This is a genomic window from Lactococcus sp. bn62 (assembly GCF_029492705.2).
Taxonomy (GTDB): domain Bacteria; phylum Bacillota; class Bacilli; order Lactobacillales; family Streptococcaceae; genus Lactococcus; species Lactococcus petauri.
In genome coordinates this window covers 1897280-1954950 of sequence record NZ_CP120417.1, presented here as the reverse complement: position 1 = coordinate 1954950, position 57671 = coordinate 1897280, and the positions used below count along the sequence as shown (strand labels likewise).

54 protein-coding genes, 3 tRNA genes, 3 pseudogenes and 1 riboswitch (1 of these 61 cut by a window edge) are annotated in these 57671 nt (G+C 38.6%); of the genes and pseudogenes, 42 read left to right on the top strand and 18 right to left on the bottom strand.

Features of this window, described 5'->3' with window-relative positions:
• The first annotated feature begins 116 nt into the window (after positions 1–116).
• Positions 117–320, top strand: a complete 204-nt coding sequence (locus P3G65_RS10165; RefSeq protein ID WP_019291506.1) for a hypothetical protein — start codon at positions 117–119, stop codon at positions 318–320.
• A 270-nt stretch (positions 321–590) separates the two neighbouring features.
• On the opposite strand, the gene P3G65_RS10160 is transcribed toward P3G65_RS10165, so the two are convergent.
• From P3G65_RS10160 to P3G65_RS10130, 7 genes are all read right to left on the bottom strand, one after another.
• Positions 591–676 (bottom strand) — tRNA-Leu (locus P3G65_RS10160).
• A gap of 83 nt (positions 677–759) precedes the next feature.
• Positions 760–2028, bottom strand: a complete 1269-nt coding sequence (locus P3G65_RS10155) for an NAD(P)/FAD-dependent oxidoreductase (RefSeq protein WP_019291507.1) — start codon at positions 2026–2028, stop codon at positions 760–762.
• Between the two features lie 96 nt (positions 2029–2124).
• Positions 2125–3627, bottom strand: a complete 1503-nt coding sequence (locus P3G65_RS10150) for an ABC transporter permease/substrate-binding protein (protein WP_019291508.1) — start codon at positions 3625–3627, stop codon at positions 2125–2127.
• Positions 3620–4462 carry an ABC transporter ATP-binding protein gene (locus P3G65_RS10145; protein WP_019291509.1) on the bottom strand — a complete coding sequence of 281 codons (843 nt, stop codon included), beginning with the start codon at positions 4460–4462 and terminating at the stop codon, positions 3620–3622. The genes P3G65_RS10150 and P3G65_RS10145 overlap by 8 nt, the downstream gene beginning before the upstream one ends.
• A gap of 97 nt (positions 4463–4559) precedes the next feature.
• Positions 4560–5573: a Gfo/Idh/MocA family oxidoreductase gene (locus P3G65_RS10140; protein WP_019291510.1), complete on the bottom strand. Its 1014-nt coding sequence runs from the start codon at positions 5571–5573 to the stop codon at positions 4560–4562.
• Positions 5570–5719 carry a hypothetical protein gene (locus P3G65_RS10135; protein ID WP_014025452.1) on the bottom strand — a complete coding sequence of 50 codons (150 nt, stop codon included), beginning with the start codon at positions 5717–5719 and terminating at the stop codon, positions 5570–5572. The genes P3G65_RS10140 and P3G65_RS10135 overlap by 4 nt, the downstream gene beginning before the upstream one ends.
• A 14-nt stretch (positions 5720–5733) precedes the next feature.
• The gene (locus tag P3G65_RS10130) at positions 5734–6213 is read right to left on the bottom strand and encodes an S-ribosylhomocysteine lyase (protein ID WP_003133193.1); all 480 of its coding nucleotides are present in this window, start codon (positions 6211–6213) and stop codon (positions 5734–5736) included.
• Between the two features lie 119 nt (positions 6214–6332).
• Between P3G65_RS10130 and P3G65_RS10125 the strand changes: the two genes are divergently transcribed.
• The 17 genes from P3G65_RS10125 to P3G65_RS10045 all read left to right on the top strand — a co-directional run bounded on the left by P3G65_RS10125 (position 6333) and on the right by P3G65_RS10045 (position 23738).
• Entirely contained in the window at positions 6333–7178 is an 846-nt protein-coding gene (locus P3G65_RS10125) for an aldo/keto reductase (RefSeq protein WP_019291511.1), read from the top strand.
• Positions 7179–7356: 178 nt separating this feature from the next.
• A complete protein-coding gene (locus P3G65_RS10120; protein ID WP_019291512.1) occupies positions 7357–8451 on the top strand; it encodes an alanine dehydrogenase in 1095 nt (364 codons plus the stop codon).
• Between the two features lie 24 nt (positions 8452–8475).
• Positions 8476–9483, top strand: a complete 1008-nt coding sequence (gene tdcB, locus P3G65_RS10115) for a bifunctional threonine ammonia-lyase/L-serine ammonia-lyase TdcB (protein WP_003133199.1) — start codon at positions 8476–8478, stop codon at positions 9481–9483.
• A gap of 227 nt (positions 9484–9710) precedes the next feature.
• Positions 9711–10901, top strand: a complete 1191-nt coding sequence (locus tag P3G65_RS10110; RefSeq protein ID WP_019291513.1) for a glycine C-acetyltransferase — start codon at positions 9711–9713, stop codon at positions 10899–10901.
• 66 nt (positions 10902–10967) lie between these two features.
• Positions 10968–11921: an L-threonine 3-dehydrogenase gene (locus P3G65_RS10105; protein ID WP_019291514.1), complete on the top strand. Its 954-nt coding sequence runs from the start codon at positions 10968–10970 to the stop codon at positions 11919–11921.
• 147 nt (positions 11922–12068) lie between these two features.
• Positions 12069–13430: an APC family permease gene (locus tag P3G65_RS10100; RefSeq protein WP_019291515.1), complete on the top strand. Its 1362-nt coding sequence runs from the start codon at positions 12069–12071 to the stop codon at positions 13428–13430.
• Positions 13431–13534: 104 nt separating this feature from the next.
• Positions 13535–14047, top strand: a complete 513-nt coding sequence (locus tag P3G65_RS10095; protein WP_019292590.1) for a cysteine hydrolase family protein — start codon at positions 13535–13537, stop codon at positions 14045–14047.
• 160 nt (positions 14048–14207) lie between these two features.
• Positions 14208–16448 (top strand): anaerobic ribonucleoside-triphosphate reductase, encoded by a 2241-nt coding sequence (gene nrdD / locus P3G65_RS10090; RefSeq protein WP_019292589.1) that lies wholly within the window; start codon positions 14208–14210, stop codon positions 16446–16448.
• A 213-nt stretch (positions 16449–16661) separates the two neighbouring features.
• Positions 16662–18107 (top strand): APC family permease, encoded by a 1446-nt coding sequence (locus P3G65_RS10085; protein ID WP_019292588.1) that lies wholly within the window; start codon positions 16662–16664, stop codon positions 18105–18107.
• Positions 18108–18297: 190 nt separating this feature from the next.
• Positions 18298–18897 carry an anaerobic ribonucleoside-triphosphate reductase activating protein gene (nrdG, locus tag P3G65_RS10080; protein ID WP_019292586.1) on the top strand — a complete coding sequence of 200 codons (600 nt, stop codon included), beginning with the start codon at positions 18298–18300 and terminating at the stop codon, positions 18895–18897.
• Complete coding sequence (locus P3G65_RS10075) at positions 18894–19388, top strand: DUF2325 domain-containing protein (RefSeq protein ID WP_019292585.1); 495 nt, start codon at positions 18894–18896, stop codon at positions 19386–19388. Before nrdG ends, P3G65_RS10075 begins: the two co-directional genes overlap by 4 nt.
• A gap of 65 nt (positions 19389–19453) precedes the next feature.
• Complete coding sequence (locus P3G65_RS10070; RefSeq protein ID WP_195917775.1) at positions 19454–20287, top strand: energy-coupling factor ABC transporter ATP-binding protein; 834 nt, start codon at positions 19454–19456, stop codon at positions 20285–20287.
• Positions 20284–21129 (top strand): energy-coupling factor ABC transporter ATP-binding protein, encoded by an 846-nt coding sequence (locus P3G65_RS10065; protein ID WP_019292583.1) that lies wholly within the window; start codon positions 20284–20286, stop codon positions 21127–21129. Before P3G65_RS10070 ends, P3G65_RS10065 begins: the two co-directional genes overlap by 4 nt.
• A gap of 1 nt (position 21130) precedes the next feature.
• A complete protein-coding gene (locus tag P3G65_RS10060) occupies positions 21131–21934 on the top strand; it encodes an energy-coupling factor transporter transmembrane protein EcfT (protein ID WP_019292582.1) in 804 nt (267 codons plus the stop codon).
• Positions 21935–22053: 119 nt separating this feature from the next.
• A tRNA-Arg gene (locus tag P3G65_RS10055) sits at positions 22054–22127 on the top strand.
• Positions 22128–22181: 54 nt separating this feature from the next.
• Positions 22182–22255, top strand: a tRNA-Pro gene (locus tag P3G65_RS10050).
• A 403-nt stretch (positions 22256–22658) separates the two neighbouring features.
• On the top strand, positions 22659–23738 hold the full coding sequence (locus P3G65_RS10045; RefSeq protein WP_230318249.1) for a hypothetical protein: 1080 nt from the start codon (positions 22659–22661) through the stop codon (positions 23736–23738).
• A 10-nt stretch (positions 23739–23748) separates the two neighbouring features.
• On the opposite strand, the pseudogene P3G65_RS10040 reads toward P3G65_RS10045, so the two are convergent.
• A pseudogene (locus P3G65_RS10040) lies at positions 23749–24906 on the bottom strand (IS3 family transposase).
• A gap of 487 nt (positions 24907–25393) precedes the next feature.
• Between P3G65_RS10040 and P3G65_RS10030 the strand changes: the two are divergent.
• Positions 25394–26713 carry an ISLre2 family transposase gene (locus tag P3G65_RS10030; protein ID WP_019292475.1) on the top strand — a complete coding sequence of 440 codons (1320 nt, stop codon included), beginning with the start codon at positions 25394–25396 and terminating at the stop codon, positions 26711–26713.
• Positions 26714–27203: 490 nt separating this feature from the next.
• Positions 27204–27815 carry a 30S ribosomal protein S4 gene (gene rpsD / locus P3G65_RS10025; protein WP_003133217.1) on the top strand — a complete coding sequence of 204 codons (612 nt, stop codon included), beginning with the start codon at positions 27204–27206 and terminating at the stop codon, positions 27813–27815.
• Positions 27816–28025: 210 nt separating this feature from the next.
• Here rpsD and P3G65_RS10020 read toward each other — a convergent pair whose 3' ends face one another.
• A complete protein-coding gene (locus P3G65_RS10020) occupies positions 28026–28799 on the bottom strand; it encodes a sulfite exporter TauE/SafE family protein (RefSeq protein WP_195917757.1) in 774 nt (257 codons plus the stop codon).
• Positions 28800–28947: 148 nt separating this feature from the next.
• Here P3G65_RS10020 and P3G65_RS10015 point away from each other — a divergent pair.
• The 6 genes and pseudogenes from P3G65_RS10015 (at position 28948) to P3G65_RS09990 (ending at position 33862) form a co-directional block, all read left to right on the top strand.
• A pseudogene (locus tag P3G65_RS10015) lies at positions 28948–29790 on the top strand (PTS mannose/fructose/sorbose/N-acetylgalactosamine transporter subunit IIC).
• A complete protein-coding gene (locus P3G65_RS10010) occupies positions 29783–30619 on the top strand; it encodes a PTS system mannose/fructose/sorbose family transporter subunit IID (protein ID WP_284071174.1) in 837 nt (278 codons plus the stop codon). The pseudogene P3G65_RS10015 and the gene P3G65_RS10010 overlap by 8 nt, the downstream one beginning before the upstream one ends.
• A gap of 38 nt (positions 30620–30657) precedes the next feature.
• On the top strand, positions 30658–31137 hold the full coding sequence (locus P3G65_RS10005; RefSeq protein WP_019291821.1) for a PTS sugar transporter subunit IIB: 480 nt from the start codon (positions 30658–30660) through the stop codon (positions 31135–31137).
• Between the two features lie 15 nt (positions 31138–31152).
• Positions 31153–32001, top strand: coding sequence for a MurR/RpiR family transcriptional regulator (locus P3G65_RS10000; protein ID WP_019291820.1), 849 nt, complete (start codon positions 31153–31155; stop codon positions 31999–32001).
• A gap of 60 nt (positions 32002–32061) precedes the next feature.
• On the top strand, positions 32062–32916 hold the full coding sequence (gene murQ / locus P3G65_RS09995) for an N-acetylmuramic acid 6-phosphate etherase (RefSeq protein ID WP_050810933.1): 855 nt from the start codon (positions 32062–32064) through the stop codon (positions 32914–32916).
• Positions 32849–33862: pseudogene (locus P3G65_RS09990) on the top strand (serine hydrolase domain-containing protein). Before murQ ends, P3G65_RS09990 begins: the two are co-directional and overlap by 68 nt.
• Positions 33863–33929: 67 nt before the next feature.
• Here the strand turns inward: P3G65_RS09990 and P3G65_RS09985 are convergent.
• The gene (locus P3G65_RS09985) at positions 33930–34541 is read right to left on the bottom strand and encodes a nitroreductase family protein (RefSeq protein WP_019291817.1); all 612 of its coding nucleotides are present in this window, start codon (positions 34539–34541) and stop codon (positions 33930–33932) included.
• 96 nt (positions 34542–34637) lie between these two features.
• Here P3G65_RS09985 and P3G65_RS09980 point away from each other — a divergent pair, with 96 nt between their 5' ends.
• The 9 genes from P3G65_RS09980 (at position 34638) to add (ending at position 43727) form a co-directional block, all read left to right on the top strand.
• Complete coding sequence (locus P3G65_RS09980; RefSeq protein WP_019291816.1) at positions 34638–36770, top strand: Tex family protein; 2133 nt, start codon at positions 34638–34640, stop codon at positions 36768–36770.
• Positions 36751–37185, top strand: coding sequence for a SprT family protein (locus P3G65_RS09975; protein WP_019291815.1), 435 nt, complete (start codon positions 36751–36753; stop codon positions 37183–37185). Before P3G65_RS09980 ends, P3G65_RS09975 begins: the two co-directional genes overlap by 20 nt.
• A gap of 98 nt (positions 37186–37283) precedes the next feature.
• Positions 37284–38087 carry a DUF6273 domain-containing protein gene (locus tag P3G65_RS09970; protein WP_019291814.1) on the top strand — a complete coding sequence of 268 codons (804 nt, stop codon included), beginning with the start codon at positions 37284–37286 and terminating at the stop codon, positions 38085–38087.
• A gap of 14 nt (positions 38088–38101) precedes the next feature.
• Entirely contained in the window at positions 38102–38899 is a 798-nt protein-coding gene (locus P3G65_RS09965; protein ID WP_019293654.1) for a DUF6273 domain-containing protein, read from the top strand.
• A gap of 8 nt (positions 38900–38907) precedes the next feature.
• Positions 38908–39822 carry a VWA domain-containing protein gene (locus P3G65_RS09960; protein ID WP_284071173.1) on the top strand — a complete coding sequence of 305 codons (915 nt, stop codon included), beginning with the start codon at positions 38908–38910 and terminating at the stop codon, positions 39820–39822.
• Between the two features lie 5 nt (positions 39823–39827).
• Positions 39828–41360, top strand: a complete 1533-nt coding sequence (locus P3G65_RS09955) for a hypothetical protein (protein ID WP_284071172.1) — start codon at positions 39828–39830, stop codon at positions 41358–41360.
• 171 nt (positions 41361–41531) lie between these two features.
• Positions 41532–41708, top strand: coding sequence for a hypothetical protein (locus P3G65_RS09950; RefSeq protein ID WP_019291811.1), 177 nt, complete (start codon positions 41532–41534; stop codon positions 41706–41708).
• The gene (locus P3G65_RS09945) at positions 41698–42495 is read left to right on the top strand and encodes a DUF6273 domain-containing protein (RefSeq protein ID WP_019291810.1); all 798 of its coding nucleotides are present in this window, start codon (positions 41698–41700) and stop codon (positions 42493–42495) included. The genes P3G65_RS09950 and P3G65_RS09945 overlap by 11 nt, the downstream gene beginning before the upstream one ends.
• A gap of 182 nt (positions 42496–42677) precedes the next feature.
• Complete coding sequence (gene add / locus P3G65_RS09940; protein ID WP_284071171.1) at positions 42678–43727, top strand: adenosine deaminase; 1050 nt, start codon at positions 42678–42680, stop codon at positions 43725–43727.
• Here the strand turns inward: add and P3G65_RS09935 are convergent.
• From P3G65_RS09935 to P3G65_RS09925, 3 genes are all read right to left on the bottom strand, one after another.
• Positions 43724–44185, bottom strand: coding sequence for a VanZ family protein (locus tag P3G65_RS09935; RefSeq protein ID WP_019291808.1), 462 nt, complete (start codon positions 44183–44185; stop codon positions 43724–43726). The two genes, add and P3G65_RS09935, sit on opposite strands and share 4 nt — an antisense overlap.
• Before the next feature lie 116 nt (positions 44186–44301).
• Positions 44302–45990: a ribonuclease J1 gene (gene rnjA / locus P3G65_RS09930; protein WP_019291807.1), complete on the bottom strand. Its 1689-nt coding sequence runs from the start codon at positions 45988–45990 to the stop codon at positions 44302–44304.
• Between the two features lie 120 nt (positions 45991–46110).
• Positions 46111–46341, bottom strand: a complete 231-nt coding sequence (locus P3G65_RS09925) for a DNA-directed RNA polymerase subunit epsilon (protein WP_017369648.1) — start codon at positions 46339–46341, stop codon at positions 46111–46113.
• Between the two features lie 403 nt (positions 46342–46744).
• On the opposite strand from P3G65_RS09925, the gene tsaB reads away from it, so the two are divergent.
• Genes tsaB through tsaD form a run of 4 tightly spaced genes read left to right on the top strand, consistent with a single transcriptional unit; the run spans position 46745 to position 49420 of the window.
• The gene (gene tsaB / locus P3G65_RS09920; protein WP_019291806.1) at positions 46745–47455 is read left to right on the top strand and encodes a tRNA (adenosine(37)-N6)-threonylcarbamoyltransferase complex dimerization subunit type 1 TsaB; all 711 of its coding nucleotides are present in this window, start codon (positions 46745–46747) and stop codon (positions 47453–47455) included.
• Positions 47439–47975 carry a ribosomal protein S18-alanine N-acetyltransferase gene (gene rimI, locus P3G65_RS09915; RefSeq protein ID WP_019291805.1) on the top strand — a complete coding sequence of 179 codons (537 nt, stop codon included), beginning with the start codon at positions 47439–47441 and terminating at the stop codon, positions 47973–47975. The genes tsaB and rimI (P3G65_RS09915) overlap by 17 nt, the downstream gene beginning before the upstream one ends.
• Positions 47965–48399 (top strand): ribosomal protein S18-alanine N-acetyltransferase, encoded by a 435-nt coding sequence (gene rimI, locus P3G65_RS09910; RefSeq protein WP_019291804.1) that lies wholly within the window; start codon positions 47965–47967, stop codon positions 48397–48399. The genes rimI (P3G65_RS09915) and rimI (P3G65_RS09910) overlap by 11 nt, the downstream gene beginning before the upstream one ends.
• Before the next feature lies 1 nt (position 48400).
• Entirely contained in the window at positions 48401–49420 is a 1020-nt protein-coding gene (tsaD, locus tag P3G65_RS09905) for a tRNA (adenosine(37)-N6)-threonylcarbamoyltransferase complex transferase subunit TsaD (protein ID WP_019291803.1), read from the top strand.
• A gap of 33 nt (positions 49421–49453) precedes the next feature.
• On the opposite strand, the gene P3G65_RS09900 is transcribed toward tsaD, so the two are convergent.
• A complete protein-coding gene (locus tag P3G65_RS09900; RefSeq protein WP_019291802.1) occupies positions 49454–49930 on the bottom strand; it encodes an effector binding domain-containing protein in 477 nt (158 codons plus the stop codon).
• Positions 49931–49939: 9 nt separating this feature from the next.
• On the bottom strand, positions 49940–50740 hold the full coding sequence (locus tag P3G65_RS09895) for a hypothetical protein (protein WP_019291801.1): 801 nt from the start codon (positions 50738–50740) through the stop codon (positions 49940–49942).
• A 235-nt stretch (positions 50741–50975) separates the two neighbouring features.
• Here P3G65_RS09895 and P3G65_RS09890 point away from each other — a divergent pair, with 235 nt between their 5' ends.
• Both P3G65_RS09890 and P3G65_RS09885 read left to right on the top strand, forming a co-directional pair.
• The gene (locus P3G65_RS09890) at positions 50976–53516 is read left to right on the top strand and encodes a M1 family metallopeptidase (RefSeq protein WP_019291800.1); all 2541 of its coding nucleotides are present in this window, start codon (positions 50976–50978) and stop codon (positions 53514–53516) included.
• Between the two features lie 156 nt (positions 53517–53672).
• Positions 53673–53771, top strand: a riboswitch (THF riboswitch).
• A gap of 43 nt (positions 53772–53814) precedes the next feature.
• Positions 53815–54354, top strand: coding sequence for a folate family ECF transporter S component (locus P3G65_RS09885; protein ID WP_019293643.1), 540 nt, complete (start codon positions 53815–53817; stop codon positions 54352–54354).
• 10 nt (positions 54355–54364) lie between these two features.
• Here the strand turns inward: P3G65_RS09885 and P3G65_RS09880 are convergent, their stop codons facing one another.
• The 3 genes from P3G65_RS09880 to P3G65_RS09870 form a co-directional block, all read right to left on the bottom strand.
• Positions 54365–55558 carry a tetracycline resistance MFS efflux pump gene (locus tag P3G65_RS09880; protein WP_040086176.1) on the bottom strand — a complete coding sequence of 398 codons (1194 nt, stop codon included), beginning with the start codon at positions 55556–55558 and terminating at the stop codon, positions 54365–54367.
• A gap of 96 nt (positions 55559–55654) precedes the next feature.
• Complete coding sequence (locus P3G65_RS09875; protein ID WP_019292263.1) at positions 55655–56113, bottom strand: MarR family transcriptional regulator; 459 nt, start codon at positions 56111–56113, stop codon at positions 55655–55657.
• Position 56114: 1 nt separating this feature from the next.
• Positions 56115–57329: a cation diffusion facilitator family transporter gene (locus P3G65_RS09870; RefSeq protein WP_284071170.1), complete on the bottom strand. Its 1215-nt coding sequence runs from the start codon at positions 57327–57329 to the stop codon at positions 56115–56117.
• A gap of 317 nt (positions 57330–57646) precedes the next feature.
• Here P3G65_RS09870 and P3G65_RS09865 point away from each other — a divergent pair, with 317 nt between their 5' ends.
• A protein-coding gene (locus P3G65_RS09865) for an ABC transporter ATP-binding protein (RefSeq protein WP_019292261.1) crosses the window boundary here: on the top strand, positions 57647–57671 show its 5' end (the start). Its footprint extends 1709 nt past the window's final position; the window shows 25 of its 1734 coding nt (coding positions 1–25); its start codon is at positions 57647–57649; the stop codon falls past the right edge of the window.

Sequence of the window (57671 nt, the reverse complement as noted above, 5' to 3'; positions counted from 1 at the left end):
TCCAAGTAATGCAAAAGAAATGTTTAAAAATATTTGCATATCTTTTGTAATCTATATTGCTTTTATATATAATAAATTACGCAGATAAACAAAAACAATAAAAGTGAGGAAATAATATGCAAAACTTCTTGATTATCGTTTCTTATTTCATTAATATTGGTATCGTCTTCCATATTCTGAAATTTGTATCAGGCGTTGGTTTACATTTCCTCATTAATGATGAAAAAGGCACAAGAAAGCTCTACCTTACGCTTAGAGGTAAACCAGTGTTAGCATTGGTAGAATTGGCAGCAACGATTACAGAAAAACCTTCATATTAATTAGATTGCATTATCTTGCAATACTCAGAGGTAATCAAATTTGAATGACAAAATTTAGGTGTATACAGCAATTGTTCAAGATTAAGAGGCTTCTTTTTCGAAGAAAAAATATGAAAATTTTTTTAATTTCTATTTTAAAACCACAACCTAATCAAGGTTGTGGTTTATTTTTGTATCTATATTTTTATCCATTGTCCACTGTAGCATACTTAGTAATAAAAAAAGAAAAGCACCAGTCTTACAAGACTGGTGCTTAAATTCTTATATAGATGCGGAAGGCGGGACTTGAACCCGCACAGCCAAGATAGGCCACAGGATCCTTAATCCTGCGCGTCTGCCAATTCCGCCACTTCCGCGAATTGGTACTTTAATATAATACCATTTCACGAGAAAGAATGCAAGAATGAACTTAACTTTTAGATGTTTTTATAAAGTATGTTCAGTATTTCATATAAGAGGCCATTTCTGCGGCATGGGTACCTGCTACATGACCAGTCACAAAAGCACAAGTGATATTATAGCCACCCGTATAACCGTTAATGTCGAGCAATTCCCCAGTCATATATAGACCGGCTGTTAATTTACTTTCCATTGTCTTTGGATTAATTTCTTTAAGTTGAACGCCTCCACCAGTGACAAAAGATTTTTCAATCGGAAAAGTTTTATCGATTTGGATTGGAAATGCTTTAAGGATATGAGAAAATTTCTCCAACTGTTTTTCGGTCAATTGCTTTGCAGGTATATCTGCGTCGATTTGAACTTTATCCAGTAAGAAAAGTAAATAGCGTTCCTGCGTGAGCGCTGCAAAAGCATTTTTAACAGCCTTGCCATTGTCACGCGCAGTATTTTTCAAGTCGTTTAAGAGTTGTGCTACAGATATGTCAGGGAAGCTGTCCAGCTGGACAGTCACACTTTCTGCGCCTTTAGCTAGTTCTTGGTTGATAAAGCTAGAACAGCGAAGTGCTGCAGGGCCACTGAGACCAAAGTGCGTGAAGAGCATGTCCATTTGATGTTCAATGATGATTTTCCCTTTAGCATTAAGTACACTTAATCGGATATCTCGAAGAGAGATACCTTGTAAAGTTTTCTCACTAATAAATGTTTCAGAAGAAATTAATGGGGATTCTGTCGGATAAAGTGTTGTGATTGTATGACCAGCACTTCGTGTTAATTTATAACCGTCACCAGTGGAACCTGTCGAGGGATAGGCGCGTCCGCCAGTAGATAAGACAACACAGGAGGCTGTGAAGCTATCTGTTTCTGTTTCAAGTCCTGTAATAGCACCATGTTCTATATTGAGTTCAGTTACAGCAGCGTTTGGAAAATAGTCCACATGAAGCTCCTCTATTTTACTGAAAAGGCCCTCAACAATTGTTCGAGATTTATCGGTTACAGGAAACATTCGACCATGGTCTTCCTCCTTGAGTGGAATACCATTTTTTTCAAAGAAGTCAATAATATCTAAGTTTGAAAATTGAGCAAAAGCACTGTGCAAGAAGCGGCCATTTCCAGGGACATGGGTGATAATTTCGTCCACCGAATGGCTGTTGGTAACGTTACATCGTCCGCCTCCCGTCATCAACAGTTTTTTTCCTACTTTTTTGTTCTTATCAATTAAAGCTGTATGTGCACCATTTTCTGCAGCAGCTATTGCTGCCATCATACCCGAAGGTCCGGCTCCAACAACGATTACATCATATTTTTTCATAACTTCATTATAGCATAGTTTCAGGTGCTGATTTCTTGCGCTCGCTTATGAAATATATAAAAAGAACCCTTATGTAAGAGTTCTTAAGCTCAACCTTTAAATCAAACTGTGTTTCACTAAAAAGTCATGTGCCACGGCAGCAGGATCTTTTTGCTCAACATTGACGGCGTAATTCATATCAATCATTTCCTGATTGGTAATTTTTCCTGAAAGTCGGTTTAAAATTTGCTCCAATTGGGGGTATTTCTTAAGGAGATTTTTATTCATCAAAGGAGCTGCTTGATATGGTGGGAAAAGATTTTTATCATCATTCAGGACGGTCAGTTCATATTGTTTGATTTGACTGTCTGTGGAATAAACTTGGGCTAAATCAATGCTATCACTATTCAAGGCATTGTAGATCAAACTTGTTTGCATTGTCTTCACATCAAAATTTAGTCCATATAAACTTTGAATGCCAATATAGCCATCTTGGCGGTGTGCGAATTCTAAGTCAAAGCCAGCTTTAACTGAAGGAAGCCCTTGGAGATCAGAAATATTTTTAAGGTGATGTTTCTGGGCGTAGCTATTTTTCACAGCTAAAGCATAAGTATCCTGAAATTCCATAGGTGTAAGATAGGCAAAGTTATCAAGTTTAGCAATACCTGTGCGTGCTTCTTCGTAAACTTTTTTGGGATCGGTGGAGGTTGTGTTTTTTTTCAAGAATGTCGTTAAGACTGTTCCAGAAAATTCAGGATAAATATCAATTTTATTGGATTTTAAAGCATTGTAAAGGAAAGTTGTATCTCCAAAGTTGGACTTGAGTGTGACTTCGATATCACTGTTCTTTTCAATGACTTCCTTGTACATATTTATCAAAAGTGTCGGCTCAGCTCCGAGCTTTCCAGCAATGGTAATCTGTGGATGAGTATTGGATTGAGGTTGATAATACGACCCTAGCAAGAGTAAAAGACCAGCAAAGAAACTAATCAGAATGGTCCGAATTTTTGCTTTTTCCAAGAAGCGGAGTAAGGTTGAGAAAATAACGGCCAATAAAGCAGAAGAAATCGCTCCAATCAGGATAAGGTTAACATCATTGGAGTTAATGCCCAAGAGGATGAAATTTCCGAGTCCGCCTGCTCCAATAAGTGCAGCTAAAGTTGCTGTTCCAATAATCATGACAGCACTTGTACGAATACCAGCCATAATAAAGGGAAGAGCAAGTATCAGCTCAAACTTCATCAAGCGCTCCCGTCGGTTCATCCCAAAAGCAGTTGCTGCTTCAATTAAAGACTGATCAATTTGCTGAAGACCGGTGTAGGTGTTTTGAATAATAGGAAAAAGAGCATAGACAACTAATGCGACAATAGCTGGCAAAGAACCAATCCCAATAAAAGGAATCAATAATCCAAGCAAGGCCAAACTTGGAATCGTTTGGAAAATTCCGGTAAGTTGCAGTACGGGCTCAGCAATTTTAGGGTAACGTCTTAAAAGTAAAGCAAGGGGAAGAGCGATTAAAATAGCGATAAAAAGAGAAACCAAGGAAATTTGGATATGCTCTAGAAGAGCAAGCCAAAACTGGTGCTCTTGCTGTTGAAAGGTAGAAATCAAATTATTCATGAGCATCGTCCTCCAGACTATTTAAGATTTCCCCCAAAGGCGTTTCTTCCGAAAAATCATGAGTTGCAAGGACTTGTTCAAGATTTTTTAATTTATATTGAGACAAGTCTTGCTGATAATCAGTGAAGAAGTCCGCCACAAAAGTATTTGCTGGGGCATTTAAAATTTCTTGGGGACGTCCCACCTGTTGAAGTTCGCCGTCTTTGAGAATTGCGATACGGTCAGCCATCGCCATTCCTTCAGACATATCGTGGGTAACAAAAACCGTTGTGATTTTTAAGGTTTTCTGCAAATCTTTGACCAGTTCCTGTAGCTGTTTACGGGAGATAGGATCCAGAGCGGAGAAAGGTTCGTCCATTAAAATAATCTTTGGTTTACAGGCGATAGCACGCAAAATACCAATCCGTTGTGCTTCACCTCCAGAAAGTTCATGAGGGTATCGGTTAAGGTACTTTTCAGCATCTAGACCCACTAAAGGAAGGAGTTCGAGTACGCGCTCACGCGTTTCTCTTTTGCTCCAACCTTTCATTGTCGGGATGATACCAATATTTTCTAAAACGGTCATGTTAGGAAAGAGCGCAATTTGTTGAAGCACATATCCTATTTGAAGACGCAAGTCTCTTAAGTTAATTGTTTGAATATCTTGATCATCAATGAGGACCTGCCCTTTATTGGGTTCGATGAGCCGGTTAACCATCTTGAGTAATGTTGTTTTTCCGCCACCAGAAGAGCCTGCGAGAACAAAAAACTCGTGACTTTCAATGGATAAGTTGATATCTGAAAGTACGGCTTTGTCTCCGTATTTTTTAGTGACATTTTTAAATGTAATAGTCATAGTGTCATTTTAACATTTTATCTTTCAGTTCTTTCAGGAAATGGATTGCTATTTTTATGGATGGAAGGGTATAGAAAAAGCCCTCAAAGAGGACTTTTTATTTAAAGCCATTTTCTAAAGTTTCAATAACTGTCAAAATTTGCTCATCCGAAACGAGTTTTTCAGCTCCATTCACGAGTGACTCATAAGCTGCATCATAGACACGACCATAATCGCCTGAAACCGTAGGAATTGACTTTTCAATGCGATCGCCATTTTGATTGTAGTATGTCAATTGAGCAAAATCTTGCGGTGCATCGGCCCCAAAACCGTCACTTCCCGGGAAGATTCCCACCTTCAAATCATTTTCCTGTTGGTCAACGTTTTCTTTAATTAAAGTTCCTCTAGAACCATAAAGCACCCATTTGGGACGTTTGAGTGCAGCCAGTTCAGTGGCTTGAACTGTTGCTCGGAAATCGGTGTAAAGCAAGTTTACAGAGAAGTAATCATCTACAGCATTTGAATCGCGTGTTGAACGAATATCGTATTGTACATCTTTTGGCTGTCCAAAGAGTGAAACCATTTGGTCAACCATGTGTACACCATGGCCATACCAGGCGCCATCAAAGTTTTTACCAGCAGTTGCATCTGCTGGACGATAGTGATCCATAGTGACAGTAATGTCAAGCAAATCTCCTAGGTAACCCGTATCCAAAACTTTTTTGATTGTCAAAAAATCACTGTCAAAACGACGGTTTTGGAAAGGCATAAAGAAGAGCTTCTTTTCTTGAGCGATACCAACTAATTCTTCGGCTTGTTCTAACGTTTCTACTAACGGTTTGTCACAGATAACGTTTTTTCCACCCAGTAAAAGCTTTTTACTGGTTTCATAGTGTGCAGCACCTGGAGTGACGACAATGACTAAATCAATTGAATCATCTTGAATAATATCATTGATGTCTGTTGAAAAAATAGTTCCTTCAGCCTCAAGAATAGCTTGCTCAGGACGTTTGCCTAGGCTACGGTTGACAACGCGCGCAATGTCGAAGTGCTCACGGATTTTAACATAAGGAATATGATAGCGATTGGTGGACTTCCCAAAACCAACATAAGCAATGTTTAACTTTTTCATGCTTTCTTCTCTTTTTTCTTTTTCGCTTGGTGTTGTTTTTTTAATTCTTCGATTTTTGACAATTTATCTGTCTTTTTATTTGAATTTTTTTCGTGGAATTTTTGGACAGAGGCTTGCCCTTTATAATCTAATTGATACTTTCCCATGGTTCTCTTTCTCTCTATTTTACAAGGCGACGTTCGAAAGCATCCGAGGAGATACCTTCACTTAAAATTTTCTTCGCCCATTCTTTTGCTGAAAATAATGAGTGATCGCGATAATTTCCACATTCTTTTTCGGCAACCCCTGGGACATTATCCCAAGTGAAACTGTCTCCTGCGAGCTCTTCCAAAGATGAAGTGATCACTTTAGCAATCTCCTCAGCAGTTGGTTCGCCCCACATAATCATATGGAAGCCAGTACGACATCCAAAAGGAGAAAAGTCAATCATGCCATCAATACGGTCACGAATCAAACTTGCCATTGAGTGTTCGATAGTATGTAGCCCACTTGTCGGGATTTCACCGTGATTAGGTTGCACAAAACGGACATCAAAGTTGGTGATGATGTCACCTTTAGGACCAGTCTCTGTCCCAATTAGGCGCACGTAAGGTGCTAAAACTTTTGTGTGATCGAGCTGGAATGATTCTACTTCAGCCATATTTTCTACCTCCAGTATTCTTAGTATTCTTCTATTTTACCATTTTTTGAACCAAAATTTTTTTGTCTGACCTCGTAAAGTGATAGAATGAAGCTAGAAAGTAAAGAAAAGGAGAAATTATGTCACTTACAGAAACTTACACTCTCGCAAATGGTATGACAATTCCAAAAGTTGGTTTTGGAACATGGCAATCTAAAAATGGTGAAGAAGCATATCAAGCTGTAAAAACGGCCTTAGAAGTTGGCTATCGTCATATTGATACAGCAGCTGTCTATGGCAATGAAGAGTCGGTGGGACGCGCGATTAAAGACAGTGGAATTGCTCGCGAAGACTTGTTTATTACAACGAAGCTTTGGGCTGTTGGTACAACAGAAGATGCCCGAGCAGCACTAGATGAAAGCTTGGAAAAACTAGGTTTAGACTACGTGGACCTTTATCTTATTCACTGGCCAAATCCAAAAGCATTTCGACCAAACTTTGCCGAGCGCAATGCTGCGGTTTGGAAAGCAATGGAAGAAGGCGTATGGGACAAAAAAGTTCGAGCTATCGGGGTGTCTAACTTCCATCCACGTCACTTAGAACCTTTACTGGAAGTTGCTGAAATTAAACCTGTTGTCAACCAAATTATGGTTAATCCTTCGGATCAGCAAGAAGAGGTTGTAGCTTTCAATAAAGCACACGATATTTTGACAGAAGCTTATAGCCCACTTGGCACAGGTAAAATCTTTGCGGTTACTGAATTGACGGATATTGCAGATAAATATGGTAAAACAGTTGCCCAAGTCGTTTTACGTTGGAGTTTACACAAAGGCTATCTTCCTTTACCTAAGTCTGTGACGGCAAGCCGTATTAAAGAAAATGCGGATATTTTTGATTTTGATTTGACCGAAGAAGATATCGCCTTTATTGACAGTCTTCATGGGAAAGCAGGTCTGGCACGCAATCCAGACGAAGTGGACCACTAAAATAAATTTAAGGACATTCAAATTGTAAGATTTGAGTGTCTTTTTTTATAATTGACAGAATATAGACAGGAAGAATAATAAAACGTTAAAAAAGTGTTTTATTTCACAATTATAATTGCTAAATGGATATGAAAGTGCTATCATTTAATTGATAAAGAATTCACAAAGGAGAAACAAAATGAAAATTGGTGTAATTAAAGACCCAAAACAAGGTGAAGCGCGTGTAGGGATGACTCCAGAAAACGTAAAAATTCTCGTTGAAGCAGGTAATGAAGTACTTGTCGATAGTAATGCTGGTGCAGGTTGTGGTTTTACAAATGACCTTTATGAAGCGGCTGGGGGACAAATCGTTGATACAGAAACTGCTTGGGAAGCAGAGTTGATTGTTAAAGTCAAAGAACCAATGGAATCTGAATATAAATACTTCAAACCAGGCCAAATTATTTGGGGATTCTTACACTTGGCAGCCAATAAAGCTTGTGTGGAAAAAATGATGGAAGTCGGAGTAACAGCTATTTCCGGTGAAAATATCTCAATCAATGGTGTGCTTGAGTTGCTTAAACCAATGTCAGCTATTGCGGGACGTCGTGCAGTTAATATTGGGCAATATTATCTTGAAAAACAACATGAAGGGGAAGGAATTCTTCTTCCTGGTATTGAAGGTATCGAGGCTGGTACAGTTGTTATCTTCGGTGGAGGTAATGCTGCAGAAAATGCTGCCGATATGGCTGTTGCTTTGGGATGTAAGGTTATTATCATTGAACTTGGTGATGCGCGTATCGCCCAACTTAAAGAACGCTATGCAGGAAAAACAGTTGAAATCGTTAAATCAACAACAGAAGCATTGGAAGAAAATATTAAACTTGCAGATGTCTTTATCTCAACAATCTTAATCCCTGGCGCTAAACCACCAAAATTAGTCAAAGAATATATGGTTAAATCTATGAAACCAGGTTCTGTTATCGTGGACATCGCTATTGACCAAGGAGGAACTGTTGAAACAATCGATCATGCAACAAACCATGCGGATCCAGTCTTCATCAAACACGGCATAATTCATTACGCTGTGCCAAATATGCCAGGAGCAACACCTCGTACAGCGACAATTGCTTTGGCTCAGGGCAATATCTCTTTCCTTAAGGATATTTCAGTCAAAGGCTTAGATGAGGCGCTGAAATCAAAAGAACTCTTATCTGGGTTGAGTGTTTATAAAGGAAAAGTTGTTTCTAAAGCACTTGCTGATTCAATTGATGTCACTTATACGGAACTCTAAAAAGAAATCTAAGGAAAAAGAATTATGCCAAATTTAGCAAATCTGCCAATTACAATTAAAGATATTAAAAAAGCTCAAAACACTGTTAAACAATATGCACGTGAAACACCCTTGATTCAGTCAATGTTTTTGACTGCTAAAACAGGTGGCGAAGTTTACTTGAAACTTGAAAATATGCAATTAACAGGCTCATTCAAGTTCCGTGGCGCTTTCAATAAGATTGCTCAATTATCTCAAGAAGAGAAAGATCGTGGAGTAATTGCGTGTTCAGCAGGGAATCATGCTCAAGGTGTGGCTTTAACTTCCAAACTTCTCGGTATCAAGAGTATCATTGTTATGCCAAAAGGTGCACCTCAAGCTAAGGTTGATGCCACACGTGGCTATGGTGCAGAAGTAATGCTTGAAGGTGAACAGTTTGATGACTCAAAGGCCTTTTGTGAAGCTTACGCTAAGGAAAATAATATTACGTATATTCCTCCATATGATGATGCAGAAGTAATGGCTGGACAAGGAACAATCGGTCTAGAAATCTTAGATCATCTGTGGGATGTTGACACAGTATTGGTGCCAGTAGGCGGTGGTGGTTTGATTTCAGGTGTTGCGGTTGCCTTGAAATCTTTTAACCCTAATATCCAAGTTATTGGTGTGCAAGCTGAAAATTGCCATGGTATGACTGCATCTTTTAGAGAACGTAAGAAAGTGCACCATGATGAAGCACCAACGATTGCAGATGGCTGTCATGTGGCTTATCCAGGTGAATTGACTTTTGAAGTAGTCAATCAAATCGTTGATAATATGGTTCTTGTAACGGAAGCAGAAATCGAATTAGCCATTAAAGATTTGATTCAACGTACGAAAATTGTGGTGGAAGGTGCTGGCGCTCTTGCAACAGCAGCTATTCTTTCAGGTAAAGTTGATGATTATGTGAAAGGCAAAAAAGTTGTTTCTATCGTTTCAGGAGGGAATGTTGACTTGGCCCGTATTGAAGATGTTGTGGATCATTTTCTCATTGCCAATGACAATGATCAATAATTCTTAAAACAAAAGGACTTTGAATTTCAAAGTCTTTTTTTGTATAGTTCAGTCTTTTTTTAATCGTGAGATAATTTACTCTGATATCACGAAATTCACAAAGACATGTAATTTAAATTAAAATTTAATCAAAGTGCAAAAAATTCTTGCATGAGTAAAAAAAAAGTGTTAAACTTACTGTAAACGGTTACAAAAAGTGTAACTAAAAATTGAAAGAAGGTTATAGAATGACTTCAAAAGTTTTAACACAGTTCCTCGAAAATGGGCTTGGAGCCCTTAAACAAAAGGGTTTGCTCAACACAATTGACGTTTTAGATAGCGCTAATGGTCCTGAGATTACAGTTGCGGGCAACAAGATGATTAACCTTGCTTCAAATAACTATTTGGGATTTGCGACACGTCCTGAATTAATTCAAGCAACAAAAGATGCAACAGATAAATATGGAGCTGGTGCTGGTGCAGTACGTACTATCAACGGCACTTTAGATATACACATTGAATTGGAAAAAACAATCGCTGAATTTAAAGGCACAGAAGCCGCGATTGCGTTTCAATCAGGTTTCAATTGTAATATGGGAGCGATTAGCGCCGTAATGAAAAAAGGTGATGCGATTCTTTCAGATGAACTAAATCATGCCTCAATTATTGACGGATGTCGTCTTTCAGGTGCTAAAATTATCCGTGTTAAGCATCAAGATATGGCTGACCTTGAAGCAAAAGCAAAAGAAGCGACTGAGTCTGGTGAATACAATAAAGTAATGTACATCACAGACGGTGTGTTCTCAATGGATGGGGACGTTGCTAAATTGCCAGAAATTGTTGAAATCGCTGAAAAATATGATTTGATTACTTATGTTGATGATGCGCATGGTTCTGGTGTTATGGGCGGCGGAGCCGGTACAGTAAAACATTTTGGCTTGCAAGATAAGATTGACTTCCAAATCGGTACTCTTTCAAAAGCGATTGGTGTAGTAGGTGGCTATGTAGCGGGCTCAAAACTTTTGGTTGACTGGCTTAAATCACAAGGACGTCCTTTCCTTTTCTCAACTTCATTGACACCGGGTGCAGCTGCAGCAGCAAAAGAAGCCTTTGTCTTAATGCATGATCATCCAGAATATGTCGAAACACTTTGGGACAACGCAAAATACTTCAAAGAAGAATTACAAAAAGCCGGCTTTGATACAGGTGTATCTGAAACACCAATCACACCAGTGATTCTTGGAGATGAAGCAAAAACACAAGAGTTTTCTAAGAAATTGATTGAAAATGGCGTCTATGTTAAACCTATCGTATTCCCAACTGTACCACTTGGAACAGGACGTGTACGTGCGATGCCTACAGCAGCGCATACGAAAGAAATGTTAGATGAAGCTGTTGCTGTTTTTGCCAAAGTAGGTAAAGAGATCGGCTTGATTTAATTTCTTGGGGCAATAAAAACTTTCTATTACAAGTAAGCATACAACAAATATATTGGAGAAAATATAATGAAAAAAGTACTCATCACAGGCGCACTCGGACAAATCGGATCAGAATTAACAGAACGTCTTCGTAAAGATCTTGGGGTTGATAATGTTATCGCAACAGATGTACGTGAAGTTGAAGGTAATCCAGTTGTGACTGACGGACATTTTGAAATTTTGGACGTCATGGACCGTGACAAAATGATGGCAATTGCTAAAGATAATGGTGTGGATACAATTATCCACTTGGCTTCACTTCTTTCAGCTGTTGCAGAAGCAAAGCCACAATTTGCTTGGAATTTGAATATGGGTGGTTTGGTTAATGCCTTAGAAACAGCGCGTGAACTTAACCTCCAATACTTCTCACCATCATCTATTGCTGCCTTTGGACCAAGCACTCCAATGGACAACACACCTCAAGTAACTATTCAACGTCCGAATACAATGTACGGTGTGACTAAAGTTTCTATGGAATTGCTTTGTGATTACTACTACACTAAATTTGGTGTTGATACACGTGGTGTACGTTTCCCAGGTTTGATTTCTTATAAAACATTGCCTGGTGGAGGAACGACAGACTATGCTGTAGATATTTATTACGAGGCAATTAAAAATGGTCATTACTCAAGCTTTATCGCTGAAGGAACAAAGATGGATATGATGTACATGCCTGATGCTATCGATGCTATTGTTGACTTGATGAATGCCCCTGCAGACAAATTAGTAAACCGTAACGCTTTTAATATTACTGCGATGAGTTTTGAGCCTGAAGAAATTGCTGCGTCAATCAAAAAATTCATGCCAGACTTTACAATGGATTATGATGTAGATCCAGTCCGTCAAGGTATTGCAGACAGCTGGCCAAACTCTATCGATGCAACTTGTGCCAAAGAAGAATGGGGCTTCAATCCTAAATATGATTTAGATGCAATGACGAAAGAAATGCTTGAAAAACTTACAGAAAAATTAAAAGGCTAAAAACTAAGTTCATCCCATCACAAAATCTAAAATTATGTTAAAATAAGAGAGTAATCGGTTACAAGATTACTCTCTAATGCTGATGTTAGGAGTCAGCATTGTTATTATTAATCTTATCAAAAATTTATCTTTGAAAGAGGAGCTCTTATGGAACAAAAAAATGAAATGAAGCGAACGCTTGGTTTCTTCCCTGCCCTTACAACAGTAATGGGTACGGTTATTGGTGCAGGTGTATTCTTCAAGGCTGGACGAGTTGCGGAACTCACAGGCCAACCAGGATTGCACATATTGGTTTGGATACTTGGTGGTATCATTTCAATTTGTGGGGGATTAACTGCTGCAGAACTTGCTGCTGCTATCCCTGAAACAGGTGGGATGATTCGCTATATTCAACGTGGTTTTGGTAAACGTTGGTCATTTCTCTTAGGTTGGGCACAGTCTATTATCTATTTCCCTGCAAATATTGCAGCACTCTCTGTTGTATTTGGTACACAATTTTTAAATTTGTTTGGGATGAATGTGAGCGCAGCTAACACTGCAATAGTCGGTGTAATTGCAGCAATTACAGTTACCTTAATTAACTTCATTAGTTCTAAAGCTGCGGGAGGCCTTCAGTCCGTTACAACAGTGATTAAGTTAATTCCGATTGCCTTGATTGTTGTTGTTGGGTTACTTCGTCCTGGTGGTGTTGATTTCCAATTGCTTCCTATTACAGCAGGAGAAAACTTATCCTTGGCGTCTGCAATTGGTTCAGGTCTTTTAGCAACTATGTTTGCCTATGACGGTTGGATTTATGCTGGTAATATTGCCGGTGAAATGAAAAACCCTGCTAAACATTTGCCTCGTGCGATTATTCTTGGTATTGTTGCTATCATGTTTGTATATGTCTTTATCAATGCAGCTTATATTCGTACTTTAGGTATTCCAACCTTGATGGAAAATGATCCGAATCTCCCTGCTATTGTTGCCAATACAATTTTTGGTGGTATGGGAGGTAAACTTGTCACAATTGGTATCTTAATTTCTGTTTACGGTACAATTAATGGTTATTCAATGACAGGAATGCGTGCATCATACGCTTTGGCAACAGAGAAATCTTTCCCTTTCTGGAGAACGTTTAAAAAGCTTTCAGCGAGCGGCGTGCCCGTAAACTCAGGTATTCTGCAAGTTGCAATTGCAGCAATCATGTTAGTTGTAACAATGCTTTCAAGCGATGCTTTTGACTTCTTAACAAATATGTTGGTCTTTGTAATTTGGATTTTCTACACTATGGTTTTCATAACGGTCTTTATCTTACGTAAGCGCGAACCAGAATTAGTCCGTCCATATAAAGTACCACTTTATCCAGTTATTCCAATTATTGCAATCATTGGTGGTGTCTTCATCTTAGTCATGACCTTGATTAGTTCAGACTATATGAGTAACCAAGTTCCAGCCTTGGTTGGTGTTGTCTTTACTTTAATTGGTCTTCCTGTATACAACCATCTAGACAAGAAGTACCATCGTTAATATAGAAAAAAACTCCGAGTATGGAGTTTTTCTTTTGGAGCTGGAAGGAGAGCTTATTTTTTATCAGCATTTGCTTTTTAAAGTAAATTTGCTATAATTTGCTTATGAAAAAATTACTGGTATTGATTGACTTTCAAAATGATTTTATAGATGGTTCTTTGGGCACAAAAGAAGCGCAAGCCATTGTTCCAAAGGTTATCGAGAAGTTGGTGTCTTACGCTGAAAATGAACGACTTGCTACACAAGATACACACTTTGAAGATTACCTAACAACTCAAGAAGGACAAAACTTGCCAGTAATTCACTGTCAAAAAGGTACTCAGGGTTGGGAAATACGTAAGGAAGCACAAGTTGGCTTTCAACGTGTGTTCGAAAAAAATATCTTTGGTTCAGTAGAGCTTGCAGAATATATCCGCAATGAGAATGTGGAGCAAGTGGAACTCATTGGTATCTGTACGGATATATGTGTGGTTTCAAATGCTTTATTGATTAAGTCATTTGCTCCAGAAGTAAAAATTACTGTTGATGCCTCATGTTGTGCGGGTGTAACTCCAGAAAGTCATCGTGCAGCTTTAGAAACAATGAAATCTTGTCAAATTAATGTGATTAATGACTAAAAAGAGCAAAAATAGCTCTTTTTTTATTTTTTGGCCTCAACACTATATATAGTGTGCTTTCTTTTGTTTTCATAAAAAATGATACTAGATATAGTGGAAAAAGGAAAATTTATTTGATAGAATAGAAGCACAAGGAATTAAAAAATGGGGGAACGAAACAATGAAAATGGTTGAGGAAAGCACTGTTGTAACAGATCGAGAAATCAGTGTGATTAAGCGTGATGGTCGCTCCGTAAAGTTTGACAGCAGCAAAATTTTTGAGGCGTTGCAAAAAGCTGGGGACGAAATAGTACCTCCGGCTTCAGAGGAGCGTATAGCAGAAATCTGCGATCGTGTAGTGCACGAAATATTCACACGTTTTACGGATAATGTTAAGATTTATGAAATTCAAAGTATTGTGGAACATCTGTTGATGGAACTTGGTGAAACAAAGTGGGCGGAAGTTTACACAACTTATCGCACACAACGTGATCTTGAAAGAAGTAAGGCAACAGACATTAACTTTACCATCGAAAAATTGATCAACAAGGACCAAACGGTTGTCAATGAGAATGCCAACAAGGATAGCGATGTTTTCAATACACAGCGTGATTTAACTGCAGGTGCTGTTTCTAAAGCCATTGGTTTAAAGATGCTCCCTCCTCATGTAGCGAATGCCCACCAAAAAGGGGAAATTCATTATCATGACTTAGATTATTCTCCCTTCACAACGATGTCAAATTGTTGTTTGATTGACTTTAAAAATATGTTTGAAAATGGCTTTAAATTAGGGAATGCTCAAGTAGATTCACCTAAGTCCATTCAAACAGCAACTGCTCAAGCTTCACAAATTATTGCAAATGTAGCTAGCTCACAATACGGCGGCTGTTCATTTGACCGTGCTGATGAAATTTTAGCACCTTATGCAAAATTAAACTATGCGAAGCATTTAAAAGATGCGGAAGAGTGGATTGAGCAACCGGAAAAACGTGAAGCCTATGCTCAAGCAAAAACTAAAAAAGATATCTATGATGCGATGCAATCTTTGGAATATGAAATCAATACGCTTTTTACTTCAAATGGGCAAACACCTTTTGTTACAGTTGGTTTTGGTTTAGGAGAAGACTGGTATGCACGTGAAATCCAAAAAGCTATCCTGAAAGTCCGTATCGGAGGTTTAGGAAAAGAGCATCGTACAGCTATTTTCCCTAAATTAATTTTCACCTTGAAGCGTGGTTTGAATCTTGAAGTCGGTACGCCAAACTATGACATTAAAAACTTGGCACTAGAGTGTGCCACAAAGCGTATGTATCCAGATATCTTGTCTTATGACAAGATTGTCGAGTTAACAGGTTCATTTAAAGCAAGTATGGGATGCCGTAGCTTCCTTCATGGTTGGAAAGATGAAAAGGGCAACGAAGTAACTGCGGGCCGTAATAACCTCGGAGTAGTAACGGTAAACCTTCCACGTATTGCACTTGAAGCGGCAGGCGATAAAGAAAAGTTCTGGGAAATTTTTAATGAACGCATTGCCATTGCTAAGGATGCTTTGGTTTTCCGTGTTAACCGTACAAAAGAAGCCCAACCCAAAAATGCCCCTATACTCTTTATGAATGGGGCCTTGGGTCGCTTGAAAGCTGAAGATTCAGTCGATGAGCTTTATAAAAATGAACGTGCAACAGTTTCCCTTGGCTATATCGGCCTTTATGAAGTTGCAACAAGTTTCTATGGACCAACGTGGGAAAATAACAAGGAAGCAAAAGACTTTACTTTGGAAATCGTAAAACGTATGAACCAAGATTGTAAAGACTGGAGTAAAGAAACCGGTTATCATTTCTCTGTTTACTCTACACCAAGTGAAAGTCTGACAGACCGTTTCTGTCGTATGGATAAGGAGAAATTTGGTTCTGTTGCGGATATCACCGATAAAGATTACTATACGAACAGCTTCCATTATGATGTGCGTAAAAATCCAACTCCATTTGAAAAATTGGAATTTGAAAAAGATTATCCCGTTTATGCCAACGGAGGTTTTATCCACTATGCGGAATATCCAATGATTCAACAAAATCCTCGTGCACTTGAAGCCGTTTGGGACTTTGCTTATGATCGTATCGGCTATTTGGGAACAAATGCACCGATTGACCATTGTTATGAGTGTGGTTTCGAAGGAGACTTTACTGCGACTGAGCGTGGCTTTAAATGTCCCCAATGTGACAATGCTAACCCACAAACATGTGATGTGGTAAAACGAACATGTGGGTACCTAGGTAACCCTCAAGCTCGCCCTATGGTTCATGGCCGTCATAAAGAAATATCAGCGCGTGTCAAACATATGAATGGCTCTGTAGGTGTTCTTGAAGATGGCGAGAGCATTGACAGTGAAGCTGTAGATCATGCAAAGAGCAAGTTTGTAAAATAAAGTAAAAAGTGAATCTTAGGATTCATTTTTTTTTATGAAAAGATAAAAAAGCAGGGACAAATTTAAAATTTTAGTGAAAATTCAAGAATAATATTGACAGTGTTTAAGTTTTATTTTATAATTTTAATGCAACCGCTTTTTTACATTTGTAAAAGGCGCGTAAAAAATTACTTTGTCTTGTCCGCAGAGTGATAAAAAATTTTAAGGAGTAATATGGACACTAAAAAAATTAGATGGTTTACCGTCGCATTTATCGCCTTCAACATGGTTTGGGGCATGGGAAATGTGGTCAATAACTTCGCCCAGCAAGGGATCACAGTTGTTACCTCATGGATTTTGATTTTGGCGCTTTACTTTGTACCTTATGCACTTATTGTTGGGCAGTTAGGCTCAACTTTTAAAGACAGTAAAGGAGGCGTAAGTTCGTGGGTTGAACAAACTTCAACAAAACGTCTTGCCTACTATGCAGCCTGGACATATTGGGTTGTGCATATCCCTTATCTGGCCCAAAAACCTCAAGCAATTTTGATTGCCTTTGGTTGGATTGGTCGTGGAGATGGACAGCTTGTAAGTTTGATGTCTGTTCCGATGGTTGCCATCATTTCATTGATTATTTTCCTTCTCTTCCTCTGGCTTGCAACAAAAGGTTTAAACACGCTTAAAGTTATTGGGGGACTTGCAGGAACAGCAATGTTTGTCATGAGCTTGCTCTTTATCGTGATGGCTGTCAGCGTTCCTTTTATTGCAAAAGACTTTGCAATCGCAACACCAGATATGGGAAATATCAACACGTATATCCCTAAATTTGACTTCAGTTACTTCACAACAATCTCTATGCTAGTCTTTGCGGTTGGTGGGGCAGAAAAAATTTCACCTTATGTCAACCAAATGAAGAGTCCTGCACGTGAGTTTCCAAAAGCAATGTTTATGCTTGCTGCAATGGTCGGTGTCTGTGCCGTTCTTGGCTCAGTTGCGATGGGTATGCTCTTTACAAGTGGTAACTTGCCTGATGACCTCATGGCCAATGGTGCCTATGCTGCCTTTCAAATGCTTGGCGAACACTATGGTATTGGCAATAGCCTGATGTATGTTTATGCCTTTACACAAGGTATCGGTCAAATTGCTGCGCTTGCCTTTTCAATAGATGCGCCATTGCGTATTTTGCTTGCGGATGCAGATGCACAATTTGTTCCAGCTTGGCTACGTAAAACGACTGCCAAAGGAACACTGATCAATGGTTTCGTATTGACAGGAATTTTGGTAAGTATCGTTATTTTGATGCCTTTGCTTGGAATAGGAAACATGAACGAATTGGTCAAATGGCTGACAAACTTAAACTCAGTGGTGATGCCAATGCGCTACATGTGGGTATTCTTCGCCTTTATCATGCTTAATCGTGCGATTAAACACTTTACTTCTGAATACAAATTTATCAAGCAAAAACGCTTGGCGATGTTTGCTGGTATCTGGTGTTTCTTGTTCACTTTAGTAGCATGTGTCCTTGGTATGGTACCAAAAGTAGATTTTGCTGCCGACCCTTCGGCTTGGTGGTTCCAATTGACTTCGAACATTTTGACACCAGTTGTCTTGATTCTTTTAGGGATGCTCCTTCCATTTATTGCGCGTCGTGAGCAAAAAAAATCAAATGATTTAGTCTAAAAAGTAGTATAATAGAATGAGTAGTTTCGGAAGAAATTGCTCATTTTTTGATACGCTACTCTCATTGCCCTAAAGGGTCTAATGAGGAATGTCAAGCTTTATCAGGCTTGTCTGCATGATATCCTCTTCATTGTGATTAAGAGGATGAATTGTGAAATTTTAGATAAAATAGAGATAGGAGTAATGGCAGATGAATAATCCAAAACCACAAGAGTGGCTTGCTGCGGATTTGGAACAGGGCTATGTTTCAGATTATAAGCCTTTCAATTTTGTTGATGGTGAAGGTGTACGTTGCTCGCTTTACTTATCCGGCTGTAAATTCCACTGCGAAGGATGCTATAATCAAGCAACTTGGAATTTCCGTTACGGTAGTCCATATACAAAAGAATTAGAAGAAAGAATCATGGCTGACTTGAGCCAGTCTTATGTTCAGGGATTGACATTACTTGGTGGTGAGCCTTTCCTCAATACTGGCGTTGCTTTACCGCTGGTCAAACGTATACGCGCAGAACTTCCTGAAAAGGATATTTGGTCTTGGACGGGTTATACTTGGGAAGAGCTTCTACAAGAGGATGAAACCAAACTTGAGCTTTTGCGAAATATTGATATACTTGTTGACGGTCGCTTTAAACTCAGTAAGAAAAACTTATTGCTCCAATTTAGAGGCTCTTCAAATCAACGAATTATTGATGTGAAAAAATCCCTCGCTGAGCATCGAGTAGTCATCTGGGAAAAACTTAATGACGGTAAAGCAGCTGTAGAACAAATTCATAAGGAAAAGCTAATATGAAAACTGTGTTAGTAATTTGTGAATCAGGCTATTGGCATGACTTACGTGAAGGACTAGCAGCTGTAGAAATTGGCTTTCTCGGTTTTGACAAGAAAAAACCTAGGCGTTCCGAAATTGACCAATTAGTGGCGCAAGCTGACTTTGTGATGATTCGGAACCTCAATGTCGCTCATGCTTCAGTTCGATTTGCAAAAGAAGCAGCAAAAGCGAGTGATACACCTTTCTGGATAGGCAGTAATTTCGGTGTAGAAAAGATTATTGAAAAGCTTAAGCTTGCCTTTCCGGAAATAAAGTTGTCCGAAAAAACTATGAAGCCAAAAATGCCAAGAAAAAAAAGTCCGCAACAAAAGTTGGCTAATCCTTCTACGAACAATTCTGAAGAAAAGTACCAGCTACCCAAGAAAGCAAAAAATCTTGCCTTAAAATCGGCTCTGAAGGACTTCAAAGTTACTGAAGAGGAAGTTGATTTTGCAAAAATGTTTAAGCCCTGACATCAGGGCTTTTTTGCAAAAATGAGAGATAGCGAAAATGCAAGTCATTTGGTATAATTAGTTTTATGAATAAAATCCTCGAAGTAGAAAATCTAACTTTCAAATATGAAGAAGATCAAGAAGCGCCCACTTTAGATGGGGTATCTTTTGCTGTCCAAGCAGGAGAGTGGGTTTCTATCATTGGTCAAAATGGTTCAGGAAAGTCAACCACAGCTCGTGCTATTGACGGTTTACTTGAAAATGTATCTGGAAATATAAAAATTGACGGACAAATTTTAAGTTCGGAGAACGTTTGGGCACTTCGTCAAAAAATAGGAATGGTTTTCCAAAACCCTGACAATCAATTTGTTGGAGCAACTGTTGAGGACGACGTCGCATTTGGAATGGAAAATCAGGGTATTCCTCGTGAAGAGATGATTTTGCGTGTGGACCAGGCTTTAAAACAAGTCAATCTGCTAGAGTTTAAAGGCAAGGAACCTGCACGATTATCTGGTGGACAAAAACAGCGTGTTGCTATTGCAGGGATTATCGCATTGCGTCCAGAAATTATTATTCTTGATGAGGCAACTTCCATGCTTGATCCGACAGGACGTGCTGAAATCATGCGCGTTATCCGTGAAATTAAGGCAGAATATAATCTTACAGTGCTCTCGATTACTCATGACCTTGATGAAGCTACCCTGTCTGATCGTGTATTGGTCATGCGTGCGGGTAAAATTATCAAATCCGCCAAGCCAGAGGAACTTTTTGGTTCTGGTGAGGATATGATTAATATTGGTTTAGATATGCCTTTCACATCGAACTTAGCCGAGGATTTACGAGCGGACTTTAACTTGCCAGAAAAATATTTAAATGAAGAAGAACTGGCAGAACTCTTAGCAGAAAGACTGAGAAAATGATTAAATTTGATAAGGTAAATTTCACTTACCAACCGAATACTCCCTTTGCGAGTCGAGCGCTCTTTGACATCAATTTAGAGGTGGCAGAAGGAAGTTATACTGCCCTTATTGGCCATACAGGTTCAGGGAAATCAACACTATTACAACATCTTAATGGCCTGTTGCAACCTACAGAAGGTAAGGTCAATATTGATGATATTGTCATTCAGGCCAGCAGTAAACAAAAAGAAATCAAGCCAGCACGTAAAAAGGTGGGGGTTGTTTTCCAGTTTCCAGAAAGTCAGCTTTTTGAAGAAACGGTTTTGAAAGATGTTGCTTTTGGTCCACAAAACTTTGGTGTTTCGCAAGAAGAGGCGCTTAAAATTGCGCGTGAAAAGCTCGAGCTTGTCGGTCTAGCAGAAAAAAACTTTGAAAAATCGCCTTTTGAATTATCAGGTGGACAAATGCGCCGTGTTGCCATTGCGGGAATTTTAGCAATGGAACCTAAAGTTTTAGTTCTTGATGAACCCACTGCTGGATTGGATCCCAAAGCCCGTATCGAGATGATGGAGCTCTTTAGTCACCTGCATCAAGAAGGACAGACAGTTGTTTTGGTCACACATAATATGGATGACGTGGCCGAATATGCAGACAAGGTATATCTCTTAGAAAAAGGACGTGTTATTTCATCAGGTAGTCCTCAAGACGTTTTTCAAAATGTTGAATTTTTGATGCAGCATGAGCTTGGTGTACCTAAAACAACAGAATTTGCTGTCAAGTTAGAGCAGCGAGGTGTGGTCTTTGACCGCTTGCCTATCAAACGTCAAGAGTTGATTCAAATGCTGAAGGAGGCGAAAAAGTAGAATGCAAAATATGCTTATGGGACGTTACATCCCTGGAAATTCGCTGATTCATCGTCTGGATCCTCGAAGCAAACTTTTAGTCATGTTTATTTTTGTTATCGTGATTTTCTTTGCACATGACTGGTTAGGCTATTTACTCTTAATTCTTTACACTTTTGCTGGTGTCCTTTTATCAGGAATTTCTATTTCTTATTTCCTTAAAGGTCTAAGACCGATGATTGGCTTGATTTTATTTACAGTTATTTTTCAGATGCTGTTTACACCTGGAGAACATATTATTTTTCAATTTTGGATATTGAAAATATCAACAGAGAGCTTAATTAACGCACTCTATATTTTCTTCCGCTTTGTGTTAATTATCTTTATGTCAACAGTACTCACATTGACCACGCCGCCGCTAACCTTGGCAGATGGTATTGAAACTGGTTTAGCACCTTTGAAGAAAATCAAGGTACCGGTACATGAATTAGGACTTATGCTTTCGATTTCACTTCGCTTTATTCCAACATTGATGGACGATACAACCATGATTATGAATGCCCAAAAGGCAAGAGGTATGGATTTTGGTGAAGGGAATCTCTTGCAAAAAGTCCGCTCGATTATCCCGATATTGATTCCGCTCTTTGTTTCGAGCTTCCGCCGTGCAGAAGATTTAGCAGTTGCCATGGAGTCACGAGGCTATCAAGGAGGCGATGGGCGCAGTAAATATCGTCAGCTCAAATGGTCGAAAAATGATTTTATTTTATTACTGAGTATTTTTATATTGGCTGCTCTCTTACTGTCATGGAATACCTTTAGTCGTTAATTCGCACAGCTACTTTTAGAATAAAAAAACTGAATAATTTCGGTTTTTTTTGTTTAATTATGAGTTTATTCTTGCATTCGCAAATTTGATTTGCTATAATAATCAAGTAGTTAAAAAACGCACCCGTGGCTCAACTGGATAGAGTACCTGACTACGAATCAGGCGGTTGCAGGTTCGAATCCTGCCGGGTGCATAATAATTAATTCGGGCTTGCCCGTTTTATTATTGTAAAAAATTTTCATACCTTCGGGAAGTAGCTCAGCTTGGTAGAGTACTTGGTTTGGGACCAAGGTGTCGCAGGTTCGAATCCTGTCTTCCCGATTACCGACTAACCCTAACTCATCTTTCGTAGATGAGTTTTTTTGTTGGAAATGAAAACTGAGCCTGTATTGTGGTTGGAGTTAGTGAGTTAAAGAATAGATTCTTTAGAGTCTATTTTTTGTTTTGCTTTGATTTGGTATTAATATTGTCACTCTAGTATCAGGGCGTGCTATATAGAATAAAGCAAATAGGAGATATCAAGAAGTATTGCAATTCTAGAAGTAGCAGTTAAAAAGTTTTTTTGATTTTTTTTGTTATATTTCATATTTTTTTACGGATAATAGTGTGCCATGAATAAAATTTATTGTGAATAGGAGGATGTGAAGTCAACATTGCAGAACAGATCAAAAAATAGTAGAAAACAGACCTTGAGAATAAAAGTACTAACTGAAATGAGGCTTTTTTGAAAAAAAGAATTTTAAAATTTAATCTTGCTATTCTTCTACTCAGCATTTTATTTGGAATGTTTATTTTTCAGGTAGAGCAATATTCAAGAGATAAAGTGACAGACTTTTTTAGATATACGGATAGTTATTCTCCTGTAAAAAAACCTAAAAAAATAACGAATAAAAAAGAGAACGACAGCGCGATTGATATTATAGAAAAAATTTCAAAACAGGAGGGATTATTTACACTCTATAAAGTTGTAGACCAAGGGTACTTTATCAAAGAAGGGATCAATTTTAAGTTCCTAGAAAAAGCAGAGATAACCTTGTATATACCTCAGACGCATCAAAAAAGCGTGTACAGCCCTCCATTGAGTAAATCAGTCTTAACTATAGACGGTATAGATAATTTAAAAAATAAAAATGAATTTGAGTGGCAAGTTTTTATAAAAACAGAGGATAAAAACAAATATAAAGATACGGTAGAGCAGATTAAAAATACTTATAACAAAGCTTTTGATGAGAACTATACTTACAAAGATTTTGCAGATTTTGAAAAAAGTGAAAGTTATGAATTATCATCGGGTAGGGACATTTACAATATTTCAAGCTATTTAAAGATTGGCATAACCTTTTTTACGGTGATGTTGAGTTTTTGGATTTTTTCAGTTCATAAAAAAATTCATATTTTACGACAAAATGGCTATTCTATCGTAGCGAGTATAAATAACTTTATCGGCAAGGGGTATGCAACTTGTATTTTTGTATCCATTGCTTTACTTACCTATTTATTAGGAAGCATTTCACGCATCTATTGTGTTAATTTTATGATAAATGTTGGACTACTCCTATCCTTTAGTTATATTTGGTTGATGATGCTGGTTTATGTCGTGGAAAAGTTAGGTCGGAGAAAAAAAGAGAGTAAAAATAAAGGAGAAAAGTTATTTATCAACATATTGCCAACAGCGATAAAACTTATTTTTCTGATGATGTTAGTCGTAATACACCTAGATTTAGCAAGGATTATGTATCAAGCCTCCAATATCACCTTTAATAGTGAAGTGCCTAAAAAAATAAGTGAAGATAACTTGGACTAATGTCAAATATTTAGACACAAAATGAGCTATATTTTCTTAAAATAGTTTTCTTCTTTCTGATTTGGAGTTAAACCATTGTTTGCGGAATGAGGATTATAGTTGTTATAAAACTGTTCGATGTATTCAAAGCAAGAGAGTTGAACTTCTTGAATGGAGTGATAAGTTCTTCTGTTTATTTCCCGTTGTTTGAGGTACTTGAAAAAGGCCTCAGTGACAGCATTATCATAAGGATATCCAGGTTTGGAGTAAGAAGCAAGCAATTGATGCTCATCTAATATTTTTCTAAAGGAAGCTGATTTAAATTGGCTACCTTGATCCGAATGAAAAATGATTGGTTCCTTAGGCTTCCTCTTATTTATAGCCATCCCTAATGTGTCACAGGCAAGTTTAGCATCAATCCTGTCACTTACTTTCCAAGCAATACATTTTCTAGAGTAGAGGTCAAGGATGGCGCAGAGATAAACATGCCGTCTATGTCCTATAGAAATATAAGTGAAATCAGTTGTCCATACTTGATTCGGGGACTTAGGATTAAATTCTTGTTTAAGGAGATTATCAGAAGAAAATGCAGGAGAGTGTTTTGATTTAACTCTAGGTTTAATCGTTGACATTTTAGGGAGTGTCATAGACTTGAGAAGTCTTAAGATACGCCCCTCAGAAATATTAACGCCATAATCACGCAGGAGAATAATTTTAAAAGCTCTCGTTCCAATTCTTTTCTTGGCTTTCATATAAATCTCAAGGAGTAATTTTCTCAAGCGTTGATTTTCTATTTCACGTTTTGAGGGCTTCTTGTTTATGAAGTTATAGTAGGTGGAACGATTGACATGTAAAACACGACAGAGCATAACTGTCGTGTGTTCAAATCGGAGTCTATAGACTGCTTTTAATCTCACTTGGAGTTTTGCATGAATATGGCACTTGCTTTTTTTAAGATAAGATTTTCTTCTTCGAGTTGGGCATTCCTTTTTTGTAATTCTTGAATCTGTTTAGCAGTCAAGACCGTATTATCTTCAAGACGAACTTGAGAGTACTGGTTGATCCATTTTGCAAGTGCAGAAGGGGAGACACCATAGTCTTTACAGAGTTCGGATTGAGTTTTACCTGTTTGGTAGAGATTAACGAGAGATTGCTTAAATTCCTCGTCGTAACGTTTAAAACCTGACATAAAAGTCCTTTCATTTTTGTGTCTTAATAGACAGATTATAACACACAATTTTCTGTCCACTTTTATAGTATAGCTCCAATTACGACTTCCCCTTATTTTTGATACGCATAGATTAATGATAGGATTTAATGACGACGAGATACGCCAATTTATTCCCCAAAGCTATCGCAGAATGAAATTGAAAAGTGTACTATTGGAATAATTTGTATTTGATGATAAAAAAGCAAAGTGTGGGTCAAAAATCTGCACTTTGCTTTTTTGTTGTCCGAAGAACGGAAATCCGTTTTTCGGTACCCGAAGGACTGAAATTCCGCTCTTCGGGTTTTCCAGCGGTCGGAAATCTGTCCTTTACTAAAATAAAAACACTAACAAAAATAAAAACTTATAAGAAGAGATGAAAAATTAAAAGCGAAACAAAAATTTTTTTGATGAAAAAAATCTCCTGCCTATAATAATAGGGATATTATTTTTAGAAATGAGAATTACAATGTCATTTAGCGAAGAAACTTTTCAAATAGAAATAAGAGAACTGTATATTCAAAAGTTTATCAAAAAGATGAAACAAGTTGATCGTGAACAGGGGGCTCTATTAGAAAAAGAAGGTTGGTTTTATAAGGAAACGGCAGAGCGGCGTGTCATGTTCACTTTTGGAGAAGTTGTCCTTGTGAGAAGGTGCTATGTTAAAAAAGGAAAACGCCGTTATCCTGTGGATGAATATCTTGGTTTAGAGCCTTATAGCCGATACTCTAAAGAACTCCTTTACAAAATAGCTGTTACAGCTGTTGATTTAACGTGTAGAAAAGCCGCTGCGCATTTCAAAGAACTTCTTCAGCTGGATATCAGTAAAGATACGGTGTGTAAGGCTCGTAAACTAGCGACTCAACTTTATAAAGAACGTGAAGATTATCGCTTTTTTGACGAAGAAGAATTTATCAAGAAGGAGGTTAAAGTACTTTATATAGAAGGTGACGGTCTTCTTTTAAGTACCCCAGAAGCCAATGATAAGAAAAAGAAAACAGATTTTTCACACTTTCTTATCCATGAGGGACTTGAAAAAGAATATGGGAAGCGTCAGAAAACGGTTCATCACCATGAAATATGGTCAACCAGCAATAAAGCGGCCAGAGAAAAAGTGATGGATTATCTGTACAATCATTATGAAATCACAAAGGATACACTCCTCATTACCAATTCAGATATGGGACATGGCTATACTCCTTATGTGTTTGATGAAATCGCTAAAACCTTTTCTTGCCAACATGTTCATTTTTGGGACAAATACCATCTTCGAAAAGAAATTTCAAAAATGATGAAACCTTTTCCTTTAACTTTTGAGGAAGGGCTTTTTCAGGCTATCGCACAACATGATAAGAAAGCCGTAAAAGAGATATTGAATAGAGCCTCTGCACTTATTCCTGAAAAAGAGGAATCCTTTGGGGAAAGTTTTGTGACATTTTCTCGAAAGTTATTAAGAAATTTTGCCTATACGAAATCTCCAGAAAGCCGTGGTTTGTCTTCTGCCGGTATTGGTATCATGGAAAGTAACCATACGAAACTGTCATATCGTATGAAAAAACAAGCACGACATTGGTCCGTGGAGGGTGCACTTATCATGGGACAAATGATTCTTGATAAAGCGGAAGGTAAACTTCATGATCTTTTCTTTGGAGACTGGCGAGAAAAGTATGCAAAATATAAAGATTTAGATTGTTTAAGTGTCCAACAATTTTTAAAAAGAGGAGAGCGCTCATCTGGAATTAGACAGGTGAAGCAAGCCAATAAATCGGGACGAGCAAGGTATTTTTAAGCGATCCATAAAGAGAAAAAAGTAATAAAAAACAGCCTTTTTGCTTAAAAAGGTTGCATTTTTGTGTGCACTTTAGTATAATTAGGGTATAGAATAAATCAAGAAAAAAGCCCCGAGCGGGCAACTCGAGGCATGTGATTAAAGCAAATCGGACTTGCGATAATCAACTTTGATTATTTTACACCAAAAGAAGTAAAAAATCAAGGCTGAAATTTGCGAGGGGGAAAGCAGATTTCAGTCTTTTTCTGTTCTAGTTAGAGAAACTTTGATATTTTTTTGAGCACGAAAAATATAGACACGTACTGATTCACTTGTCATGTTGACAGTTTTTAATAATTTTGCTAAAATAGTAAAGTTGAATATAGCAGTCAGCTAGAAAACTCGTCAACATTTCCCTTGTTACGAAGTAACCGAAGCTGTAAGGCGAAAGTGAAATGCACGAATTCGAGGCTGTCAATATTCTTCAAAAAAATTTGAAGGAGACATTAACATGTCACGTTATACTGGTCCATCTTGGAAACAATCACGCCGTCTCGGCATCTCACTTACAGGTTCTGGTAAAGAACTTGCACGTCGTAACTACGTACCTGGTCAACACGGCCCTAACAACCGTTCAAAACTTTCTGAATACGGTTTGCAATTGGCTGAAAAACAAAAACTCCGTTTCACTTACGGTGTTTCTGAACGTCAATTCCGTAACTTGTTTGTAGCAGCTACACGTGTTAAAGAAGGAACTCTTGGTTTCAACTTCATGACTTTGCTTGAACAACGTTTGGATAACGTTGTATTCCGTCTTGGTCTTGCAACTACACGTCGTCAAGCACGTCAATTCGTAAACCACGGTCACATCCTCGTTGATGGTAAACGCGTTGATATTCCATCATACCGCGTAGCACCTGGTCAAGTTATTTCAGTTCGTGAAAAATCTATGAAAGTTCCTGCAATCCTTGAAGCTGTTGAAGCAACTAAAGGACGTCCAAACTTCGTATCATTCGATGCTGATAAACTTGAAGGTTCACTCGTTCGTCTTCCAGAACGCGATGAAATCAACACAGAAATCAACGAAGCACTTATCGTCGAATTCTACAACAAAATGATGTAATCTCGTTTCACACGAGTTATAACTCTAAGTCAGATTGACTTAGAGTTTTTTTGTTTAAGATTTACTTCATAAACTTTAGGTTCAGTTATACTTAATGAAAATAAAAAACACTGTTTGTCAGTGTTTTTATCGAACTGATATGGAAAGGAAAAATTAAATTAGTCTAGCTATGAAATAGTATTCCTAATTATACTGAAATTGATAGAGCTATTAAAACAATACTGGTATTAGAGTAATAAGCATTATCATGATAACTACGATATTAAAGAGTCTGTTAATACTCCGATCACTAAGTTTTCCACTAAGTAATGCGCCAAGATGTCCTCCAATAAATGCAGCAGGAATGATTACCCATAAGATGTTTAAATCATATGCAAATACATTCGAAAAAATTAAAGTTGTAGCTAAATTTGAAACTTGTGAGAACAAAATAGAAACGATAGAGTAGGTCGTTGCTTCTTTGATTTTTAGAGGGAAAATCAGTAAAAGAAGAGCGACATTGAAAGGACCTCCCCCAATTCCTAGAAATACAGATATGGTTCCAAGAGACAGTCCACATAAGAAATAAAGAGTATTGAGTTGTTTATTAAACTGAATGTTTAATCGTCCTAAGAGTAAAACGCCAGATAATAAAATAATTAGTAGGAAAGCTTGGAGTTGACCTGTATTTTCATTTCCAATAATTTTAAAAGAAAATTGCAAAACCCGCTGTCCGAGCATTCCGCCTAACACGGAACCGATAGACAAAAAAGTAACATTTCGAGCGTTAATTTTGATGCCGTTTTTAATTTGGCGCGCTGTTGAAGAAAGTGCCATAACAAGGACAGCCACGCTAGAATAAAATACGATTTCAGGCAGTGAGTGAAATCCAAGTAGGGACAGCAGGGGTTTGATGATTAATCCACCACCCATGCCACTGATTGCTCCAATCACATTTGCTATGATAATGATAAAAGGATAGACAAAAAATTGTAAAATATTCATACGAACAGTATAACATAAAAAAACACCAAACGAAAATTAATTTCGTTTGGTGTTTTATTTTAAAATAATTGACAAATATTTTCGTTTTCGCTACAATAGGATTATCTAAAATATAAAAACGCTTTCAAAAGAAGGCGGAGGAGGAAATATGGATACACTTTCCATTGGAATCATCATTGTTCTTCTGGTCTATACAGCCATTGGTGTACTAGATCAGATTTCTATTTAAATCGGTCCTTACACGCCACTTTTTGCAGCTGCATTTACAGGGGTTGTTATGGGAGATCTTACAACAGGACTTCTGGTCGGTGCAACGCTACAGTTGATGACACTTGGAGTCGCAACTTATGGTGGGGCTACTGTTCCTGATTTTTTAAGCGGAGCTATTATGGGAACAGCCTATGCCATTCTTTCAGGTAAAGGTGTAGAATACGGCATTGGTATCGCTATTCCGATTGGACTTTTGCTCACACAAATGGATATTTTGGGTCGTATGGTTAATTTATTCTGGCAAAAGCGAGCAGCCAAATTTGCTGAAGTCGGCAATGCTCGTGGTGTGGAAATGAGCAACGTATTTGGAATATTTTCGTGGACATTATCACGGATGATTCCAGTATTTATTGGTCTTTATTTCGGTGATCATGTCGTTAATCTTATTAATGAAGCAATACCTGTTTGGGTAATGAATGGACTAAAAGCGGCAGGAGCAATCCTTCCTGCTATGGGTATTGCAATTTTGCTTCACTATCTCCCGATTAAAAAATATTGGTCTTATTTTATCATCGGTTTTGCCTTAATGGCTTACTTTTCTGAGACTTTTTCAGTACTTGGAGTCGCCCTTATTGGACTTGCACTTGCTGGTATCGCGGTAATTAATCAACAAAATAAAGTGAAAGAAGCTGCAGCACCACAACCTGTAGCTGCTACAGCTACGGGAACAGATTTATCAGAAAATCTCTACGTAGATGAGGAGGTTAACTTCAATGACTGAACAATATAATAAACCAGAAATCACAAAAAAAGATTTAAAAAAAGTTTACATTCGCAATCTCTTTGGTTTCCAATGGGGGTGGAATTACGAAAGTATGCAAGATTTAGGCTATGCCTACACAATTATGCCGGCTTTACGTCGCCTTTATGGTAACAATAAAGAAAAAATGGCTAAAGCCTTGAAAACACATATTGGGTTCTTTAATACAACACCAGCCATGAGTCATCTGATTATTGGGGCGAACATAGCTATGGAAGAAGAACTCAATGAAACAGATGAAGAAGCAGTTATCGGTCTTAAAACGGGTTTAATGGGACCATTTGCTGGTGTCGGGGATACGCTTTTTATTGCTATTTACCGTGCTGTTGTCTTCTCAATGGCGGCTTACTTAGCTCAAGCAGGACAAGTTGTTAGCTTAATTATTCCTTTGATTATTGGATTAGCTGTACTCGTCGTTCGCTGGAAATTCCTTCAGATTGGTTATGCACAAGGTAAAAAAATTGCTGTTGGTTTTGCATCACAAATGAAAGTCTTGACTGATGCAGCAGCTATCCTTGGTTTGACCGTGGTAGGGGGCTTAATTCCTTCTGTGATTACCTATAAACTTGAACTTTCCTATAAAAAGGGCGAAGTAACAATGAATGTGCAAGAAATGTTGGATAAAATTCTACCAGGGCTTGTGCCACTTGCAATTGTCGGACTTAGCTACTGGCTTCTAGGTAAAAAGAAGATGAACTCTACACGCTTGATTTTTGTCCTGATTGCTTTGGGTATGATTTTAGGAAATTTACAGCCTATGTTAAATGCTGTTGGTAACCTCTTTAACTAGTAGAATTTTAATTGAAAGAAGAATGGGGAAATAGTAAAATGATTATACATGCAAGAGTAGATGAGCGTTTGATTCATGGTCAAGTTGCTGCCGTTTGGTCAAATGTAGTGAATGCTGAACGACTCTATGTAGTAAATGATAGTGCATGGAATGATGAGATGGTTCTCGGTGCATTGCAGTTGGCAAAACCAGCGGGGAAAAAGTTAACTGTGTCAAGTATTCGCCGTGCAATTGTGAATTTTAAGGAAAATCGCTTTGGTGATGAACGTGTTTTTGTTTTGACAAAAACAATTGGAGATATGAAAGCTTTAGTTGATGCTGGACTACTGGACGAATTTAATGTGGGAAATATCTCGAAACAAGGCGAAGACTCTGTTCAGGTAAAAAAATCTGTCTTTTTATCTCCCCAAGATATAGAACAGCTCAAGGAACTAACAGAAAATGGAACAAAAATTACTGCTCGTATGGTACCAGGTGAAAGTGATGCCTCCATTATGAGTATGATTGATGATAAATAGAAAAAGGAAATATTTATGAATATCAGAATGGAAATCAAGCAAAATTATGAAGCGCTCAACCAAAGTCAAAAAAGGGTGGCGGATACTTTTTTGCGACATCCTGATGTTCTGACGATGAGCATTGCTGAAATTGCAGCACAGTCGGATACATCCGCTTCCGCGATTACAAGATTTGTTCGTAAATTCGGTTATGAAGGCTTGGATACATTTAGAATTGCAATGGCGCAAAGTTCTAATGCTATAGCTTCAAACGATATCATAGAGATTGATCCCATCGTTCAAAAGAATGATGATTTATCAACAATTATTGATAAGGTTGCTGTTATGCTCTCCACGACAGTTTCGGATACAGCTAATTTTCTAGATGAAAAAGTGATACAAGAGGCTATTTCTGCTTTGAAAAAAGCGAGGAGAATTTATCTTATTGGTGTAGGTTCATCAGGAGTTATTGCTTATGATTTGGCTCACAAATTTAACCGGGCTGGTTTTCTGGCTTTGCACAGTTGGGATGGGCATATGGTGATGGAAAATTTGGCTTACCTCAATGAGCAAGACGTTGTTTTAAGTTTTTCTTATTCAGGAGAGACAAAAGAAGTTCTAGCTGCTTTGGATATTGCACGTGAACGCGGTGCTCAATCTTATATTGTCACTAAAAATCAGTCTAATGAAATAAGTAAACGTGTGAGCGGTGTTATTGCGATACCTACAACAGAGCACCTGTTACGGGTGGGCGCAATTGCTTCTTTTGAGTCATCCTTTCAAGTGGCCACAGTATTATATCTAGGTGTTATTGAAGAGATGATTGGACCGAAATTGACGAAGCGTATGAAGAAAACGGCTGAAAATATAAAAAAAATTAAATGAAGTGAGAAAAAATTGAATAAAATTGAGAGTTTATCTACAGAAGGACGTAATCCGAATTCCATGAATTTAGACCAAGTTTCGACTTTAGAAATGGTTAAAATCATGAACAATGAAGATGCGAAAGTAGCAGCAGGGATTTCAACTGTATTACCTGAAATTGCTCAAGCTATTGATCGTGCTGCTGAACGTTTTGCGACAGGCGGGCGTATCATTTATATAGGGGCAGGAACGAGTGGCCGGTTAGGACTTTTGGATGGTGTTGAATTAACACCAACTTACAGTGTTCCCGCAACACGAGCTTTTGGAATTATCGCAGGAGGGGACGAAGCAGTTTACAAGGCCATTGAAGGTGCCGAAGACTCTCGTGAACTAGGATTGGCTGATATAAAAGCAGTTGAGCTAACGCCTCAAGATATATTGATTGGGTTATCTGCAAGTGGCCGGACACCCTATGTTTTGGCAGCGTTGGAATATGGCAAAAAAGTGGGCGCACTGACGATTTCAGTATCTGCAAATCCAAACAGTGAAATGGCTACAGTAGCTGATGTGGGGATAGATGTTGCTGTTGGTCCTGAAGTTATCACAGGGTCAACACGGATGAAGTCAGGCACTGCACAGAAGATGGTGTTAAATATGATTTCTTCAGGAATTATGGTTAGGACAGGTAAGGTTTACCAGAATTTGATGATTAACGTCCAAGCGACAAATGAGAAGTTAGTGAATCGTGGTATTCGTATCGTTTCTCAAGCAACAGGTGTTAGTTTTGAAGAAGCTGAAAAAGTCTTTTATGAATCTGGAGAACGTGTGAATGTCGCAATTCTGATGCTGGAGTTAAGTATTTCAAGCGATGAAGCTAAAAAATTACTTGAGGAAAAAGATGGAAATATCGCCAATGTTATCCGAGAAAGCAAATGATATTTTTAAAATATTGGAAGCCGCAGTAGTTCGGGAAGATACACCTGGCTTTGCGGCTTTTTATATGGAAAACCAACACAGTCAAACTGTATATGGTGGGACAATAGATTATGTTGAGAAAGTCACCTCATCGTCCCTTTATGACTTGGCTAGCCTGACTAAAGTTGTCGGAACAACAACGCGCATACTTCAACTTATAGACCGCGAAGAAATATCTCTTTCAGATTCGATCGGCGTGTTTTTTCCTATGCTTGAAGAGTTGAAATTAACAATCGAAGACCTTCTCTTGCACCGTGCAGGCTTTCCTGCTGACTTTACAGATAAAACAGATTTTTCACAGGAATTCTTTTGGAACTTTTTGAAGAAAATTAACCTCCCTTTGCCTAATGAAAGGCACACGATTTACTCCGACATTGGTTATTTACTCCTGGGAGAAATCATTGAAAAAATAGACGGTTGTGGACTTGAAGAGAGTTTTCGCACTCATGTTTTTGAGCCTTTGGGTATGGTATAGACGACCTATTTTCCAGATGAAAGTTCTGCTGTACCGACAGAGATTACGCTATCTCGAGGTAAGATTAAAGGTATTGTTCACGATGGGAAAGCCTATCTCTGGGAAAAAGAAGCAGGTCATGCGGGACTTTTCAGCACGATTGGAGATTTAGAAACTTTTGTTAGAGCAGTTTTTTCAGGGGATATTTTATCTGATGAGCTGTTAACGACTTTACAGACATTTGAGGTTTCGGGACGGACACTAGGCTGGCTTTCTCGTAGTGCTGGGCAGCTCTATCATACAGGTTTTACGGGAGGTGTGATATGTTTAGATCTTTTACAGATGCGTGCTTTAGTTGTGCTGAGTAATCGAACATATCCTAATCGGGAAAACAAGAGTTATATTTGTGTTCGACAAGATATAATAGAAAAATTTTTTGAAAGTGAGATTTAGGAAAGATTCCAAGATACTTTAGCTTTATGAGATAAAATAAAAAATCTGCTTAAATGCAGATTTTTTATCACCGAATTTCCATAATATCCTCAAGCCCCAAACGAAAGCTTGGTTGGCCAGTTTCCTCAGAAGTTCCAAAAGGGATGATGAGTTCTGGACGGTATTTTTTATCGACGTTGAGAATCTCATTGATTTTTTCTGTGCGTTTATAGCCAAGGACAACATTGGCCTTATAACCTTTATCATAGATGGCATAGAGCAAGTTCATTGTGACAAGGCCAGTTGTCATAGACATATAGGTATTGAGATATTCAGCATCAAAACTATTGACATAAGCTTGATAGCGTTGAGTAAAGCGTTCAATGTCAAGGCTTGAAAGTTCTTCACTGCCACGCTCGCTAATAAGTTTAAGGCGATCGGCATATTGACTGTCCGCAAAAATCATGATCAAGCCACCTGCTGTTTCAATCTGTTCGTGATTTGAAGGATTGACTTCTTTTAAAAGTGCGGCTTTGGCTTCAGCTGAATCAATAACGACAAAGTGCCAACTTTGTATATTAATTCCTGAAGGGGCTAAACGAGCAGTTTTAATAATGCCTTTTATCTCTTCAAGAGGAACTTTTTTCCTATCAAACTTTTTGACGGCATGGCGTGTTTGGGCTAATTCTAAATATTCCATTTCTTCCACTTTCTAATTTTTTACTAGAGCTATTTTAGCAAATAAACATCGAAATCACATGAATTGAAAATGGTGATAATATGGTAAAATGGAAGAATGGAAAATACGCAAAAAATAGCTGAATTACTAAATATTAAAAGTTCACAAGTTCAAAAAGTACTTGAACTGACAGCAGAAGGTAACACAGTACCTTTTATTGCCCGTTATCGAAAAGAAGTTACGGGTAGCTTAGATGAAGTTGAAATCAAAAAAATTATTGACGAAAATGATAGCCTAACAAAACTTAAGGATCGAAAAACAGCAGTGCTGTCCAAGATTGAGGAGCAAGGCAAATTAACGGATGCGCTTAAGGCTCAAATAGCAGCGGCTGAGAAGCTGTCCGAAGTTGAAGACCTTTATCTTCCTTATAAAGAAAAACGTCGTACAAAAGCCACAGTGGCGAAAGAAAACGGTCTTTTCCCGCTTGCACAACTCATTGTTAAAAATACACCAAGTCTTGAAGAAGAAGCAGAGAAATATACGAATGAAACTTTCGCCACAGTAGCAAAAGCGCTTCAAGGGGCCATGGATATCCTGGCAGAGGCAATCTCTGAGGATGCTAAATTGCGGAGCTGGCTATTGAGCGAAGTGAAACAAAATAGCCTCTTAGAAAGTCGTCTGAAAGAGCAAAGCCTCGATGAGAAAAAAGTCTTTCAAATATATTATGAATTTGCAGAGAAAATCTCTGAACTTCCAAACCACCGTGTGCTTGCTTTGAATCGTGGTGAAAAGATGGGCGTTCTTTCTGTAAAATTTGAACATAATGAAGATAAGATTTTACGCTTTTTTGAAAATCGTTTTGCTGCGCGAAACAACAAATATATGAGTTTAGCCATAAAAGAAGCAGTGAAGAAAAAGCTGCTTCCAGCGATGGAACGTGCAGTACGGGGTGAATTAACAGAAAAAGCTGAAGATGCAGCCATCGAAGTATTTGGTGAAAATTTGAAAAACCTACTCTTGGTGGCACCGCTTAAAGGGCGTACAGTGATGGGTTTTGACCCCGCGTATCGTACAGGAGCAAAGCTCGCCATTGTTGATGCAACAGGTAAACTTTTGTCGACGACAGTTATCTATCCCGTAAAACCTGCTAATGCGAGTCAAATTGCCCAAGCGAAAAAGGAGTTAGCAGCACTAATCTCTAAATATAAGGTCGATATGATAGCTATTGGTAATGGAACAGCCAGTCGTGAATCGGAAACTTTTGTTGCCGAAGTCTTAAAAGAAAACAGTCTTTCTGATGTCTTTTATGTTATCGTGAGTGAATCTGGGGCTTCTGTTTACTCGGCTTCGGAGTTGGCGCGTGAAGAGTTTCCGGACCTGACGGTAGAAAAGCGTTCGGCTATTTCCATTGCAAGAAGGTTGCAAGATCCTTTGGCTGAGTTGGTGAAAATAGAACCGAAAGCTATTGGTGTAGGACAATATCAACATGATGTTGCAGAGAAGAAACTTACCGAAAACTTGGACTTTGTTGTTGAAACGGTCGTCAACCAAGTTGGTGTCAATGTAAATACAGCAAGTCCAGCACTACTTTCACATGTTGCTGGTTTTAACAAAACCTTAGCCAACAATGTCGTGAAGTTTCGTGAGGAAAATGGAGCTCTCAAAAGCCGTGCGCAGTTGAAAAAAGTTCCACGTTTAGGGGCGAAAGCTTTTGAGCAGGCAGCAGGCTTCCTTCGTATTCCTGAAGCAAAGAATTTCCTTGATAACACTGGAGTCCATCCAGAGTCGTATCAAGTGGTCGAAAAATTACTTGAAACACTTAATATAGCAGATCTTGATGCGAATTCCGCAGCAATTTTGAAAAAAGTAAATATTGCCGAAATGTCAGAAAAACTTGGTGTTGGTCGCGAAACATTGACAGATATTATTGCTGATTTGACAAAGCCAGGACGTGATTTACGTGATAATTTTGATGCACCAATCTTACGCCAAGATGTTCTTTCCGCGAGCGATTTACGTGTGGGCCAAAAACTTGAAGGAGCAGTGCGTAACGTTGTCGATTTTGGTGCCTTTGTGGATATTGGTATTAAAAATGACGGATTGATTCACGTTTCTGACCTGAGCAAAAACTTTGTGAAAAATCCTCATGAAGTTGTTTCTGTCGGACAAATCGTAACCGTTTGGGTAAAATCCATTGACCAAGAGCGCGGTAAGATTAATTTAACTTTGGTTGAGCCACGTGAACAATGAGGAATTAACAGACCATGTGCGTCAACTTTCTGTAGAGAAATTTGCGCGTCCATTTCTGCATACTGCCCAGTGGAATAGTCGTCTACGCAGTACGGGAGGCCGCTTTTTTCCTAAGGATATGCATTTGGATTTTAACCCTAAAATGGCAAATCGAGCAGAGTTTGATGGTATTATTCTCCATGAGCTGGTTCATTACCATCTCTATGACCAGCAACGAGGTTATAAGCATAAAGACAGGGAGTTCAAGGATTTACTTGCTCAAGTAGGGGGGTTACGTTATGCTCCATCAATAAGAGAGGCTAAACATACTTATGTGTGTCAAAGCTGTCATCAGATTTATCAACGTCAACGTAAAATTGATATAAAAAAATATGCCTGTGGCAAATGCCGCGGCAAACTAAAAGAACAAGGATAACTTCTTGTTCTTTTTCTTTGCTTTTTTTAGTGTTAATTTCGTTTTTTTCTCGTATTAGTTAGTGAAGGATTTATCACGATTTTTAAGGAGAAAGACGATTGAAAAGTAAAAAAAAGATGATGATGTTTTTAGTCTTAAGTTTGCTACAAATACTTATTGCTGTATTTATAGTTGTGAAAAGAAAGGATTTTATTTATCTATTACCCGCAAAAGAGCCACAAGTATTAAGAGATTTAGCCTATGACAAGGACAAACGCTTGGGCTACACCATTCACATCAAAGAAGAAGGAAAGTTGGTGCCCTATCTGGTGCTCGCGAAAAATTATATTGATCAAGGCAATGTCTTGTTGCTTCGAAAGCATCTGCTGGATCCCCCCATGCCCTTTCAAGAAGGCTGGAAAAGATTTTATTACGGGCATAGTATGATTGATGCCTTTATGAACAAAGAGTTTATTAATCGTTTTCCTAAAAATGTGCAAGAAAATATTCCTCTCACAGAGCTAGGGATAAAGCCTTCAGAAGAACATGCAGGAATGAAGCATATAGAAAAAATAAAGCGGAAACTTTTCTTGCTTTCGGACGTTGATGTTGGAGATGATAGAGGCAAGCATCGTATGGGGGATGACCGTAATTTACTTTATTTTAAGCGTAAAGGTAGAGTAAAAGAGGACAGGTTAGCTTATTCAGATGGGAATTCAACTCCTTACAGTTGGTGGCTCCGTACTGCTTTTGCGACGGATTCTGTAGTAGCTAGTGTAGTTAATTATAAAGGGAGGCTTGGAGGAAATGGTGTTGCTTACATCTCTTATGTCCGTCCAGCCTTCACACTGCCACCAGAAACAGAGGTGGAGGAAAAAGGGAACGACGAGCGGACAATATATGTGCTTAAGGCGGATAAATAAAGGAGTGAACCCAAATGACCAATAAAAAAATATTTCTGATTGTATTTTCTCTGTTCTTTAGTATCGCAGTAACAGCTCTTTTAGTAAATAGAGAAAAACTTGTGTATTTACTTCCTGCAAAAGAGCCACAAGTATTAAGAGATTTAGCCTATGACAAGGACAAGCGTTTAGGCTACACCGTTCACATCAAAGAAGATGGAAAGCTAGTACCTTATCTGGTTCTTGCGAAAAATTACATCGGACAAGGTAATGTTTTATTGCTTCGAAAGCATCTTGTAGATCCGCCCATGTCTTTTCGAGAGGGCTGGGAGGAAGCTTATTACGGGCATAGCATACCAGATGCCTTTATGCACAAAGACTTTATCAAGCGTTTGTCTAAAGATGTCCAAGAAAATATTCCTTCTACAGAGCTGGGGATAAAACCTTCAGAAGAAAATGCAGGAAGGGGGCATATAGAAAAAATAAAGCGGCAACTTTTCTTACTTTCGGATATTGATGTAGGAAATTACAAGGGTAGAGTTCGTTTTGAAGATGACTGTAACTTACTGTATTTTAAGCGAAAAGGGGGTGTGAAAGAGGACAGATTAGCTTATTTAGCTGGGGCTTCTACTCCTAACAGCTGGTGGCTCCGTACAGCTTTTGCGACGGCCTCCACAGTAGTTAAAGGAGTTGATGACGAGGGAATGTTATCAGGCGGGGGTGTTGTCTACCCTGCCCATGTCCGCCCAGCCTTTACGCTTCCACCTGAAACAGAGGTAGAGGAAAAAGAGAATAACGGGCAGATGGTGTATGTGCTTAAGACGGATAAATAAAGGAGTGAATGATGTTAAAAAAATTATGTTTGTTGCTGTTTGTGCTGTGTCACCCCATATTTTTTGATACACGCATATCTACTACAGAAGTGAAAGATTTGGATTTAAGTATCAGTTTGTCAGAAGCTCAAAGACAAAAGATAAGCTTTGAAGCTCCCGATGACAGTAAAAAAAAGCAGTACAGCATTTTTCTGATGGACAGCTCTAGAAGTATGGGGGGAAGAAGCGTTAAGCAGACTAAAGATATAGTTGGCAAGTTTGTAAAAGAGTCGGGTGCGTCCAAGCAGGAGCACCAGGTTGCGTTGGTGAGTTTTGGAGATGAGGCAACCGTGCTACAAGCTTTTACTCCCGATGAGAAACAGCTGCTGTCCGCTTTGGAAAAGATAGAAACACGAGGGAAGACCAACTTACACAGTGGTTTGAAGCAGGCAGAGCAGCTCTTGCAAGCAGTCAAGGATGAGGGGCAAAAAAATATCTTCATCATCAGTGACCGGACACCAACCACAGGTGAAAAATTAAATACAGGAAAGTATGGAAATAAAGATATATACAGTTATCAGTTTGCCAATGCGGCGGATAATCTGGCGCAAAAGATGAAAACGGAACAACAGGTAAGTTTTCGGACTTTCGTATTTATCGATAAGATTGCGGACTCGACCAAAGCATTTGCCCGGACCTTTTTCCAAAATATCCAAACAGATGGGGCCTTTGATTTTAGAGATGTACAAGATATGGATTTTGTTTTTAAAAGTAAGGAGGCAGGCAAGGAGTTTCAGTCAGGGACTTTTAATTATGGTTCCGCACCTGCAGGAAAAGAAGGTAGGGATTCTCAAGCAGTTTACCACTACAGTGACTCTTATATTTTGAGCAGAGTGCTTATGCTTATCGCCAGGAGAAAAATCGCCCTTATGACCCACGGCTAGCGACCATGTCGCTCAACCTAGAATTGGCTGCTTGGTCCAGTATCCAAGAAAAAAACTATCTTTTAAAAAATAGAAACGCGAAGAACCTGCTGGAAGAAATCGGTTTTGAAAAATTCAAGGCCAACCAACATTTTCAAGAAAGACCCTCGACAGACTCGATCGGGGCGGTTATTGCCCAGAAAAAACTGACGGTCAAAGAAGAAGACTATACCTTGATAGCTCTAGCTATTCGTGGTGGCGGTTACGAAGCAGAGTGGGCCAGTAACTTGACTCTGGGACGGTCAGGCGAACATCAGGGTTTTAGAGAAGCCAGTGAAAAAGCGCTGACCTTCTTAGACCAATACCTGAAAGAACACAAGGTGACAGGCAAGGTAAAACTTTGGATTAACGGCTATAGCCGAGCTGCAGCAGTGACCAATCTGACCGCTGGTGCTTTAAATAAGGGACGTAAGCTAGCCAGTGGCGAACTCAAAGCAGAAGATATGTATGCTTTCTGCTTTGAAGCACCTGCGGGGACTTTGAAGGGAACAGGGAATAGAGAGGGACGGCATGACAATATTGTTAATGTTATTAATGTCAATGATGTGGTAACCAAAGTGGGACCGGAGGTCTATCCGTTTGAGTTTACGCGTTATGGGCAGGATTCGTCTTTGCCTGATAAAACTTTACTTCCCCAAGAGGTTTATGAAACTGCTAAAAGTCGAATGGAAGCGGAATTAAAAAAGCTAGACTCTAACTTAATCTATAAACTAGAAGAATTTCAAGCTAAAAAAATAAGTATACTGGATATTTTTAATGGGTTAATTGTGGATGACCCAAAGGGTAAGAGAATGAATGAATCTCTGGATGATATCATTAGATTTTTTGCAGTAGAAAGGATAAAGAACAGAAACAAATATGTAAATGCACATCAAGAAGACATACGAATACTAGCTGAACTCTATTTCACAACACGGGTTGAAGACAGGGAAAAACTTACAAAAAGTTTATTTAAAAATCTTGTCACCTCTATGATGTTAGGAAGTGATGCAACGAAGGTGAAAAAAATTGTTGTTGACTGGTTGAGAACCAAGGGGTTGGTCAATCATTCAGAGGTACGAATTGAGTCTTTAGCAGAGACTTTTCGAGAGCTTGTGTTCAAATTTATGATTAAACACCCCAATCTCTCAGTGACCCTTGTATCAAACTTAGACCCAGTCGCCCAAGCGCATCATCCTGACCTTTGTCTCGCATGGTTGAGGGCGCAGGATGAAAATTATCAGAAGAAAAAGATTGAGACTCCTGAGCCAAGTAAAACCTCAAAACGCATCCTAATAGCAGGAGATGTAGACATCAAGGTAAAACGTGAAACAGGGGAGATAGAGGAGTATTCGACGGATGAAGTCATGGAGCTTTCCACTTCAGCAGCAGAAGACACGACAGTACTTGTCCAAGCCAGCGAGGCGACCAAGGTGGATTATACGGTACAGACCATTGATAATATGGACGGAAGCGTATTTCTGACCGAAGAGTTTGTAGATGTTGAACTAAATGCGTGAGAAAAAGTTGAGATAAACCTCTATAAAGAATCAGAAAATAAAGCTACTGAACTCATCAAGGAGGGAGAGCAGCTAAGCTCAGAAACGAGAGGTAAAGAAGAGTTATCAAAATATTATGCGACAAATGTTAGAGTGGAAAACGAAAAACTAGGCTTTGTTTTAGGAGGTGGAATGACTCGCTTTGCAAACTATTCGCCCTTATATTCTATTCCACGAGAAAATGCGGAGTTTGTGGGTTGGTACAAAGGAGATGTGCTTTTATCTTCGGAAAATACTTATCAGCACCAAGTAAAAGCTGAGGAAGAACTTATTGCGAAGTTTAGAGAGGTGAGGTCAGATGACCAGTAAAAAAATATTTTTTCTTATTGCCTCACTCCTCTTAAGTATTGTCCTCTCAATTGCCCTCATAAAGAGAGACGAGCTTGTATATTTGTTTCCTGCAAAAGAACCACAAATCCTAAGAGATTTAGCCTATGACAAGGACAAACGCTTGGGCTACACCATTCACATCAAAGAAGATGGTAAGTTAGTGCCCTATCTGGTGCTCACGAAAAATTATATTGATCAAGGCAATGTCTTATTGCTTCGAAAGCATCTTGTAGATCCGCCCATGTCTTTTCGGGAAGGCTGGGAGGAAGCCTACTACGGACATAGCATACCGGATGCTTTTATGCATAAAGACTTTATCAAGCGTTTTTCCAAAGGAGTGAAGGATCGGATCCCTCTCACAGAAATTGCGATTGAACCCTTAGAACCGACATCATCAAAAAGATATTTGGAAAAAATAGAGCGGAAGCTTTTCTTGCTTTCGGATATTGATGTAGGAAATTTTAAGGACGGACTCCGTTTGGAAGGTGACTGTAACTTACTATATTTCAGACGAAAAGGAGGGATTAGAGAGGATAGACTTGCCTATTTAGAAGGAGACCTTGTTAGCTATCCTTGGTGGTTGCGTACAGTTTTTGAAACTGCCTCTGCAGTGGCTAAAGTGATTGGTTATGAGGGGAGGTTTGGAGGAAATGGCGTAGTTTACCCTGCCTATGTCCGCCCAGCCTTCACACTTCCGCCTGAAACAAAGGTGGAGGAGAAAGAAATCAAAGGGCACAAGGAATATGTGCTTAAAATAGATAAGTAAAGAGGTTGGGGTAAAAATTAACATTGGACTCCTTTCGCTTAAAGTTTCAAAAATAAAATCGCTCACCAATGCTATGTAAGAATATCGTGTTCCAATATCTTTTTTCTTGACGAAAAAATTTGCATGTCGTAAGAAAAAAGCGTAAAATAGAAAAAATATATTTTTATGGGGGCTCTAATCTAATGCTTAATTCAGAAACCATTGCTTTAATGCCGAAAGTTGAACTTCATTGTCATCTTGATGGTTCACTCAGTTTGCCTTGTATTAAGCAGCTGGCTAATAACATAGGGTACGATTTTAATATGAGTGATGATGAAATACTGAATTGTGCACAAGCGCCAGAAATGACTCAAAGTCTTTTGGAATATCTGGAGCGTTTTGACTTCGTTCTTCCATTACTACAAAGCTATACTAATCTTGAGCTAGCAGCTTATGATGTGGTTCGTCAAGCTGCTGAGGATAATGTCAAATATATTGAAATTCGCTTTGCACCTGGTCAGCATCTGGAAAAAAATCTAGAACTTGAAGAAGCTGTAGAAGCTGTTATTGCTGGTGTTTCTCGTGCTGAAGAAGACTTTGATATTGTCGCAAATGTTCTCCTCTGTGGTCTTCGTCAGGTGCCAATCGAGCGTTTGGAAAAGTTGGTTCCGCTTTTTGATGAAATCGATGATGAGCATTTGGTTGGCTTTGATATGGCAGGCGATGAAGTAAACTACCCTCAAGTAAAATTTAAAAACTTGCTGGATAAGGTGACGTGTCATGGGGTACAAGTCACACTGCATGCAGGTGAGTGTCCAGGGTGCGAACAAAACATTATTGATTCTGTCGAGATGGGAGCAACACGTTTGGGACATGGCATTATGACGAAAGAGCTTCCAGACTATCAACATGTTTTGATAGAGTTGGGTATTGTTTTGGAAATGGCACCAACCAGTAATTTTCAAACAAAAGCTATCCGCCATCTTGAAGAATATCCTTTTTTAGAATTGTATAAGAAAGGTCTTCATGTAACCATAAATACTGACAATCGCACAGTAAGTAATACCAATTTGCAAAAGGAATATGAGAAAATTGCAGAATGGTATGATTTTCAGGTGAATGATTTTGAAAAAATCAATCATTATGCTATTGATGGCGCCTTTATTAGTGAGGAAGAAAAAGAAGCTCTCCATCAGCGGTTTTCCATTGAGTATGCCCAAATAAAAAAACTGATTAACATCAGCTCTTTTTAATGAAGTAAAAGAATGAAAGTAAAGAAGAGAAGAAAGCCACCAAAAAACAAGCTTACTACATCTTGTCTTCTTTCGTTTTTCTGAAAGGCATGATAAAGCAAGAGTCCCATCAAACCACCGGAAGTATTTGTGATGATGTCGGTTATATCGGTGGCTCCGATGCCGAAAATATATTGAAGGATTTCGACAAAGAGACTGACAAGGAAAATTGCTCCCCATTTTCCAAGAAAGCTCCGTTCTGAAAAGCGGCCCATAAAAAAACCAAAAGGAATAAAAATAAGGACATTGAAAAGGATTTCTAAACGTCCACCAGAAGCATCAAAAGGTGAAACATTTAAGCTACGGGAAGGGAATAAATGTGCTGTATTTATCGTATGTGTGATATCAAATTTAAAAAGAATCCCCCAAAATAGAAACAGAAGATAATAAGCAAAGATAATTTTGGAGAATTTATACATAAAAGTCCTCAGATATTAAATGTTTTTACCCTTAATTATAGTAAAATAACTAAAAATAAGCTTAATGCGCCTAGAACAGGAAATAAAAAACCACATCGAAAGATGTGGTTTTTGTATTATTTTTCGTCAGGTGTCATAATCATCGGAACGATAAGTGGACGACGTTCAGTTTGTTTATAGAGGAATGGAGCCAACGCTTCACGCATTGCCCGTGCCACAACAGCTTCATTAGCATTTTCGGTATTGAGCATGGCTTCACGGATAGCATTGAAAAGTACACGTTGACCATTACGGATCAAATCCCCAGACTCACGCATGTAAATAAAGCCGCGACTTAACATATCAGGACCTGCAAGCACTGTTTTATTTTTGAAATCCACAGTAGCAACAGCAAGAACAATACCATCTTCAGCAAGCTCATGACGGTCATGAAGCACTGCATTACCGACATCACCAATACCTGAGCCATCAACATAAGTATCAGCAGCAGGGAAATGATCAGCATAACGTGCTGAATCAGCAGTCAAAGCCAGAACATCTCCATTTTCGAAAATGAAACAATTTTCTTTAGGTACACCAGTATCTTGAGCGAGCCCGGCATGAATTTTTAACATGCGGTACTCACCATGGACAGGCATGAAGTATTTTGGTTTAATCAAACGGAGCATCAATTTTTGCTCCTGTTGTCCACCGTGCCCAGAAGTATGAATATTATTCATCTTACCATAAACCACGGTTGCACCAGCTTCGGTGATTGTGTTAGCCAACTGGTTTACACCATGTGTGTTACCTGGTATCGCGTTAGATGAGAACACAACAGTGTCTCCCATTTGTAGTGTGATATGACGGTGCATACCATTAGCGATACGGCTTAGAGCAGCCATTGGTTCACCTTGAGAACCTGTACACATAATGAGTAGTTCGCTTGAATTGTATTGGTTCACCTCATTTGGTTCAATAAAAGTTCCTTTAGGGGCTTTTATATATCCAAGTTCAAGTCCGTTAACGATGGCTTTTTCCATAGAACGACCAAAGACAACAATCTTGCGTCCGGTTTTCACAGCACCATCAACAGCTTGCTGTAAACGGAAGATGTTTGAAGCGAAAGAAGCGAAAATAATGCGTCCTTCAATGCGTTCGAAAATCTTCATGATATTTTGGCCAACAACTTTTTCAGAGTGAGAGAAGATTGGAATTTCGGCATTGGTTGAGTCAGAGAGAAGAAGCAAAACACCTTCTTCACCAAGAGCCGCCATACGATGTAAATCAGCGGGCTCACCAACAGGCGTAAAGTCAAACTTGAAGTCACCTGTAGCTACAACTTTACCTTGAGGTGTTTCCACAACAATACCCAAAGGTTCTGGAATGGAGTGAGTTGTACGGAAGAAGTTAACACTTAAGTTGTTAAATTTAATTTCGCTGTCCGCATGAATTTCAAAGAGTTTTGCATCACGCAAAAGCCCGTGTTCTTCTAATTTTCCACGAATTAAAGCAAGTGATAACGGACCTGCATAAATAGGGATATTCGCTTGCTTAAGCAAGAAGGGAATACCACCGATGTGGTCCTCGTGTCCGTGTGTAATGAAGAGCCCTTTGATACGGTCGATATTTTCGACAATATAACTATAATCTGGGATAACATAATCGACACCTAATAGGTCATCTTCTGGAAATTTTATACCGGCATCGATGATGATAATTTCATCTTGATATTCGACACCATATGTGTTTTTTCCGATTTCGCCCAGTCCGCCAATAGCGTAAACTGCGACTTCGTCGGAGTTAATTTTTAATGGTTTAATCATTGTTTTCTTTCTATACATATTTGTATGACAAAATCACTTTAGAGTGGTGACTTTTGTCCCTTTCTAAAGTGTTTTGCAGTAAATCTTTTGATGATGCAGGTTGCAAGCATCTTTTTTTAATTAAAAGCTTGTAATTTCAAGGCCACCGTTTTCTTTTTCATATTCAACGGCTTCGTCTGAAAGTGAATCGATGAATTCAACGTGATAGTCTGTGTTTGCAGCTAAAAGTTCGCGCGCTAAGATGACACCTTCACGTGTATCTGTAACATCAAGGTCAAGGTAGAGAACCTTAGTTGTTTCACGACGTGGTGAACGTGTTTTGTCTTCTTGGTAAAATGCTTTGAAAATCATATTATATTTGAGCGAATAAAAATTCGCTTTCCTTTCTTTCCGAGTGTTTCAGTTTTACAGTTACTTTCATTTTAGCATAAAATGGAGATAATGAAAAGTAAAGGTTTATAGAGCCAAAGCATTTAGAACAAGAAGAGCTTTTTCAAAGAAGTAAAAGACAGACAAAAAGTTGAGTGAAAATAATAGTAATACTTTTGTCAGTGATAAAGAAAAATACAAAATAGGAAAGCGAAAAATTTCAAGAAATATAAAAAATGTTATAATAGATGCTATCGTATACTTCTAGATGTTTAAAAGAGCTACACACTTTGTTCTGACTTGCATATTCGATAGTGTGAAAAGTAATTACTGAGATGCAGATATTAGGGTATAATAAAATAAGAAGAATGGAGAATAGAATCTCGTGAAAATTTTAGCTTTTGACAGTTCAAGTAAGGCCTTGTCTGTGGCACTTGTCGATAATGATGTTTTGTTGGGAGAGATTACTCTAAATTTAAAGAAAAATCATAGCACTACTCTGATGACATCTGTTGACTTTTTGATGCACCAATCAGCAGTAGAAGCGAGTGAACTTGACCGCATTGTTGTAGCCCAAGGTCCAGGATCTTATACAGGATTACGTTTAGCAGCGACTGTCGGAAAGACGCTTGCCTACAGTTTAAATAAGGACATCGTTGGTGTCTCAAGTCTTTTCGCTATTGCAAGAAGATTGAAAACGGACAGAACCGTTGTTCCTGTGATGGATGCACGTCGGGGTAACGCTTATGCTGCGCTTTACCAAGAAGATAAAGAAGTTGTCATAGGACAGCATTGTGTCTTTCGTGACTTCTTAGCAAACTTAGATAAGAATCTTCCGCTTGTATTTACAGGGGAAACAGAAAACTTTGTGGCTGACATTGAAGCTGCAGGGTTTACAAACTTTGAAATTATTGAAGACAGCTTAGACAAACTACCTTCAGCTTATCAAATCGCCCTATTTGGAAAAAACCTAAAACCTGTAGCGGTTCACGGCTTTGCTCCAAATTATTTGAAAAAAGTTGAAGCAGAAGAGAAATGGTTGGAGACACATGAAGAATCTGAAAACGCTACTGGCGAATATGTTCAAAGGATTTGAACCACGTCGTTATCTTAATATGGATGAGGTGGACTTAAAGTCAAATATTGACGGTGTAGATTATCGCTTGGCAGAGCGTAAAGATATTGTAGACATGCTTGCAATTGAGCGTGATGTTTATGATGGAGAAGTTCCGTGGACTTTTTCGCATTTTGAACACGAGATAGTTCAGGATGAGAATGCCTTCTTTGTTTCAGCAGTCGTTGACGATAATCTTATTGGTTTCATTGGGGTTCGCCTTACGGAACGGGGTAAAGTCGTGCATATCACAAATCTTGCGGTTGCTGTAGCCTATCAAGGTAAGGGTGTTGGGAGTAATCTCGTCAACCAAATGATTCGTCTAATGACACTTCTTGGTAAGCAGCAGATGACGCTTGAAGTGCGGCGTGACAATACAAAAGCTCAAGGTCTTTACCGTCGCTTAGGTTTTTCAACAGGGAAGCTGATTTCTCACTATTATGAGGACGGCGGTGATGCTGTGTGGATGTCAAGACAGTTGAGAGCTGAACATGAAAATTGAACGTTTTGATTCTGCAAAGTTTGATACGCAGGACATAGCCTGTAAGCTAAAAGAAATTTTAGAGCTTTGCTATGGAGAATCACCTTGGTCTGAATCCTATCTCCTTAGCAACCTGAAAAGGGATATCTATTTTCTAGCTGAAGTAGACGATGAGCTTGTTGGTTTCCTAGCAATTCAAGTGATCATGGAAGAGATGGAAATTACCAACCTTGCAGTGAAGCCAGAATTTCAAAGTAACAAAATAGCCAGCACGTTGATGGATCAAGTTGCTGATTTTGCTGGTACCCTGTTTTTAGAAGTACGGGAATCTAATAAACCAGCACAAAATCTCTATAAAAAATATAATTTCGAGGCCTTCTATACTCGGAAAAACTACTATTCGCACCCGACAGAAGATGCGATTCTAATGAGGAAGATACAATAAAATGAATGACAAATATATATTAGCTTTCGAAACCTCTTGTGATGAGACATCTGTCGCTGTTTTGAAAAATGGCACAGAACTTCTCTCTAATGTTATTGCAAGTCAGGTGAATAGCCATAAACGTTTTGGTGGAGTAGTCCCTGAGGTGGCTAGCCGGCATCACGTGGAACAAATTACCGCTTGTATTGATGAGGCCTTAGAGCAAGCTGGTATTACTGCAAAAGAACTCTCAGCTGTAGCTGTAACAGAAGGTCCAGGGCTTGTTGGGGCTTTACTTGTGGGCATTATGGCAGCGAAAACCTTTGCCTGGGCCAACAAGCTTCCATTAATTCCTGTCAATCACATGGCTGGTCATCTTATGGCTGCAGCTTTAGTAGATACTATTGAATACCCAGCCATGGCTCTTTTAGTCAGTGGTGGGCATACAGAGTTGGTTTATGTGGAATCTGAGGGAAACTATAAAAAAATTGGTGAAACACGAGATGATGCAGCAGGGGAAGCCTATGATAAAGTCGGCCGTGTCATGGGGCTAACTTATCCTTCAGGGAAGGAGATTGATGAGTTGGCACATAAAGGAGAAGATACTTATGCTTTTCCACGTGCAATGATGACTGCAGCAGATGGTTTGGAAATGTCTTTTAGTGGTCTGAAATCGGCATTTATCAATCTTGTTCATAATGCAAAACAGCAAGGACAAGATTTAGTGGCTACAGACTTAGAAAATTTAGCTGCCAGTTTTCAAGCAGCGGTGGTTGATGTCTTAATTGCTAAAACCAAACGTGCCCTTGAACAATACCCAGCTAAAACCTTAATCGTTGGTGGAGGAGTATCCGCTAATCAAGGTTTACGTGAGCGGCTTGCCACCGATATGAAGGATATTAAAGTCATATTGCCTCCCCTTCGCCTCTGTGGTGATAATGCTGGAATGATAGCAGCAGCAGCAACTATAGAGATGGAAAGGGAAAACTTTACTGATTTATCACTTAATGCGCGCCCGAGCCTTGTTTTTGGTGATATTTGAAGCAAAAAAACTCAGAGTATTTCTGAGCTTTTTTTATTTTTTAATGACCGGTAACCAAATCTCACCGTAATAACTGCCATCAGGTCGCTCTTGACGATAAGCAAGATGTGGACCACCAAGATAGGTATAGTCCATAACTTTGGGGAGAATTTTTCGAAAAGCTTGATGTGACAAATGTTCAAAAATTTTTCCCTTAGCTGCTGTATCAGAAATTACAATATAGTTACTTTCAGGAAATTTGAGTAAACGACAGTCATCCTTCAGCTCTTTGCGACTCTCCACTGCAAAATAATTCCAAGGTTTTCCGAGGTAATCCGTATGGACAGACCACTCCCGCTCATTTTTAGCTCTTTTCTTGAGCTTTGCTAAGCGGCCATCATTTTGCAAACTCAACTCAAATATTTCTCTTTCGAGGGCCAAAGAGCGGTAGTCTTGCAGCGCGGCTTGAATGGGAAAACCATAAGCCGCTAAGATGAACGGGTTTTTATGCTCTAGAGTATAATCAATCATAGTCGCTCCTTAGTTAACAACGGTTAGTTCATGGATTGAACGTCCTTGGTCATCAAACATTTCCAACCAGCTGTTTGTTCCTGCAAAGTAGAGAAAATGGCCGATTTCATTGACGGAACGCAGAATGATGTCTTCAGTAGTGGTCCAAGTTTCAGGATCGAATTTTTCTTGATTTTCTTCCCTAAGGTTTAACGTAAATTTTGCAGTGAAGCCAAGGGTACCATCGGCCCTTTTAGGAGCTGCCTCATTAGGTAGCATTTTTGCACCTGCAAGCAGCCGCATTTCGGTAGATTTTTGCCAGATAACTGTGCCGGATGTTCCTTCATGTTTAATATGAAATGGAATATCTGAGATAGCCTTTTTCCAGCGGTGTTGCGCTTTAGCTGAAAAAGCTTTCTTCTTTGAGAGTTTAAAACCGAACGCTTCAAGGCTAGGCAAAAATTCATCAGCAGCTTTACTACAGATGGTATAGACATTTGAGGGGAGTTTAATCCTTTCAGGAAAGACGGCTAACTTCATAGAAGCTTCTTGAGCTTTGTCGAGGAGAAAAGCTTCAAGATAGGCAGTGTCTATTTCATATGCCTTAGGATCAAGGACAATAACTTTATCAAATTCCAACTTAGGGATTATCTTTTTATCGGCAGCAATCATAATAATCTGGCTTTTTTTCGTTAGGAAAAATATTTCGCCTTTTTTGAGGGCAAAACGACTATTATTACTATCAAAGATACGGATCGTGGCACCAGAGGAAAGTTCAAGAAGGAGTTTTCCCTTCTCATCAATCGTTACTGAAAACTTTGTTTTTTTCATAACTTTATTTTAACAGAAAAGTCTATTTTTTCATCTTTTTTTGAATACCCTTTATCTAATTAAAGGGTTTCTACTTATCTAATAAACTTTTTTCCTATAAATGAAAAATAGACCATTTAATAATTTACGTAAGCACCTTTAAAAATTAAATGTGGGAAAGCAAAGCTTTTCTCGAAATTTTCTAAACAATTTGCTATAATTAAGTAAACTAACGAAAAAGGAAGCGAACAACATTATGGCAGTAAAACGTTTAATTGAAACATTTGTACCAGAAAATTATAAAATTTTCCTTGATATTGACCGCAAATCAAAGACCTTCAAAGGTCAGGTGGCAATCAAAGGTGAAGCTAAAGCTGAAACTATTTATTTCCACCAAAAAGATTTAAATATTACTAAAGTTTCTGCTTTTAGTGTTGAAGCAGACTTTACGGTGGATAATGCCAACGAAGAACTTACAGTTAAAGTGGGCCAAAAAGGTCAAGTGACTGTTTCCTTTGAATATGAAGGTAAAATCACAGATAACATGATGGGCATTTATCCTTCATATTACGAAGTAAACGGTGAGAAGAAAATGCTTATCGGTACGCAATTTGAATCACATTTTGCCCGTCAAGCTTTCCCATCAATTGATGAACCAGAAGCTAAGGCTACTTTTGATCTATCGGTTAAATTTGATGAAGAACCAGGTGATATTATTATTTCCAATATGCCAGAACTTCTCAATATTGAAGGAATTCACGTATTTGAACGTACAGTTCGTATGAGTTCTTATCTTCTTGCTTTTGTCTTTGGGGATATGCAGTATAAAAAAGGACGTACAAAATCTGGTGTTGAAGTAGGAACTTTCTCAACGAAAGCACATTCTGAAGATGTTTTAGATTTTCCTTTGGATATTGCGATTCGTTCAATTGAATTTTACGAGGATTACTATAAAACCCCTTACCCATTGCCACACAGCTGGCACGTTGCACTGCCTGACTTCTCAGCAGGTGCTATGGAAAACTGGGGTTGTATCACTTACCGTGAAGTCTGCATGCTGGTTGACCCAGAAAATGCAACAGTTGCCAGCAAACAATATGTAGCAACAGTCATTGCGCATGAGTTAGCCCACCAATGGTTTGGTGATTTGGTAACAATGCGTTGGTGGGATGATTTGTGGCTCAATGAATCATTTGCCAACAACATGGAATACGTGGCAATTGATGCTATTGAACCTGATTGGAAAGTTTGGGAAAGCTTCTCTGTTAAGGAAGCCAGCCTTGCTTTAGATCGTGATGCTACAGATGGTGTTCAATCTGTTCATGTGGATGTGAATCATCCTGACGAAATTGGTACACTCTTTGATGCTGCTATTGTCTATGCTAAAGGTTCACGCTTGATGGTCATGCTCCGTAAATGGTTAGGGGATGAGGACTTTTCTGCAGGACTTCGCAAATACTTTGAAACGCACCAATATGGCAATACCGTAGGTGATGATCTTTGGGATGCACTCTCAAGTACATCAGGTAAAAATGTGGGCGAATTTATGCATTCATGGGTAAACCAACCTGGTTATCCTGTCTTGACTGCGGAAGTTGTTGATGACACGCTTATTTTAAGCCAACAACAATTCTTCATTGGTAAAGGGGAAGATAAAGGGCGCTTGTGGCAAATTCCATTGAACACAAACTGGAAAGGCTTGCCAGATACGTTGACTACGGAAAAAGTTGAAATTCCGGGCTATGCAGCACTTAAGGCTGAAAATGAAGGCCAACCGCTCTTCTTCAACGAAGCACACGCAGCACATTATATTATTGATTATAAAGGTCAGCTTTTAGATAACCTTTTGGCCGATCTTGAGAAACTGGAAGATATTACGAAATTCCAAATTCTTCAAGACCGTAAGTATCTTGCTAAAGGTGAGGTTATCAGCTACGCTGATGTTGTGAATATCTTACCAGCCTTTGCCAATGAAGAAAGTTATATCGTCAACCAAGCGCTTAACCAAATCTTTAGTGAGCTAGATATCTTTATTGATGATGAGTCAGCTACAGAAAAATCTTACAAATCACTTGTGGGTAAAGTTTTTGCTAAAAACTATGCACGTTTGGGATGGGAGAAAAAAGCTGGTGAATCAGCTGGAGACGAAACTTTACGTGGGACAGTACTCTCACGGACTCTCTACTCTGAAAATCCTGAAGCAGTAGAAAAAGCGAGTGAGATTTACGCAGCGCATAAAGACAATGTAGCAACTATTCCTGCGGATATTCGACCAATTGTCTTGAATAACGAAATTAAAACAAGTAATTCTGCGGAACTTGTAGCTTCTTATATGGATACGTATGTGAAAACAAGTCTCCAAGAACTAAAACGTGAATTAGCTGCAGCTGTAGCCAATGTCCGTGATGAAGCAGCAATTAAAGGACTCTTGGAAGATTTCAAAAATGCGGATATCGTTAAACCTCAAGATATTGCATTCTCTTGGTTCTACCTCTTAGCGAAAGACTTCGCTCAAGATGCTGCATGGACTTGGGAGCAAGAAAACTGGGATTGGATTGCTGAAAAACTTGGCGGTGATATGAGCTATGATAAGTTTGTTATCTATCCAGGTAATGTCTTTAAGACAGCCGAAAAGTTTGAAGAATATAAAGCTTTCTTTGAACCAAAATTGAGTAACCCAGGGCTTAAACGTTCAATCGAGATGGCGATTAAACAAATTGATGCACGTGTATCACTGATTAATAATCAAAAGAGTGCAGTCGAAGCTGCCATCGTAGATGTAGAAAAAGAATTGTAAAAAAGACTTCTTAGAAATCAGAAAGAGCTGAATTCTAAGAGGTTTTTTCTGTGTAGCAAACTTCTGTAAACATCTAAAACCCAATGTAAAAGAAAAGCCTTGAAATTGAGAATTATCTGAACAAGGTATGTGGTAAACTATAAAAGTAAAAAAATTAACAGAGTAGGGCCAATGCGTTAAGTGCTGTGAAATGGGATGTCGTTCACAGACGAAACTTGAATTTTTCAAGTGCGGTAGAGGCTTGCATCCGCTGATTCTCATATAATCAGTTACTCACCAGATCCTTGGGAGGTACTATATGAAAAGATTTACTGTGAAGCTGTCACTCATACAGCTTGTTTTTTTGGCGATTTTGCTGGCATTGTCCATCATTTTACGTTCTTTCACTTTTGGGAGTAGTTTTTGGAAGTTATCGCCAGGATTTATTGCTGATGGTTTGATTGGCTTCTTTGTTGGCCCTTTATGGGCAGGTTTAGCTTTAGGGCTGGGTGATATATTTGGCGTTTTGTTCCGAGGAAGTATTTCCTCGCCAGGTATGACTATAACAGCAGCTCTAGTCGGATTTATCTATGGTTGGGCTTTTTATAACAAGAAGTTCAGTCTAACACGAGGTAAAGATTGGCTCTACATTTTAGCTGTTGTAAGTGTAACAATGGTTCTCCAAACCGTGTTACTTAATACTTTTTGGCTTTCGCTCATGTATCAGACACCTTTTAAGGTTCTATTAGCTACGCGACTTCCTTTGCTTGTACAGATTCCTATAAGAACGGTTATTTTCATGTTGGTATTTGATAATATTCAACGTTTACCGCAGATTATGAGACGTCTAAAAACATAAAAGAAAACCGTCATTTTTGACGGTTTTTTGTTTTGAAAATTGTCAGAGCAACGATTAACAGGATAACTCCCATGCAGGCAGGAGCCGAAGAGCCGAAGAGAACATAAAGTTGTCCCCCAATAATAGGACCTAAAATACGCGTTAGTGATTGTAAAGCTTGGCTACTCCCTTGAATCTGTCCTTGTTGGTGTTCAGTGACTGATTTAGAGAGAATTCCATTGAATGGTGGGGCAAAAATCGAATCACCAAAACCGTAGATAAAAATACCAATTACAAAATAGAAAGGGTGCAGGGTAAAGGCAGAGACAGCCATACAAATATAGCCAAAGAGTTCCGCAACTATCGCACATTTAATGATGTATTGGTCCGTCAATTTTTTTAATAGAAAAGGCATAATGAGCGCCTGGCTAAAAATATCTTGAAGTCCCATAATAGAAAATAGAAGACCGATTTGTACGGGTTGCCAAGAGAAGTTATCTAAAGAAAACTGAGCAACAATAGCTTGTAATGCACCATTTGGAAGCCACAATAACAGTGCAGCTAGAAATAAACGGTTCAGTTGTTTTATCTCAAATAAGTTTTTGAGAGGTGCAAAGGGATAAAGCTGATGTGGATCTAGCTTAACAAGTCTTTCTTTTGGTGAAAGACTTTCAGGCATAAAGAAAAGGCCGTAGAGGAGATTGAATAAGCTGAGAACAGCAGCAAAATAAAAGGGAACGCGGTTACCATAATGAGCTAACAGTCCTCCAAAAGTTGGACCTAACAATGTTCCGACTCCAACAAGGGCAGAAATCCATCCGAAGATTTTAGTGCGGGAAGCAGCTGGCGTAATATCGGAAAAGTAGGCAAATAAAGTGGCAATATTTCCTCCGGAAATACCATCGATGATACGGCCAAGGAAAAAGAGCCATAGTGCTCCAGCCATGCCAAAGATGAGATAACCCAAGGCAGAGCCAAGTAAGCAGAAAAGTAAAATCGGTTTACGGCCATAGCGATCACTCAATGTTCCTAGAGCTGGCGCTGCAAGAAAAGTGCATAAGGCATAGATAGAGGTCAAGAAGCTGATGACTAAGGGTTGATTTTGTGATGAGGTATAGGGCTCCAGTAAAAAAGGAACCACAGGATTGATAATGGTAAAGCCAAGGCCTGTAAGAAAAACGGAAAATAAGCCAAAACTCAATGCGTGTTTATTTAGTGTATGCATATAACTCCTTATTAATGTTTCCTTGGAAACTATAAAAGTATAACTTATTATTGTTTCTTTGTCAACAAAAACTAAATTAAGAAAAACAACCCCATTCTATATGGAGTTGTTACGGAGTTCTTTATCAAGGTGTTGATTGTAAAGTTGAGTAAACTCTAGTATCGTTTCTAATTTTTCAGAACTGAAGGAATCAAAGACTGCTTGATCATTGAGTAGAAAAGCTTTGTGAAGATCTTCGTGCTGCTGATTTATTTTTCTTCCTTTTGAAGTCAGTTTAAAATAAATCTCTTTGTTGTTGTTGGGATTTCTAAATGTTATAATGTCTTGCTTTTGGAGGAGTTTTTTTGTTGCTTTACTAATTGCTCCTCGAGTGACATATAGTTCTTCTGACAACCGTGTGACATTTGGGTTATTAAGCTTGGCAATGAACTCAATGCAGGCGATTTCCAAAAAAGAATAACCTTTGAATTTTTCGACCATTTGAGGTTTTCGAAGTTGATCCATTTTATTAAAGAGATCTGTAAGGCTCAGCATAATTTCTTCTTGTTGTTTCATACTAGCTTTCTCCTGTCACTTGGCGATAAATGCAACGCCAATATTCATTTCTGCGCCAGATACTTGATACAGTGTAGCTTTTTTGATTGTCCAAGTAATGATAGGTAAGGATAAATGTCTTTTTGCTGACTTGCTCTGCTTGGTAATTTTGGATGGCTAAATCTTCTGTTTCAACAGCACTTGCCATATATTCTTCCTGTTGAATAATTTTACCCTTTGTCGTAATAGCTTGAAATTGAGGCGCTAAAAGTTGATCAAGATGTTTACCGTTGAGAAGGACCTCTTCTTTGGGCAAAAGCTCTAATGCACGTGAAGCAAAGTGTTCTTCTTCAGGTAACGCAGCGGGTTCGACATGGACATCAACATCATAAACATCAAAACCAGCCATGAGCATGCGTTCTATTTTTTCGGTAGCGGCATGACTTTCATAGACAGAAAGATCGCGGGACATCTCAACGACAACATCCAGAAAGATATTACTGCCGTAGGTACGACCCCGAATCATCTTTACAGACTTGACTTTGTTTACGAGCTCAATCGCTTCTTTATAATCTGCTAAAAGATTGTCATCAAAACCATCTGAAAGTGAAAAAACACTATCACGGAATATATCATAAGCCGTTTTCAGGATGAAACCGCAGATAACAAGAGCCATAATACGGTCAAGCCATATCCAATGCAAGGCTGCTGCCACAATGGCGACAGTTGTACCCAAGGATGTTAGTGCATCACTAAGGTTATCTTTACTGGAAGCTTCAAGTGCTTTCGATTGAGTTTTTTTCGCTAAACGGCTAGAGTAGAGGTAAACGCCAATCATAACAAAGGCAGAAAATAAAGCCACTGCTGCACCAACGGGGTTGATTTCAGTGGAACTTCCTTCTATAAAACCAACGATTGTTTGGCGCAAAACTTCAAAGCCAATGAAGAACATGATGAAACTAGAAATCAGACTAGCAATTGATTCAACCTTCCAGTGCCCATACGTATGGTCGTTATCAGAAGGGATACGCGCAATACGTAAACCAATCACGATAGCAATATTTCCTAAAATATCGGTGACATTATTAAAACCATTCGCGAGAAGGGAGGCTGAATTGGTGATTTGAGCTACACCAAGTTGTAAAAGAGACAGAAATATATAAGCCGCTATACTGACCCACACGCCTCGTTCGGCGAGTTTAAGGTTATGAGAGCGTGATATTTTGCTATTATTCATAAGCTTAATTATAACAAAAAAGCAGAGGAGCTGCTTTTAAAGGACGAAATAATATCCTATAAGGTCGCTTTTCGGCTTTGAACGTGGAAGCTTTTGAGCTTAATTTCTATTATAAATAAGTTGTCGCAAATGATTGACACTCTTATTAAAAAACGGTAAAATTAAATTGTTAGTTTATTTTTGTTATAAACTAAAGAAAAGACTAATAGTGTTAGTTATTAGCATTGCAAAATAGATGCTTAAATGTTATAATTTTTCAGCTAACGTATTTATTCTTGTTATTTTTGACAAGAAAATGAAAGGAAACTTTTTTATTTATGGTAATGAAAGCCATCGGCAAGT

Bases quoted from the DNA above. Each gene is read 5' to 3' on its own strand.
- rimI (WP_019291804.1), top strand. From the start codon at position 47,965: ATGAAAATTGAACGTTTTGATTCTGCAAAGTTTGATACGCAGGACATA.
- P3G65_RS10060 (WP_019292582.1), top strand. From the start codon at position 21,131: ATGCAAAATATGCTTATGGGACGTTACATCCCTGGAAATTCGCTGATT.
- P3G65_RS10100 (WP_019291515.1), top strand. From the start codon at position 12,069: ATGGAACAAAAAAATGAAATGAAGCGAACGCTTGGTTTCTTCCCTGCC.
- P3G65_RS09950 (WP_019291811.1), top strand. From the start codon at position 41,532: ATGACTCGCTTTGCAAACTATTCGCCCTTATATTCTATTCCACGAGAA.
- P3G65_RS10065 (WP_019292583.1), top strand. From the start codon at position 20,284: ATGATTAAATTTGATAAGGTAAATTTCACTTACCAACCGAATACTCCC.
- P3G65_RS09885 (WP_019293643.1), top strand. From the start codon at position 53,815: ATGAAAAGATTTACTGTGAAGCTGTCACTCATACAGCTTGTTTTTTTG.
- P3G65_RS09935 (WP_019291808.1), bottom strand. From the start codon at position 44,185: ATGTATAAATTCTCCAAAATTATCTTTGCTTATTATCTTCTGTTTCTA.
- P3G65_RS10020 (WP_195917757.1), bottom strand. From the start codon at position 28,799: ATGAATATTTTACAATTTTTTGTCTATCCTTTTATCATTATCATAGCA.
- P3G65_RS10150 (WP_019291508.1), bottom strand. From the start codon at position 3,627: ATGAATAATTTGATTTCTACCTTTCAACAGCAAGAGCACCAGTTTTGG.
- murQ (WP_050810933.1), top strand. From the start codon at position 32,062: ATGAATTTAGACCAAGTTTCGACTTTAGAAATGGTTAAAATCATGAAC.
- nrdD (WP_019292589.1), top strand. From the start codon at position 14,208: ATGAAAATGGTTGAGGAAAGCACTGTTGTAACAGATCGAGAAATCAGT.
- P3G65_RS10075 (WP_019292585.1), top strand. From the start codon at position 18,894: ATGAAAACTGTGTTAGTAATTTGTGAATCAGGCTATTGGCATGACTTA.
- P3G65_RS09945 (WP_019291810.1), top strand. From the start codon at position 41,698: ATGACCAGTAAAAAAATATTTTTTCTTATTGCCTCACTCCTCTTAAGT.
- P3G65_RS10135 (WP_014025452.1), bottom strand. From the start codon at position 5,719: ATGGGAAAGTATCAATTAGATTATAAAGGGCAAGCCTCTGTCCAAAAA.
- P3G65_RS10140 (WP_019291510.1), bottom strand. From the start codon at position 5,573: ATGAAAAAGTTAAACATTGCTTATGTTGGTTTTGGGAAGTCCACCAAT.
- P3G65_RS09900 (WP_019291802.1), bottom strand. From the start codon at position 49,930: ATGATTGATTATACTCTAGAGCATAAAAACCCGTTCATCTTAGCGGCT.
- rimI (WP_019291805.1), top strand. From the start codon at position 47,439: ATGTTCAAAGGATTTGAACCACGTCGTTATCTTAATATGGATGAGGTG.
- P3G65_RS10120 (WP_019291512.1), top strand. From the start codon at position 7,357: ATGAAAATTGGTGTAATTAAAGACCCAAAACAAGGTGAAGCGCGTGTA.
- P3G65_RS10000 (WP_019291820.1), top strand. From the start codon at position 31,153: ATGAATATCAGAATGGAAATCAAGCAAAATTATGAAGCGCTCAACCAA.
- P3G65_RS09895 (WP_019291801.1), bottom strand. From the start codon at position 50,740: ATGAAAAAAACAAAGTTTTCAGTAACGATTGATGAGAAGGGAAAACTC.
- P3G65_RS10005 (WP_019291821.1), top strand. From the start codon at position 30,658: ATGATTATACATGCAAGAGTAGATGAGCGTTTGATTCATGGTCAAGTT.
- P3G65_RS10110 (WP_019291513.1), top strand. From the start codon at position 9,711: ATGACTTCAAAAGTTTTAACACAGTTCCTCGAAAATGGGCTTGGAGCC.
- P3G65_RS10130 (WP_003133193.1), bottom strand. From the start codon at position 6,213: ATGGCTGAAGTAGAATCATTCCAGCTCGATCACACAAAAGTTTTAGCA.
- tdcB (WP_003133199.1), top strand. From the start codon at position 8,476: ATGCCAAATTTAGCAAATCTGCCAATTACAATTAAAGATATTAAAAAA.
- P3G65_RS10105 (WP_019291514.1), top strand. From the start codon at position 10,968: ATGAAAAAAGTACTCATCACAGGCGCACTCGGACAAATCGGATCAGAA.
- rnjA (WP_019291807.1), bottom strand. From the start codon at position 45,990: ATGATTAAACCATTAAAAATTAACTCCGACGAAGTCGCAGTTTACGCT.
- P3G65_RS10145 (WP_019291509.1), bottom strand. From the start codon at position 4,462: ATGACTATTACATTTAAAAATGTCACTAAAAAATACGGAGACAAAGCC.
- P3G65_RS09880 (WP_040086176.1), bottom strand. From the start codon at position 55,558: ATGCATACACTAAATAAACACGCATTGAGTTTTGGCTTATTTTCCGTT.
- tsaD (WP_019291803.1), top strand. From the start codon at position 48,401: ATGAATGACAAATATATATTAGCTTTCGAAACCTCTTGTGATGAGACA.
- P3G65_RS09870 (WP_284071170.1), bottom strand. From the start codon at position 57,329: ATGAATAATAGCAAAATATCACGCTCTCATAACCTTAAACTCGCCGAA.
- P3G65_RS10070 (WP_195917775.1), top strand. From the start codon at position 19,454: ATGAATAAAATCCTCGAAGTAGAAAATCTAACTTTCAAATATGAAGAA.
- add (WP_284071171.1), top strand. From the start codon at position 42,678: ATGCTTAATTCAGAAACCATTGCTTTAATGCCGAAAGTTGAACTTCAT.
- P3G65_RS09965 (WP_019293654.1), top strand. From the start codon at position 38,102: ATGACCAATAAAAAAATATTTCTGATTGTATTTTCTCTGTTCTTTAGT.
- P3G65_RS09955 (WP_284071172.1), top strand. From the start codon at position 39,828: ATGTCGCTCAACCTAGAATTGGCTGCTTGGTCCAGTATCCAAGAAAAA.
- P3G65_RS10010 (WP_284071174.1), top strand. From the start codon at position 29,783: ATGACTGAACAATATAATAAACCAGAAATCACAAAAAAAGATTTAAAA.
- rpsD (WP_003133217.1), top strand. From the start codon at position 27,204: ATGTCACGTTATACTGGTCCATCTTGGAAACAATCACGCCGTCTCGGC.
- P3G65_RS10125 (WP_019291511.1), top strand. From the start codon at position 6,333: ATGTCACTTACAGAAACTTACACTCTCGCAAATGGTATGACAATTCCA.
- P3G65_RS09925 (WP_017369648.1), bottom strand. From the start codon at position 46,341: ATGATTTTCAAAGCATTTTACCAAGAAGACAAAACACGTTCACCACGT.
- P3G65_RS09960 (WP_284071173.1), top strand. From the start codon at position 38,908: ATGATGTTAAAAAAATTATGTTTGTTGCTGTTTGTGCTGTGTCACCCC.
- P3G65_RS09985 (WP_019291817.1), bottom strand. From the start codon at position 34,541: ATGGAATATTTAGAATTAGCCCAAACACGCCATGCCGTCAAAAAGTTT.
- P3G65_RS10165 (WP_019291506.1), top strand. From the start codon at position 117: ATGCAAAACTTCTTGATTATCGTTTCTTATTTCATTAATATTGGTATC.
- P3G65_RS10030 (WP_019292475.1), top strand. From the start codon at position 25,394: ATGTCATTTAGCGAAGAAACTTTTCAAATAGAAATAAGAGAACTGTAT.
- nrdG (WP_019292586.1), top strand. From the start codon at position 18,298: ATGAATAATCCAAAACCACAAGAGTGGCTTGCTGCGGATTTGGAACAG.
- P3G65_RS09875 (WP_019292263.1), bottom strand. From the start codon at position 56,113: ATGAAACAACAAGAAGAAATTATGCTGAGCCTTACAGATCTCTTTAAT.
- P3G65_RS09980 (WP_019291816.1), top strand. From the start codon at position 34,638: ATGGAAAATACGCAAAAAATAGCTGAATTACTAAATATTAAAAGTTCA.
- P3G65_RS10155 (WP_019291507.1), bottom strand. From the start codon at position 2,028: ATGAAAAAATATGATGTAATCGTTGTTGGAGCCGGACCTTCGGGTATG.
- P3G65_RS09890 (WP_019291800.1), top strand. From the start codon at position 50,976: ATGGCAGTAAAACGTTTAATTGAAACATTTGTACCAGAAAATTATAAA.
- P3G65_RS10095 (WP_019292590.1), top strand. From the start codon at position 13,535: ATGAAAAAATTACTGGTATTGATTGACTTTCAAAATGATTTTATAGAT.
- P3G65_RS10085 (WP_019292588.1), top strand. From the start codon at position 16,662: ATGGACACTAAAAAAATTAGATGGTTTACCGTCGCATTTATCGCCTTC.